The following is a 57,106-nucleotide window of genomic DNA, read 5'->3' as shown; positions in this document are numbered from 1 at the left end:
CATGTATGGTAAACCAGTGTCCAGCCGGTGTGATGGGTGCTTTGGCCTGAAAACCGTTCGGTGCACGGTTTGCGGAGGAGAAGGGTTCCTCTGATCTTGTCCGCCCCTTACTAATGAAAAAGCCCGGACGATGCCGGGCTTTCGAACGACTCTCACAGGTTTGCGATCTTAGCCCTGCGAGTCATCCTGCGTTTCTTCGGTGTTGGTTTCCGGCGCGCTGCCTGCGGTGCATGTCGCGACCAGCTCTTCGTACTGAGCAGTGACCCAGCCCAATGCGGCTTCGGGGTTTTGCTCTTCAATCTTATCGCTGAACTGCTCGAACACTTTGGCCGAACGGCTTTCGTCGACGATCGTGTAGGACTGGCCGGTCATCACAGTGTCGTATACGAAGAAGGCAATGGCCACGAGCAGGATGCCGCGGGCGACACCGAAAAAGAACCCTAGCGCCTGATCCAGACCCCCTAAGGCCGAGCGTTGCACCAGCGACGAGAACAGCGGAGTGAAGACGCTGACAATAATCAGCGCAACTGCGAACACGGCGGCAAAGCCAGTGATTACAGACAACTCGCAGCTGTCGCGCAGGAACTCTCCGACAACAGGAACTTCTTTGACCAAAGGGACAACCTGCGGAGCAAAGATAAAGGCCAGAACTGCAGCGGCGACCCAGCCTGCAATGGCCAAGACTTCGCGCATGAAACCGCGGGAGTAGGCGAGAATGCCCGATACCACGACGATCAGGGCAACGACCCCGTCAATAATTGTAAAACCTTCCATGGCCCTCGCCTGTTCGTTTCTGCCCCTCAGGGCGCGACCTTAACCTGCTCCGAAGGTTTCGCCAACAAACCCCACCAAATCAGAGGGTCGGGTGAGTGTCAGACCTGCCACAGTGCCGGTTTTGCCTCCTGCCGGAGCAATTGCCGCTGTGAAACCAAGTTTTTGCGCTTCTTTCAACCTGTTTTCGGTCTGAGGGGCCGGTCTAAGTGCCCCAGATAGCGAGATTTCTCCGAAAACGACGGTATCGGCGGGCAGGGCAGTATCTTCGCGTGCGCTGAGGAGCGCAGCGGCCACTGCAAGATCGGCTGCGGGTTCGCTGATTTTCAGCCCACCCGCAACGTTAAGGTACACATCGAGACCAGCAAATGGGATGCCGCAACGCGCTTCGAGCACAGCAAGGATCATCGCCAGCCGCCCGCTGTCCCATCCAACGACGGTTCTGCGGGGCTGGGAATGAGGCGATGGCGCTACAAGCGCCTGTAATTCGACCAAGACGGGCCGTGTGCCTTCTATTCCGGCAAAGACGGCCGAGCCGGGGCTGGGCTTGCCGCGCTCCGACAGGAACAGCGCCGAAGGGTTCGTGACCTGCGCCAGGCCTTTACCGGTCATCTCGAACACACCGATCTCATCCGCCGGACCGAACCGGTTCTTGACTGCGCGCAAGATACGGAATTGGTGACCGCGTTCGCCTTCGAAATAGAGCACAGTATCGACCATGTGTTCGACCACGCGGGGACCGGCAATCTGGCCATCTTTTGTGACATGACCAACCATGACAATCGACACGCCGTGCCGTTTGGCAAAAGTCGTGAGTTCATGCGCGGCGGACCGAACCTGAGACACCGATCCAGGGGCGCTGTCGACATTGTCGGCCCACATGGTTTGGATCGAGTCGATGATGGCCAGACCGGGTTTTTCGGCCTCCAGCGTCGTCAGGATGTCGCGCAGATTGGTTTCCGCCGCCAATTGTACAGGTGCGTCCTCAAGCCCCAATCGCCGCGCGCGCATACGAACCTGAGCGCTGGCTTCTTCGCCTGAGACATAGATCGTCTTGACACCGGCGCGCGCGAAACGGGCGGCGGCTTGCAACAACAACGTGGATTTACCGATGCCGGGATCGCCGCCAACCAAAAGGGCAGAGGCCGGAACAAGGCCACCGCCGAGCACTCGGTCCAGTTCATTCACGCCACACAGCGTGCGGGGTGGGGGTGTTTCCTCGGTCGACAGGTCTGTGAGTGCAATGGACTGGCCGCGTTTGCCGCCGAGTGATTTTTTGGCCGGGCCAGCCGAGAGTGGCGCGTCCTGAATTATGGTGTTCCATTCGCCGCAACCGTCACAGCGTCCTGACCAGCGGGTATGCGTCGCGCCGCAGGCCGAGCAGGAGAAAGTGTTTGTCTTTGCCATGCGGCCCTTGGTGCCCGAGGATGGGCGGTTCTTCAAGCCCTTGCGGGCGTTCATCACCGCCGAAATACGCTGCGGTCTCGGGCCCTATGGGCCGTCGACCACAGCGGGCGCTGATGCGCCGGTGCTGTGTGGCTATTCAGCTGCGCGCGGCGGTGTCATCGCAATGACGCTGGACGCGCTCGGATCACTGTCGTCCGGCGGAGATTGCAGTTGCGCGGAAAGTTCGGGCAGCAATTCGAACAGTTCGTCCCGCAAGCGGGCAAGCTGCGATTTGGCGATGGATTCCTCGATCTCGATGTCGCGGGTCCACTGGCGCAATTCGTGCTGGATGGTTTGCGCATCTTCAATTCGGTGCTGGAACCGTTCGACTTCTTCCTGGCGCTGTTGAAGAAACGCGCGGGCACGCGAGACTTTGGCCTCGCCGTAAGTCTGCGCCAGTTCCTGGCTGACCTGGCTCATCTGAGCCGCCAGTTCCAGCAATTCCGGTTCAAGTGCCTCGAGGTCGGGGTGGTCGCGTAGGTAGGCCATCCTCTCTTTGACGGCATCGAACTCGGATGCCAGCGCAAAGGCACCACTGCGGTCCGCGGCATGGGCAACCTGATACGCCTCGGCCACGTCCTGCATGTTTAGTGTGAATTTGCGGTGTGCATGCTCCAGCGCCATCATCCGGGCGCTGGACGGCAGATAGAAGGCCAGCATCAGAACCAGAGCGGTCAAGCCGATTTGAATGTAGATGCCCGCATCAATGCTCGCGCCATTGCCTAGACCGGCCTGCATTGACAGCCAGGGCAAGATACCTATCGCGGACAACAGAGTGGTGGTTACAGCGAACAGCGCCGCTGCGCAGATCAGGAAAAAAGTCAGCTTCAAAAAGGCATTCTGAAATTGCAATGTTATGTTGTGGAGGGCGGTCATGTTCGACGAACTCCTTCTTAAACCGGTACACACCAAGCCCAAGCGGAGACATCTAAAACACACAGAATGGTCCGCAACGGGCCCGTAAACTACAAATTGTTGCTGCTCGAAATATAAAAATGATACTCAGATAGATGTTTTCAATCAATCAGGTCTGAGGTTTTCGTGATCTGGATGTCATTTCCGTAACGTGACCCAGTGCAATTGAGGCCAGAATGCAGCCTGTGAACAGGTAGAGGCCCCATGCGGTTTCGATGGTCGCGTAGGAAATTCCCTTGGCCAGCGTGATGTAAAGCGCGATCAGGAAGATATCGGCCATGGCCAACTTGCCAAGGATATTGAGCGCAGGTTGTACGCGCGAATCTAGCAGGTCCCATTGGACCAGAGCCGTGCCGATGGTTTTGATATAGGGCGCGAAGAGGGCGAAGATTGTGACGATCAGCGCCAGGAAAACGTCGGATTTCCAGAGGGACTGGAGCCCGGTGATGACGCTGATCTCGGAAAGACCGAAGATTGGCAGCAGGCCCGCGCGCATCAGCGGAGCGAACCACGCGATGGGGTAGAGGATTAGGAGCGAAAGGGTGGCAATGCGCAGGGTCATGACAGCCGTACTGTATTAGAGTGATCTCTCGTACAGTACGGCGATGGACGGTACGTGCAAGGACGCACTCCTGGACGTCACTCTGCCCGCTTCATGCGTGCCATCAAGTTGGTTTTCAGAATAAACTGATGGAACAGGGCTGCCAGAACATGCAACAGAACAAGGGCAATTATCAGCGTTTTCATTACTTCATGCGCCTCGGCAGCTAATTCTACCCCGCCAAACCAAGCCAGAGCACCCGAGACCGGCAAAAGGACCATCAGTGCATACAGCGAAAGATGAGTTGAGTGAGCTGCCAGTTTCATTGCGGCGGATTCCTGGTCTGGCAACGGCGGTGCACCACGGGTCAGGCGTAACGCAACTCGCCAAAGTACAAGCGCCAGGACCAGCAATCCGCTAAATACATGGAGCGCAATCAATGGCTGAAACGTGACGGGTAATCCGTGTTCGATCCGGTTCCACGCCTCAGAGATCGGTTCGTGAAACAAAAACTGAAGAGCGATCAGCAGAAATATGATCCAGTGGAGAGCGATTTGCGCGCGCGAGTAAGAAGTGGGCATGGGGAAACTCCGGACAACGTTTTGATTGCGTAGATAAAACGTGTGACGTTGAGAATTCCGTCGCATGTGACTGAGTTTTTTTGGTTGAGCCGAATTGACCCTAACGTACCGCCTCAATCGGACCTTCAGCACTGCCGCTGATGAACTGCTCCACATAGGGATCGCCTGAGGAATCCATCTGCTCCACCGGTCCGGTCCACTGGATCATCCCGTCATGCAGCATTGCTACGTTGTCGGCAATCGCTCGGACCGAGCTCATGTCATGCGTGATGGTCATTGCTGTGGCGCCCATTTCGGTCACGATCTCGCGGATCAGGTCGTTGATGACGCCGGACATGATCGGGTCGAGGCCGGTAGTGGGTTCATCGAAGAAAATGATCTCGGGGTCGGCGGCGATGGCGCGGGCCAGGCCCACGCGTTTTTGCATACCGCCCGACAGTTCCGATGGATACAAATCAGCCACCTTGGCCCGCAGGCCGACGCGGCGCAGTTTGTCGATGGCGATCTCGCGGGCGTATTCTGGGGGACGCTTCAGCGGACCGCGCAGCAGGCGGAAGGCGACGTTTTGCCAGATGGGCAGCGAGTCAAACAGTGCGCCGCCCTGAAACAGCATGCCAAAACGGGCCAGGAATGCGTCTCGATCGCCTTTTTGCGCATTCTTGCCGTCAACGTAAATCTTTCCGCTGTCGGGTTTGATCAGGCCAAGGATACATTTCAGCGCCACCGATTTCCCGGTGCCCGAGCCGCCAATGATAACCATCGAGGTGCCCTTTGGGATCTCGAGATTCATGCCCTGCAACACGTGGTTGTCGTCAAAGGCTTTATGTACGTTCTCCATCCGTATCATAGCGAGAAGAACACCCCTGTCAGAACAAAGTTGGCGGCGAGGATCAGCACGGCGGCGGCTTCGACCGAGCCTTTGGTGGCACGGCCCACGCCCTGCGCGCCGCGGCCCGAGGTCATACCGTAGTAGCACCCCATGATGGCGGCGATCATGCCAAAGGCTGCACCTTTGACCAGCGATGAAACGACATCGCGGGCTTCAAGGAAATCGACGGTGTTTTTCAGGTAAGCCGCCGGGTTGAAGCCCAGGTTTTGCGTGGCGACCGTATAACCTCCGGCGATGCCGATGATGTCGCCCACCGCAACCAGGACCGGAACTGTCAGCAGGGCCGCAAGCACGCGCGGCGCGGTCAAGTATTTCATCGGATGGGTCGACAGAGTCACCAGCGCGTCGATCTGCTCGGTCACTTTCATCGTGGCGATCTCGGCCGCGATGGAGGAGGTCACGCGCGCTGCAATCATCAGTCCGACCAACACCGGGCCAAGCTCGCGCACCATACCGATGGCGACGATCTGGGGCACGACAGCCTCGGCATTGAAGCGGGCGCCGCCTGCATAGATTTGCAGGGCCAATGCACCCCCGGTGAAAATGGCGGTTAGTCCGACGACGGGCAGGGACAGCCAGCCGATATTCAGCAACGCAATCATGAATTCCCGCGGATAGAAAGGCGGGCGGAAGATGTGCGAGATCGCATCAACGGCGAACAGGGCAACCCGGCCAAAAGCCGCGAACGCATTTAGTACGGCGCGGCCCAGCCCCCCCAGCGCGGTGATTGGGTTCATTCCACGTAGCCTCGCGAATAACGGTTGCCCATCGAGGTCAGAATTTCATAGCCAATGGTGCCTGCGGCCTCGGCCAGGTCATCCACTGTCTGGTGCCCGTTCAGGATGCGCAGGCGCTCGGGATCGTGCGGAAGGTCGGTGACGTCAACAGTAATCAGGTCCATCGAAATACGTCCGACAACCGGGCAGGGCAGGTCCCCTGCGAAGGCATCGATGCCGCCGCCAATTGCACGGTGCAACCCGTCGGCATAGCCTGCTGCGACTGTCGCAATCCGGGAAGGTCTGCGAGCGGTCCAGCTGCCGCCGTATCCGACTGCTTCACCCACTTCGACTTGGCGCACTTGCACGACAGGCAAATCGACCGTGACTACGGGTTTTGCTTCGGCGAAGGGCAGGCCCCCATAAAGGCCGATGCCCGGGCGGCAGAAATCAAAGTGGAATTCCGGCCCGAGCAACGTTCCGCCTGTTGCCGCCAGAGAGCGCGGCACCGAGATTCCGTCGGTCATGTCCCGGAACGTCTGCAACTGCTGCTGATTCATCGGGTTATCCGGCTCGTCCGCACAGGCCAGATGGGACATCGCAACCACCGGGTTCAGCGCCAGGGCTGCATCGCGCAACTCGGCCCATTCGTTGGGTTCCAGCCCCAACCGGTTCATTCCGCTGTCCAGCTGTATGCCGAACGGATGCTCGGGTAGGGCCTGACGATGACGCTGAAACTGTTCCGGTGAATTTATCAGCGGGATCAGGCCGTGGGCCGAAATCAGTTCGTTGTCACCGTCCATATGCCCGGAGAAAACAAAGATATCCGGTCCGGGTCCAATGGCCTTGCGCACGGTGGCGCCTTCTTCGGCGACGGCGACAAAGAACTTGCGAACGCCTTCGTCGGCCAGCGTCCAGGACACGGGTTCGGCACCCAGCCCGTAGGCATCAGCTTTGACAACAGCGCCGGTTTCGACACGTGTTTTCGCGTCGAGCGCTCGCCAGTTTTGGGCAAGCGACTGAAGGTTGATCGTTAAACGTGCAGTACTCATGGGTCGTTCATGACATTGGAAACCGGCAGGTCAAGGGGGTATCAGGCGATTCCGCTTTAGTTCTGCGTGACATAAGTGGTTTCCTGCTTGCCGTGCACGGTTTTATTGGCTGATGCGGATACTTTTGCGAAAGCTTCTGCTTTATTTGTCTAGCCGTGATTGTGCGAGCTTGCAGATCAAAGGCGACTGGGTTGCTTGATCGTTTACGCTCAACACATCCCAAGAGCGATTAGGCGTCTTTTGCAGTTTGAAATTCCAGCAGTGGTTTGTTGTTTCTCAGATGCCGAGTCACTAGCTTTTTCTGGCGCTTGCCGGTCGGAATGTAGCAAGCTGGCCGGGCGTGATCCGCGTCGGTTAGTTTCGGAAACAAAAGCGCCAGTTCCTCGCGCGCCTCAGCGGTCATGGACTGCATGGCCTGAGGACCCGTAAACAGGCTTTCGCTGGGCGCTCCTTCGGAGAAAACGATAGTATGACGGTCGAATACGAGGTGGTAATAGGTTACGCTGGTTAGTTCGACATCAACGAAAATTCCGGGCAATTCTGTCAGTCGAATAGCCGACACCAGAACCGACCGCGCACCGAACATTCGCTGCGCGATCGCAGACCTCACGACCATGCGATGCTGTCTGGAAACCAGCAGATCACGTTGTGGAAATCCGTTGCCCAGAGCCCCCGTTACAATGCGGACCGGACGCAATTCTGGCGTTTTGATCAGCTCTGACAGGCGCAGGCTGCGGGATAGCACCAAACGCACAGGTTCATAGGTTCCGTCCTGGCTCAGGACACAATCGCCGGCTCGTAGGTCTTCGACCCGGACCTCGCCTTTGGCGGTAAGTATTCTGGTGCCCGAAGTAAAACATGGCGCACCGGGATTGGGATTCGGGTTTTCGACAAAGTTCACCCCATCCGTCGATGTGAGCGATGCGGTGTCATCGGTGCCGTTGCTGCCGATCTGTGTCGATGTCTGCCCATCGGCCGCGCCCTGCGTGGCCGTGACTTGTTGGTCGAACGAAACGAAACTCAGCACCGAGCCATCTTCGACGAGGGACACAGCTCCGAAACGGTTGATGCGGGCCGAAATCACGTAGTAGTCAAACCCGCCAACCGTTGTCATTGTCCCGGTATCTACATCGTCCGAACTGCGCAATGTGCCGTTTGAGTTATACACCTCAACCGTCAAATTCGACACATTTGTGCCAGTGGGCACACGGACTTCGATAAAATCCTCATCCGGAGAGGAATTTGGCCCGTTGCGATACCTTATTTCCGATATGATTGCTGGCAAATATTCTAAGCCTTAACCTGTATTGCGACCTGCATCGCTTAGTTGCAATTGAGCTATCACAAACAGAGTATTTTTGCAAAAACAACGCTGGAAACCGGCGCAGGTTCTAAAGGCGCAGTAGGTTCAATACCCTTCGATCTGACCATCCTGTTGCCAGGGTTTGACCAGATTGCCGAAACGAGTGAATTGCGCCTCGAACGAGAGTTCAACCGTGCCGATGGGGCCGTGGCGTTGCTTGCCAACGATGACCTCAGCCTTGGCATGCAGGCGCTCCATGGCCTGCTTCCACTCTTCCATCTTTTCCAGCTCATGATCGCCGGGCTTTTCACGTTCCTTGTAGTATTCCTCGCGGAACACGAACATCACGACGTCGGCGTCCTGTTCGATCGAGCCCGATTCCCGCAGGTCGGACAATTGCGGGCGCTTGTCGTCACGGTTTTCGACCTGACGCGACAGCTGGGACAGGGCAATAACCGGGATGTTGAGTTCCTTGGCAATGGCTTTCATGCCCATCGAAATTTCAGCGATTTCGTTGACACGGTTTTCGGCCATACCTCGGCACAGCTGTAGGTAGTCGATCACCAACAGGTCCAGCCCATGCGTCCGCTTCAACCGCCGCGCTCGGGCAGCAAGCTGCGAGATGGGCAGGGCTGGGGTATCGTCGATGAACAGGGGACAGGCTTCCAATTCCTTGGCCGCGTCCACGAAACGGCGGAACTCGGCCTCGGTCATGTCGCCCTGACGGATCTTATGCGAGGATATCTCGGACGCTTCGGCCAGAACCCGGCCGGCAAGCTGCTCGGCGCTCATTTCCAATGAGAAGAAACCAACGACGCCGCCATCGATCGCGCCTTCGCTGCCGTCCGGTTTCAGGCCGCGTTTATAAGCCTTGGCGACGTTGAATGCCACGTTGGTCGCGAGCGAGGTTTTCCCCATCGACGGGCGTCCGGCCAGGATAATCAGGTCAGAGGGGTGCAGACCGCCCAGCTGTTTGTCCAAATCGGCCAGACCGGTGGAAATCCCCGCCATGCCACCACCGCGCTGGTATGCTTCGTTGGTGACGTTGACGGCTTCTGTGACCGCCTTGAGGAAGGATTGAAAGCCTTGTTCGGTCTGGCCCTGCTCGGATAATTGATAAAGCTGCTGCTCGGCCTCGACGATTTGTTCTTTTGGCTCACTGGCAACATCGACCCGCGCGGCTTTGTCCGAGATGTCCCGTCCCAAACGGATCAGCTCGCGCCGGATGGCGAGGTCATAGATCATCTGGGCATAGTCATGCACGGCAAAGGCACTGATCGAGGCACCCGCCAGCTTGACCAGATAGGCCGGGCCGCCAAGTTCCTTCAGGCCCTCATCTTCAGCCATGAAAGATTTCAGCGTCACAGGCGAGGCCAGCGCATTCTTGGCGATGCGCGTGGCCGCGACCTCGTAGATCCGTGAGTGAACCGGGTCATAGAAATGCTCGGCCCCGATGATCGAGGCCACACGATCATACAGGTCGTTATTGGTCAGGATTGCACCCAGAAGCTGCTGCTCGGCCTCGATGGAGTGCGGCATGGTTTCGGCATTCTGAATCTGAGCCGCTGCCTGCTCGATACTGCTGATCTCGTTCATTGCTGTTCTCTATGTCCCTTGAGCAGAGGCCATATCGCAACGCCATGAGTCGGCGCAAATTGTATGTTTTCTGGGGATAGCCTGTGCATATCTCTCCGCCCCATCATATTGCAGGATGGGACGGGGCTTCGTCAACATGTTGTAGGGGAATGACCGGCTGTTCGCTCGGATGTTTCTAGTTTGGAAACAGATTGCGTCGCGTCAACTCTTGTGCGCTTCCTGCCATCCGCGTGGATCATTCAAGAATGCTTCGACGCCATCCAGCGTCTCTTGATCGAATGCTTTCTGAGCCTTGGCTTCTGCCAGTACGTCCCACCATGTGCAGAGGTGATGCAGTTGAACACCATGGTCGCCCAGCGTTTTCTCGGTATCCGGGAAGATACCGTAGTAGAAGATTACCGCAGTATGACCGCAAGTCGCGCCGGTTTCACGGATTGCGTCGACAAAGGACAGTTTGGATCCACCATCGGTGGTAAGATCTTCAACCAGCAACACACGCTCGCCCTCAGTCATCGCGCCTTCGATTCGGGCGTTGCGGCCGTAACCTTTGGGCTTCTTGCGCACGTAGGTCATCGGCAAGGCCATGCGTTCGGCAACCATAGCAGCAAAGGGAATGCCTGCTGTTTCCCCGCCTGCGATATTGTCGAAAGCTTCGAACCCGGCGTCGCGCATTACTGTGACGGTCAGAAAGTCCATCAGTGTGGATCGGATACGAGGGTACGAGATCAGCTTTCGGCAGTCGATATAAGTTGGACTGGGCAGGCCGCTGGCCAGCGTAAATGGTTCGCGCGCGTTGAAATGGACAGCCTTGATCTCAAGCAGCATCCGTGCGGTCAGGCGGGCGATTTCTGTGCTATCGGGAAATGAACTGGGGATCATGACGGAACCTCGGAGCTGAAATGGCGTTGCGGGCTGATAGCCTGTCCTTTGACCCAGAGTCGAGAGGGTTGCCCTGCAAAAGAAAAGCGGACCCCAAAGAGGTCCGCTTTTGCCCTTACGGGCGGTCAAGCAACCAAGGTGGGCTTAGCTGCTGATGTCGTAGGCGCGCTCTCCGTGAACCGAAAGATCGAGCCCATTTGTTTCGGTCTCCGCATCTACGCGAAGCGGTGTGATCAGCGCAACCACTTTGACCAACACAATCGTGACAACTGCCGTAAAGGCACCCACGATCACCAGCCCACCCAGCTGCGCGGTCCACGTGCCCAGACCGAACAGTGCGATCATGAGCGTCCCAAATATACCGCCGACACCGTGCACGGCGAAGACATCCAGCGTGTCATCGATTTTCAGCATAGTGCGCATGACATAGACCGCCTCCTGACACAGGACACCGGCGACGCCACCGATAATCAGCGCCTGCACGGGGCCGACAAAGCCCGAGGCCGGGGTGATCGAGGCCAAACCCGCGATGGTGCCCGTGACCAGACCCACCATCGAGGCTTTGCCAAAGCGGATCTTCTCCCACAGTGCCCAAGTCAGTGAGGCGGTGGCCGCAGACAGATGCGTCACGGTCATCGCCATTGCTGCACCACCGTCAGCTGCCAGTTGTGAACCGCCGTTAAAGCCGAACCAGCCAACCCACAGCATCGCGGCACCGACCATGACATAGCCGGGATTGTGGGGCGGGGTCGTGCGATTGCGGCGTGGTCCGAGGATCACAGCGATGATCAGCGCCGCCAGCCCGGCGGTTTCATGCACGACGATGCCGCCAGCAAAGTCGCGTACGCCAATCTCACCCAGAATGCCGCCGTCACTGAGGATTCCTCCACCCCAGATCCAGTGGACGACCGGTGCGTAACACAGCAGCATCCAAAGGGCCGAGAAGGTCAGCACAAATCCGAACCCCACACGCTCAACATAGGCCCCGACGATCAGGGCCGGGGTAATGATGGCAAATGTCATCTGGAAAGCAAAAAACAGAACCTCGGGCAGGGTGCCGGCCAGGCTGTTGGCGTCGACGCCGTTCAGAAACGCTTTGCCCAGCCCGCCCCAAAGGCCGGAGTCGCCCGGGCCAAACGCAATTGAGTATCCGGCGACCAGCCAAAGGATACTCATCAGGCAGGCAATGCTGAAGCAATGCATGAACACGCTCAGCACGTTTCGCGCGCGCACAAGGCCGCCATAAAACAGGGCAAGGCCCGGTAATGTCATGAACAGGACCAGCGCCGTTGCGACGATGATCCATGCTGTATCGGCTCCGTTCATGGGCCGCTCTCCTCTTTCGCTGCAGGGGCGCCGATCTGTGCTTGCACGTCACATACTGGCGCATCGTGAGTGGTGTGCTCTGCGTTGAAGCGAAGGGATGGAGAGGAAAAAAGAGGCAACACCCTAAAAGACCGCCTGCTTCGAGGGCCTTTTTTTAACTGGTGATAATTTTTGCGCTTTCTGGGTGTATGTGACGCAATTTTAAGCGAAACGCGAAACGCCCTGAAAGAGAAGCGCCAGCGCGTGGTCTCGGGCAGCGCGGCGGACAGCATCGCGGCCCAAAGCACCGAACTCAACTGTTTCTACTTGCGTCTGCTGCCCGTTGGCGGCCAGCCCGAAGCAGACGCGTCCTTCGGGCTTGAACTCAGAACCGCCGGGGCCAGCGATGCCGGTGATGGAAACAGCCAGTTGCGCCTGAGAATTGCGCAGCGCACCTTCGGCCATCTCGCGGGCGACCTCTTCGGACACTGCACCATGCGCGGTCAGGGTTTCAGCGCGAACGCCCAGCATCTGTTGCTTTGCAGCGTTGGTGTAGGTGACGAAACCCCGGTCAACGACGGCGGAACTGCCGGGTATGTCGATCAGTGCGGCGGCCACCATGCCGCCCGTGCAGCTCTCGGCAGTGGCGATCATCAGGTTTTTCACCCTGGCGCGATCGAGTAGATCGGCAACGTTCATAGGCCCAAGACCCCATGCGAAATGCCTGCGAGAATTAGTACGCCAACAGCGGCAAATACCCCGGCAATCACGTCGTCCAGCATGACACCCATTGGATCACCACGCCGGTCTGCCCAACCGACGGGGCCGGGTTTGGTGACGTCGAACAGGCGAAACAGGATGAACCCCGCGACCCAGCCGGGCCAGAGGGCCGTGATCTCAATCCCATGTGCCCAGGCGGGGTAGGAAATGGCCCACAGGGCAATGAACTGTCCGGCCACCTCGTCGATCACGATTTCTGACGGGTCGTGATCGTCCTGTCCCGCCGTCATAACGCGTGTAGCCCACAAGCCCCCAAAGAACGCGGCGAAAGTTGCCAGAACCAGCAGGGGAAACCCGCCCAGCGTGTGAAGCAGCCAGGCCAATGGCAGCGCAACCAGAGACCCCCATGTGCCCGGGGCAGGGCGCAGGTATCCAACGCCCCCGACAGTTCCAATCAAACGCGCGGCGGTCATGCTTTCACCAGACAGGCTGTGGCGAGCGAGGCGATCCCCTCGCTGCGGCCAGTAAAGCCCAACCGTTCGGATGTGGTCGCTTTGACCGAGATCTGATCTGCGCGCAACTCTATGATTTTGGACATTTCTTCTCGCATTGCCTGCGCATGAGGTCCTATTTTGGGATACTCGCAAACCAGCGTGCAATCCACGTTCGAGATGCGATAGCCCATCTGGTGCGCCAACTCGACCGCGTGCCGCAGAAAAACCTCGCTGGCAGCCCCCTTCCATTGAGGGTCGGACGGGGGGAAATGCTGACCGATATCGCCCTGCGCCAGCGCGCCGTAGATTGCGTCGGTTACCGCGTGCATGCCGACATCAGCATCCGAGTGCCCCTGCAACCCGCGGTCATGTGGCACTTTCACACCGCACAGGATTACATGATCCCCGTCACCAAAGCGGTGTACATCGTAACCGTTGCCCAGCCTTACATCCATGTCCGTTCCCAATATGCGTTCCGCCCGGGCAAAATCCTCGGGTCGCGTGATTTTGATATTGTCCGCGTCGCCAGGCACGATGGCAACGTCCAGCCCAGCGGCGCGAGCGACTTCGACGTCATCTGCTGCGCCTCCGGGATGTGCGGCATGCGCCGCCAAGATGGCGTCATATCGGAACCCCTGCGGCGTTTGTGCCGCGAACAGGTTGCTTCGATCCTGGGTGCCTGAAACACTTGCGTCATCTCCGACCCACAGGGCATCAGTAACTGCCAGTCCCGGCGCTGCCGCAAGGTGGGTGTCCAGCGCCTGAAGAACGTCCTGAATAACGCGAGCGCTGACACAGGGACGCGCCACGTCATGAATGAGAACTTGCTCGACGCCGTATCCGGTCAGCGCCTGTAGCCCGTTTTGAACCGATCCGGCCCGGTCCGCGCCGCCAGCGGCAAGGATCAAGCCCGAGTTACCGAACTCCTCCCAAGCCGAGGTGTCTTCGGGCGCGATAACCAATACGATGTGATCGACCTGACCCTGAAAGCGCTCGATGGTCCAATCGGCCACCCGCCGACCGGAAAGTGAACGCCATTGTTTTGGCGTGCCGCCACCGGCGCGTAATCCGCGTCCTGCGGCGACAATGATGGCGGCGGTCGTCATGGGGGCAGTGTCTCCTGTGTTGCGCAATGTTTAGGGGGCGGTGAATGCAGAGGCAATCACCCAGGTCAATATGCTTAAAAAATAGGCATGTGATGATTCTGCGGGCTTGTTTGCCGCCGTTTTCTTGTTCATATGCTGCGATTTCGATATCAAACCTGCAATTGCTCAAGGATTAGGCACGTTGACCCTGCGTCTTGCTGAAAAGGAACTGACCCCTCCGGTGTTGTTGGCGCCGATGGCTGGAATCACTGACCGGCCATTCCGTGATCTTGTGATGCGCTTCGGCGCAGGTATGGTCATTAGCGAGATGGTGGCCAGTCAGGAGATGGTTCAGGCCAAGCCCGGTGTGCGTGAGCGGGCCGAACTTTCGGCGGATGTGGAAAACACCGCTGTGCAACTGGCTGGGCGTGAGGCGCACTGGATGGCAGAAGCCGCCAGACAGGTTGCCGACCGCGGTGCACGGGTAATCGACATAAATATGGGATGTCCGGCCAAGAAGGTGACGAACGGGTATTCTGGTTCCGCATTGCTAAAGACGCCGGACCACGCGCTGACGTTGATCGAAGCCGTGGTGAGCGCGGTGGACATTCCGGTGACACTGAAAACTCGGCTGGGATGGGATGACTCGCTTCTGAACGCGCCGGATGTTGCGCGCCGCGCGCAGGAGGCCGGCATTCAGATGGTCACAATCCACGGACGCACCCGGTGTCAGTTCTACAAAGGTCGCGCCGACTGGCAGGCGATCCGGGCGGTGAAAGAGGCGGTCTCGATCCCAGTTATCGCCAATGGAGATATCATCGATACTGTGGCGGCGAAGGTGGCTTTGGAAAAGTCGAAAGCGGACGGCGTAATGATCGGACGCGGAGCACAGGGCAAACCGTGGCTATTGGCTCAGATCTGTCACGATCTCTACGGCGGTGCGGCGCCCGATATCCCTGAGGGGGAGGGCCTGGTAGCCATGGTGCGCGCACATTATCAGGCAATGCTGGGGTTCTATGGTCAGGATCTGGGCTTGCGCGTCGCCCGCAAGCATCTGGGGTGGTACATGGATGAGGCGGGTACGCCCGCGCTCTTGCGCCGGTCGGTTCTGACATCGCGTGATCCGGACGAGGTGTTGCATCTGTTGGGCGACGCTCTGATCAGCCAGACAGAGGTGGCCGCATGACTTCGGACCAAGCCATCTGGGCCTCGTTGCCGGTCCCGGCCTTCATCATTGACGTTGAAGATCGTGTTGCCGATGTAAACTCGTCGGGAGAAGGGTTTCTGAACGCCTCGCGCAAATCGGTACTGGGAAGCCCGGTCTGGGATCTGCTGGCGGTGGATGCACCGCTGGAAGAGGCGTTCCTGCGCGCCCGGCAGTACGGTAGTCCACTCTTTGTTAATGATGTGGATGTTGGGTCAGGCAACCGGGCCCCTCTGCAATGCGCGCTGCAAATTGCGCCGTTGATGGGCCATCCGGGCATGATGATCATGATCGTTTCGCCGCGCGAACTGGCAGGTCGGATGACGCTGGGAAATACAGTGAAATCAGCAGCGCAATCCGCGATCGGGATGGCGGAAATGCTGGCGCATGAGATTAAGAACCCACTGGCAGGTATCACAGGTGCTGCGCAGTTGCTGAGCATGAACATTCCGCAGCAAGACCTAGAATTAACAGACCTTATCGTCGCAGAAACGCGCCGTATCGTGAAGCTTCTGGAGCAGGTCGAGCAATTCGGAAACCTGTCTCAACCCGATTTCCGGCCGGTCAATATCCATGACGTCCTTGATCGTGCGCGGCGGTCGGCGCTGCTTGGTTTTGGGGCCCACATGACCATCATCGAGGATTACGATCCTTCGCTGCCCTTGGCCTATGGCGACCCGGATCAATTCTTGCAGGTGGTGCTGAACCTTCTAAAGAACGCATCCGAGGCGGCCCCAAATGGCGGCGTAATCCGGTTGCGGACCTATTTCGAACACTCGTTCCGCCTGCGCCGCAGCGACGGTTCGGGTCACTCGCTGCCCTTGCAGATCGAGATCATCGACGATGGCCCCGGTCTGCCCGAGAAAATCCGCAGCGATATTTTTGACCCCTTCGTATCGGGCAAGGAGAACGGCACAGGCCTCGGGCTGGCACTGGTCAGCAAGATCGTGTCGGACCACGACGGCTGGATTTCCGCCGACTCGGTTCCCGGTCGCACCGTATTTCGCCTGTCCCTGCGACGGGCTCCTCGAGAAGAGCAGAGTAAGGAGAGCACCTGATGGATGGCACAGTTCTGGTCGCCGATGACGATCGCACAATCCGAACCGTTCTGACACAGGCCCTGACACGGGCCGGATGCAAGGTGCATGCCACCTCGTCCCTGACGACGCTGATGCGCTGGGTCGGTGAGGGCAAGGGCGATGTGGTAATCTCGGATGTTGTTATGCCCGACGGTAATGGCCTTGAGATGTTGCCCAAGATTGCCTTGGATCGGCCCGGGCTTCCGGTGATTGTGATTTCAGCCCAGAACACGATCATGACAGCGATTCAGGCGGCTGAGGCGGATGCCTATGACTATCTGCCTAAGCCATTTGACTTGCCGGACCTGATGAAACGTACCGCGCGCGCATTGGACCAGAAACAACGCGCTCTGCCAGAGCCGACCGACGCGACAGAGGATCGGCCGGATGAGTTGCCACTGGTCGGGCGGACACCATTAATGCAGGCGCTGTATAGGTTAGTGGCGCGAGTGATGAATACGGATCTGTCGGTGATGATTTCCGGTGAAAGTGGAACCGGCAAGTCTTTGATTGCCCGCGCTATTCACGATTTTTCGGACCGTCGAACTTTGCCCTTTGTGACCGTGACTGCGACCGAACTGAGCGACCTGGAGGGTCCCGCGCGGGTCATGGCGCGAGTACGCGGCGGGACGCTGCTGATTGATGAGATTGCTGATATCGACGAAGAGATTCAGGCCCGGATCGTGCGGATGATGGACACGCCCGGTGATCATGCTCCGCGTTTTATGGCCACCAGCCAGTCAGACCTGACCGAGGCAATGGAAACTGGCCGTGTGCGACAGGATCTATACTATCGTCTGTGCGGCGCGACGATCCACGTTCCGGCGTTGCGGGAACGGGTGGACGACATCACTCTGCTGGCCGACCATTTCCTGGCCAGAGAAGAGCGCGAAACCGAAACGAAACGTTGGCTCAGCGCGGAAGCGGTTGAACTGGTGCGTCGGTATTCCTGGCCCGGCAATGTGCGTCAGCTGGAAAACGCAATTCGCCGCCTGAGCCTGACCAGCCGTGCCGAAGAAATCTCCAGGGTTGAAGTCGAATTGGTTCTGGGTAGCCAGCCTGAAGCTGAGCCGGTTCTGGGCGATGGTGAGCGTGAAAAGCTGTCTTCGTCCGTCGAGCGCCATCTGAGGCGGTATTTCGATTTACACGGAAACATTTTGCCGCCGCCGGGCCTGTATCAGCGGATTTTGCGCGAAGTTGAAGCACCTCTGATCGAAATTGCGCTGGATGCAACCGGCGGAAATCAGGCAAAATGTGCTGACTTATTAGGGATCAACAGGAATACGCTGCGTAAAAAAATTACGGATCTCGATATTCAGGTGACACGCCGACGCAAACTGATGTAATATCGCCACACAAAACGTGGCATCCGGGTTTCTCCCGGCCAACGACCACGACATATGGCGGTAAGTCGCGCAGGCGACACATCAGAATGAGGGCAGACGGTGGCAACCCGGGCACAGAACGGGCCGATCCTATCGATCAACCGGTGGCGCAAGTCCCGGAGATTCCGCAATTTCAGCACTTTGGGTCTGGTCATATTGGGCCCTGTGCTGGCGTTTGCGACTTATCTGGTCATCGGCCCATTTGATCTTGGCGCGACAGCTCCGACGCTGCGGCTGATTCTCCTTGCTGATCTTGTGTATGTTCTCGTTGTCGCCGCCTTGGTGCTGGGGCAATTGGGCAGCCTGATCGCTGCGCGGCGGGCAAAATCCGCAGGTTCGCGGCTGCATTTACGCCTGATTGGCGCGTTTACCCTACTGGCGCTGGTTCCGACGGTCACTGTGGCGATCTTCGCCGGTCTAACCGTGAATATTGGTCTTGAGGGCTGGTTCTCGGACCGTGTGCGGCAGGTTGTTGGGTCTTCATTGTCGGCCGCTGAAGCGTATGAACAGGAACACCAGCAAGGTCTGACGCAGGATGCTAGGGTACTGGCCCGATATCTGGACAATGCGCGGGCGCTGGATTTCTACATCAGTGATGCCGAGTTGCGCGAGGTCCTTGCGCAGGGTCAGGCGCAGATCCAGCGGGGCCTGCGTGAGGCCTATGTCATCGACGGTAGTGGGGAAATCCGATCCCGTGGTGATCGGTCTTACTTGTTCAACTACGAACAGCCCACGCCAGAGCAGATGACCGAGGCCAACGATCTTGGCATGGCGGTCATTGCCGATTGGGATAACAGCGAGTTCCGCGCGTTGGTGCCATTGCAAGCTTTTGCTGATCGCTACTTGTACGTCAGTCGTGATGTAGACGGGCAGCTGCTGACGCTGTTGGATGATACAAAAGAAACGGCCCAGTTCTACCGCCAGCTTGAAAGCGAGCGGGGCAGGGTCTTGTTTGAATTCGGCCTTTTATATCTGGGTTTTGCCGTGATCCTGATTCTGGCGGCGATGTCGTTGGGCATGTGGTTTGCGGAACGTCTTTCGCGTCCGGTCGGACGTCTGACTACAGCGGCGCAGCGCGTTGGTGCCGGCGATCTGGGCGTTCAGGTGATCGAAGAGGCCAGCGATGACGAGATCGCCATGCTCGGCCGGTACTTCAACCAAATGACCCGCCAATTGAAGGGGCAGCGCGATACTCTTCTGGAAAACACGCGCCATATCGAACGGCGCAGGCGCCTGTTTGACTCGGTGCTGAGCTCTGTCACCTCGGGGGTTGTGGGTATCGATCCAGATGGCTGTGTGACATTCGTGAACCGTTCGGCTGAGCGGTTACTGGATTGGTCGGGCAGAGAACAGCACCTGGCGATTGGTATTGGTGTGCCTGAGTTTCTGGCGCTGTTCGAGAACCTCAAAGAAAGCGGGCAGGAAGCAGTACAGGGCGAGGTCAAAGTTACGCGTAAGGGCCAGCTTGAAAACCTTCTGGTGCGTATGGCGACCCGTCGGGGTGAGGATGGCGGGCTTGAAGGTTATGTGGTTGCCTTTGACGACGTCACCGATCTGGTTAGCGCGCAGCGTATGGCAGCATGGGGCGACGTCGCCCGCCGTATCGCTCATGAGATCAAGAACCCTCTGACCCCGATCCAACTGAGCGCTGAACGGATCAAGCGCAAGTTTTCACGCAAACTAGATGAAGAAGACTGCGATACCCTGGTTTCGATGACGGATGTTATCGTGCGGCAAACCAACGACTTGCGGCGCATAGTGGATGAGTTCTCGAAGTTCGCGCGCATGCCCGAACCGGACCGTCGAGAAGAGAATCTGGTCGATCTGGTTCGTGAGGCTGTTTTGTTGCAGCAGGCAGGTCAGCCGGACGTTCAGATTGATTCCGATCTGCCCGCCCAAGCCGTTTTTGCGGATGTGGATGCGACGATGCTGAATCAAGCGTTGACCAACCTGATCAAGAATGCCGGAGAAGCCATTGGAACGCTTAAAGAAAAGGGCGCGCCGGACAATCTTATGCCTCAGATCAAAGTATCGATGATTCCTGATGAAGCCGGGACAGTCATCACAATTGCAGACAACGGCATCGGCCTGCCTGAAGACCGGGCGCGGCTGTTTGAACCCTATGTAACTACCCGCGACGAGGGAACCGGTTTGGGATTGCCTATCGTCAAGAAGATCATCGAAGAACATGGCGGAGCGCTGACATTGGAAGATGCGCCCGTCTTCAACGGACAAGACCATTACGGCGCGATGGCTGTGATCCGTTTGCCTGGGGCCGAAGGGGCCTCCACCGTCGCGCCACAAAAGCAGGCGATTAAAACCAACAAACTGAAAGCAGGCCAAAGATGAGCGACATTCTGATCGTAGATGACGAACGCGATATTCGCGAACTAGTGTCCGACATTCTTGAGGACGAAGGCTATTCCACCCGGCTCGCCGGCAACTCAGACGATTGCATGGCGGAAATCAATGCCGAACCACCCGGGTTGCTGATTCTGGATATCTGGCTAAAAGACAGCCGAATGGACGGGATCGACATCCTGAAGGCTGTGAAACGTGACAACCCGGATGTGCCGGTGGTGATAATTTCCGGCCACGGCAATATCGAGATTGCGGTCGCTGCGATTAAGCAGGGCGCATATGACTTTATCGAAAAACCCTTCAACATCGATCAATTGATGGTGGTGATCCGCCGCGCCATGGAGACCTCGCGCCTGCGCCGCGAAAACGCCTCGCTGAAGCGGAAAGAGATTAGCGGTTCGGATATGATTGGCAAGTCGGCCTCATTCAGGGCGATGCAAGGACAGCTGGACAAGGTAACCAAGTCGAACGGTCGTGTGATGCTGAGCGGGCCCGCCGGATCGGGCAAGGAAATTGCCGCGCGGTACATCCATGCCCATTCCAATCGTGCTAACGCTCCCTTTGTTACTGTGAACTGCGCGGGGGTCGAGCCGGAACGGATGGAAGAGGTTCTGTTTGGGCGTGAATCCTCGGAGCGCGGTGTTGAGTCGGGTCTGCTGGAGGAAGCCCATGGTGGTGTGATCTATTTCGACGAGGTCGCCGACATGCCGCTCGGTACGCAGTCGAAGATATTGCGTGTCCTTGTGGACCAGCAGTTTCAGCGTGTCGGCGGAGCCGACAAGGTTCGGGTGGACCTGCGGGTTATTTCATCAACCAACCGCGATCTTGGGACGGAAATCGCAGCCGACCGGTTCCGAGAAGAACTGTATCACCGATTGAACGTGGTTCCGATTGCGGTACCGTCTTTGGAAGAGCGGCGCGAGGACATTCCGGTTCTTGCGCAACATTTCATCGAAATGTGCAATGAAACCCAAGGCTTGCCGGTTCGCGAACTGTCCGATGAGGCAGTTGCGCTACTCCAGACGATGATCTGGCCGGGCAATGTGCGTCAGCTTAAGAACCTGATCGAGAGGGTTCTGATCCTGGGCGATGGCACCGGCCCAATCGAAGCGCGCGAACTGCCCAATGAAGAAGAAAAACCGGACGAATCCGGTCGCGTTGTTCTGTCTGGCGTTTTGGCCACCTTGCCGCTGCGCGAGGCTCGCGAGGCGTTCGAAAGGGAGTACCTGCTGACTCAGATCAACCGCTTTGGCGGCAATATCAGCCGCACCGCCAGTTTTGTCGGGATGGAACGCAGCGCGTTGCATCGTAAGCTGAAATCGCTGGGTGTGGTAACTTCGAACAAATCAGGCGCACGTGTGGCGCAACTGGATGAACCTGAGCCGGCGGAGTAATCCGCCGGGGATTAGCCCGCTTGTCCTGGTGTAATGATCTGGAAGGAACCGTCGTCGAATTTTACGAAACAGGACGACGGGTTTAGCGGCGGCAGGACCGTCGTGCGGGCGGGCGCGACCCGTGACTTTACGTTCTGCTTGCAGGGCGGCAGGCTGACTGGACGAAAGCCTTTTGCGGCCATGCACTGCGCTTCGACCGTGTTGCGCAACCTTTGGTTGACATCCACCGTGTATACGCGCCCGGGTTCCCACCAGCCTGCTGACCGATAACAATTCCCTTTGCCGTCGCAATAAGTGCGACCGGGCCAGTAGGTTGGCGGGCTCTGGCGAATCTGATTTGCAACGGGTGCATCTTTCAATGCGTCGACCTGACATGCCGTCGTTTCGGCCTGCAATCGCGAGACGCTTTCACCTTCGCGGTAATACAGAGACAGAGGTCCGCATGAAGATAGGATAACGGCGGGAATAAGGAAGCGAAGGATTGTTTTCATACTCTTATCTTGCCGCAACTGTCTGTTCATGACAATTCAATTGACCGCTTTAGGGGCATCTGTCATTCAAAGATTTCAGGCAGAAAGGCCAGGAACATGAAGGTCATCATTTGCGGCGCCGGTCAGGTCGGCTGGCAGATAGCGCGGCACCTGTCGAGCGAAATGAATGATGTGACGGTGGTTGATAACAACCCGGATCTGGTACGTCGCGCGACCGAAACGCTGGACGTGCAGGGGATCGCGGGGTTTGCCAGCTATCCTGACGTGCTGGACCGGGCAGGGGCTCGGGACGCGGACATGATCATTGCTGCAACCCACTCCGATGAAGTGAACATGGTCACCTGCCAGATGGCGCATTCAGTGTTCTCGATCCAGCGCAAGATTGCGCGTTTGCGTTCGAAATCCTACCTGGAGGCGATCCATTCGGACCTCTACCGCCGGGATCACCTGCCCATTGATGTGGTGATCAGTCCTGAACGCGAAGTTGCTGCGGCCGCGATGCGTCGTCTGTCCGCACCGTCCGCGTTCGACACCGAAATTTTCATGGATGGCAGGGCCCAATTGCTCGGTATTCGCGTGGATGAGGACTGTCCGATCGTGAATACACCTCTGCGGCAGCTGACCGATCTGTTTTCGACCCTGAGTTCGATCGTTGTGGGAATCCGCCGTGAGGGATCGTTGTTCGCGCCGGAATCCGAAGACCAATTGTTTGTCGGAGACGAGTGTTACGTCTTCACCAATGTGAAAGACGTCGACCGCACGATGGAAGTCTTTGGCAAGGCGCAGAAGAAACAGGATCGCGTCGTAATCGTCGGTGGCGGTAATGTTGGGCTTGAGGTTGCACGGACGCTTGAAGAGCGCGAAAGCCGGGTGCGTGCCAAGATCATCGAGCGGGATCGGAAATGCGCCGAGATCGCCGCCGAGACGCTGGAACGTACGATTGTTCTGAACGGGGACGGTCTGGACGCCGCCCTGCTGAACGAAGCCGGGATTGACCGGGCCGACGCGATGCTTGCAGTCACCGATGACGACCGGACCAACATGCTGGCAGCGGTTCGAGCCAAGGGTGAAGGGTGCGCGCTGGCCATCTCTCTTATTAATGACCCAAGCATGGTGGCGCTGATGGGGCCGCTTGGAATTGACGCCTATATCAACCCGCGCGCGACAACCGTCAGCTCGATCCTGCGCCATATTCGCCATGGCCGGGTACGGCAGGTCTATTCCATCGGGGACGCCGAGGCCGAAGTAATCGAAGCAGAAGTTCTTTCGACCTCTCCGATGGCGGGGCAGAAACTACGCGACATCGATTTCCCGGAAGGTGTACTGGTTGGGGCAGTACGCAAGGGGGACGATGTCGTGCGCCCAACGGGCAGTCTGCGGATCGACGAAAAGGATGTGGTCGCCATCTTTGCGCTGGCCAAGGACGTGCCCGAGGTGGAACGCCTGATGCAGGTCTCCATCGATTTCTTCTGATGTTGCGGGCGAGAGGACAGCAGCAGATCGGATTTATGCGGCGCCTGCCGCTGCTCTTGCTGATCTGGGCTGTCGCCTCGTTGTCGATGTGGATTCCTGCCGTTTATGCGCTGACATTGGATGACCACGGAACGTCCCGGTCGTTCTTCTATTCAGGTCTTTTGGGTCTGTTTGTGGTTTCCCTTATCTCGTTGGCACTATTGAACCGAGAACCCCGCCACGGGACGCTTGGTCAATTGGCTGTAATGTTGTCCTCGTTTACTGTCTTGCCGTTGTTTCTGGCGATTCCGTTGCATGATGCCCTGGGTAATACCAGTTATTTGAATGCCTATTTCGATATGGTGAGCGCGGTCACAACAACTGGCGCGGATCTGTTTCCCGACCCCTCGCGCCTAACCGCACCACTGCATTTGTGGCGGGCTCTGGTCGGATGGCTGGGCGGTTTGCTGATGTGGATCGCGGCTGCGGCGATCCTTGCCCCGCTATCGTTGGGAGGTTTCGAGGTCACGGCGCGCGGGCAACCGGGGCGTCCGGTTTCGGGCGTGGCGCAGAGTGAAAAGATGGATCCGCGCGGGCATCTTCTTCGCGTAACCCGCACGCTGGCACCGGTCTACACCGGGTTGACAGTGGTGATGTGGATTTTGCTGCTGATCGCCGGTGAACAGGGGTTGACCGCGGTCTGTCACGCGATGTCCGTCATGGCGACCTCTGGTATTTCACCGGTGGGCGGGCTTGAAGGTTCGACCGCAGGCATCACCGGCGAGGCCATCCTGTTCCTGTTTCTGTTCTTCGCGCTGTCCCGTCTGACTTTTTCGGCGGACACCGCGACGACCGGTTATGCCCGGTTGGACAAGGATCCCGAATTCCGGATCGGAGTACTAATTGTACTGGCGGTGGCGGCGCTGCTCTTTTTTCGCGTTCTGGCGGGCGTTGCCGAACTTGGGTTGCAGATCGAACTTGTTCAGGCGCTGCACGTCATATGGGGCATGGTGTTCACAGTGATGTCGTTTCTGACCACGGCCGGGTTTGAAAGCGCCAACTGGAACGATGCGCAACAATTGTCGGGATTGGGCACCCCCGGATTGGTTCTGATGGGGCTGGCTTTAATCGGAGGCGGCGTGGCTACCACCGCCGGGGGGGTCAAGTTGCTGCGGGTCTATGCGCTCTACCTGAATGGTAAGCGTGAGATCGACCGTTTGATCTATCCCTCATCCGTCAGCGGAGAGGGCGGTGGCAACCGTCGCATTCAAAGCGACGGCGCTTTCATTGCCTGGATCTTCCTGATGATGTTCGCACTTACATTGGGCTTGTTCGATGTCTTGCTGGCTGCGACAGGCGTAGGTTTCGAGCAGGCGATGGTTCTGAGCGTCGCTACGCTAAGCACAACCGGCCCGCTGATCGAATTGGCCACAGACGTGCCTATCCGTTTGGTTGACCTCTCGGGAGGGGCCAAGCTCACACTGTGTGCCGCGATGATCATCGGTCGTCTCGAGACGCTTGCGATCATCGCGTTGATCACACCAACCCTGTGGCGGGATTGACCTGTCAACAGGCCATTGTGCTAACGCCTGATTTTTCATCTGGAATATCTGCGCGCGCCACTCCATACTCCGCAAGAGGGAGCGCGTTGGTCCGCAGCGCGTAGCAAGAACAATGGCGAGATAAAAAAATATGGCTTCGGACAGACAGAATCTGCAGGACGCGTTCCTGAATAATGTACGGAAAGCAAAAGTCCCGGTCACGATATTCCTGATCAACGGTGTAAAGTTGCAAGGCGTAATCACCTGGTTCGATAATTTCTGCGTATTGTTGCGCCGCGACGGACAGTCGCAGCTGGTCTACAAACACGCGATTTCAACCATTATGCCATCGCAACCGATCAATCTGTATGAGGGCGAAGACGCCTCTTGATGGACCACGATAGGGCGCGCACCCGGGCTTGGGTGCTGCATCCCGAAATCAAATCAGATGAACAGCGCCGCGTTCCCGAACCAGCGCTGGAAGAGGCGGTAGCACTGGCTGTCGCTTTGCCCGATCTTGACGTGATCGGATCCGAGGTTGTGCGTCTTCCGCGTGCTCAGCCAGGCTTGTTGTTCGGCAGCGGTAAAATCGAAGAATTGGGCGAACGGTTCCGTGAGAATGAGATTGAACTGGTTCTGATCGACGGGCCGGTCACACCTGTTCAGCAGCGCAATCTCGAAAAGGCCTGGAAAGTCAAAATCCTCGACCGAACCGGGTTGATCCTCGAGATTTTCTCGGATCGCGCCCGCACCCGAGAAGGTGTGTTGCAGGTCGAGATGGCGGCGCTCAGCTATCAGCGTACGCGATTGGTACGGGCCTGGACCCACCTGGAGCGGCAGAGGGGCGGATTGGGGTTTGTCGGTGGTCCGGGGGAAACCCAGATCGAAGCGGACCGGCGCGCTATTGATGACCAACTGGTACGGTTGCGCCGTCAATTGCAAAAGGTGATCAAAACCCGGACGCTGCACCGTGCTGCGCGCGCCAAAGTACCGTATCCGATTGTAGCTTTGGTAGGCTATACCAACGCTGGAAAATCCACTCTGTTCAACCGCCTGACCGGGGCCGAGGTGATGGCCAAGGACATGTTGTTCGCCACTCTGGACCCGACAATGCGACGGGTTGAGCTGCCGGACGGACCCGAGGTGATCCTGTCGGACACGGTCGGGTTCATCTCGAACCTGCCGACCGAGCTGGTCGCTGCGTTCCGCGCCACACTGGAAGAAGTTCTCGGCGCAGATCTGGTTGTTCATGTGCGCGACATAAGTCACGAGGACACTGATGCGCAGGCGAAAGATGTGGAAGCCATACTGGCTTCACTTGGTGTAGATGACGAACGCCCCCGTCTTGAAGTCTGGAACAAGATTGACCTGCTTGCACCCGACGAAATCACCGCTACGTTGGCCCGAACTGAGCGGGATCCGTCCGTCTTTGCCATTTCGGCAGTGACGGGTGAAGGGATTGACGCGCTTCTTTCTGAAATCGCTGTCAAACTGCAAGGCGTTCGCCACGAGGCTGAGCTGACCCTGGACTTTTCCGAGGGTAACAAACGCGCTTGGCTATTCCGGCAGGAAGTGGTCCGCTCGGAGGAGCAGACCGAAGAAGGGTTTGTCATCACGGTGTTGTGGACCGACAAGCAGGCGGCCAAGTTCGCCGCGCTGTAAGTTTTGCAGCATGGGTTGAGGGGGGATTTTGATGGCAAAACTCGACAGCGCAAAGGTGCGGTTGCAGGGGCATATTGTTGTACCGGATGATCGCCTTGCGGACGTGCGCGCAGCTTTACCCGAACATATCTCTCTGACCCGTAGCGAGCCGGGCTGTATCTTGTTCGAGGTGATCGAGGATTCGGACCAACCGGGACGTTTTATCGTGTCGGAAGTCTTTGAAAACCGTGCAGCCTTTGATGCGCATCAGACCAGGACCCGCGCGTCAGGCTGGTTTCGGATTACTGAAGGCATCGAACGCGAATATGAGATATTCACAGGCGCGGCTGATCCTGAGTAGGGTCACTTACCCGGCTTTTATCAGCGCAAATCGCGCAACTTATGAACCGTCGATCTGTTTCTGGTAATCGTCTGAATCGAACCAGCTCAGAGAAGATTGAACCTTGTGATCAGGCCCCAACTCCCATTCCTCCCAGCCACGGGTGACGACATGGTTGCCAGTTTGGGCATGGTGCCCTTCGAGCGTCCATACAAATATAGCGTGCGAACCGGCCCATCGTAACATATCGCACCGCACTTCGAGATCCGGAAATTCCGCGAATAAATTCCTTACCATCCCTGCAATAGCTTCGCGACCTTGCAATGGGTCACCCCGGTTGACGGTGAATTGACCATCCGTGGCAAAGAAAAAGGCAACTGCTTCGGCGTCGCCTGAACTCCACGCTATGGCATAGTCGCGCGCCAGATTGTTCAATGTGTCGCGAACGCTGCCCACGAGTTTCCCCCTCATTGTCAGTGCAGTGGCCTTGCGAATGCTATGCCAAAGCGCGCAAGGGCGTCCATGCCGGCGACAATGATGCGCGGATATCGGCTAAAACCTGACGGTCCGAGCAGTGTCGCATGGACACAGCCCCTCGGTCGACAGCTTTAACCCAACGTTCTTACCGGGCAGGGATCAGGTTGGTGACACCAACTGCTGCTGCACGGGCGAGGTCTATGTCCAACGACATCGGAATGTACTCACCGCGCCGCCACAGCTGGGCCTGATCGTCATAGTAACGCGACAGGAAATGGCCGGACTGCCCCGTGGCAGTGATGAAGACGCTGCTGTCAGGATCGGCAAAGTCATAAACACCGCGATATCCCGCGCCATGGACGTTTTGGAACGGGTCTTCACCTTCGCCGGATGTCCGACCCCGCAGCAGAGTATTGTCGCCACCGCTGGTCGATTGGCGGATATTCACGAAGAACCGCAACACCGGAACTTCGCCCAGAACCGGGTGGTCGTGCGTTGCCTGATGCGCGTCGCCCCAGCGCAGGGATTCCAAGGCACTGCCATAACGCTCGGATATCCAGATCAGTGCATCGTCCAGCGCCAAACGCGACATGTCAGTGCAGGTTTCAACCGGCGCGCTTTGACGTACGTCACACCAGACTGACGCACCGTCGATGTCGCGATAAACCCGCTCGATGAACAACGGCTCGACATGCTTGAATTCACTGGCCAGTGGGCCAAGTTCATCCGAGATAAGGCGGATTTGCAACGCTCGTAGCCAGGCGGCATAGATCAACGGTTCCGGCAAGTGTTCGTTCATCTCGCCATTCCACTCGGCCAGAAGGCTCAGTGCGGTCTGGCGCTGACGTTCCAGCGTTCCTTCCGGGGCGGATTCGCCGGTGAACCAGAGGTCGGCGCCGATCAGGGGAAGCAGCGACCGGGCTGTAAAGCTGACGGTGTCAAGCTGAGCCTCGATAAAACTGTCGCGGGTATGAACCTCACGGGATTGCATCAGGCGTTCCCAGCGGTGCACGCGTTGCGTGTCACCCCATTCGTATGAGACGTGTTCAGGGAAAGGCCGGTCGATGATTTTGTTGTTGGTGTTTCCCAGAATACCGCCCGCGGGGGCTACAAACTCGGGGTTGTCCGAATAAGGAAGCCGCCCTTGCCAGCGGTTCCGCGCCAACCAGCCGGGTGTGGGGATGCGGCCCCGGCTTTGATTGTTCAGGTCCCGTTTGGGCATTGCTCCGATCAGCTTCATTCCAATCGTGTCCATGTCGACCAGCGAAAGGTTCTGTGATGGAGCAATGAAATCTTCAGCAACGGCAATTGCCTGCCGCACGGAATCGGCGTTCATCAGCGCCATCGACGCTGTCATCGATGTATCGCGCGGGCTGAGCGCGCTCCAGGACAGCGAGGCGACATGACCCGGAGGCGTAATGGCACTCAGATCGTAATGAGTACCTGGCAAGACCGGTCCATTTTCCGTCCATCGAAGGGTTAAGGTGATCGGGGCTTCGTCTTTGATCTCGATGATGGAGGGGCGCGTTTGAAACTCTTTGAACCCGTCCGGGGTCAGGTATTCTTCGGAGTTGTCGGGGTTCAGCCGCTCGATGTGTACATCCTGATCGTCCAGGTAGGACGAGGTCAGACCCCAGCCCAGTCGGTCGCTGCGCCCGGTCATGACAGCAGGAGCACCGGGGATGGTGGCACCGATGACTCCGCCTTTGGACAGTTCCAGCCGCGCCAGATACCATACGCCGGGGGCCGTGAAACCCAGATGAGGGTCATTGGCCAGCAAAGTGCCACCGCTGGCCGAGCGGGACGGGGCGGCGGACCACGCGTTTGAGGCCCCCGCCAGACCGCGCCGAGGGAACGGTGACAAGGGCGTCTCGGGCCAGCTTGTTCCTTCGGCGTAACGCGGCAGGCTTGGAAACAGAGAGGCATATTCGGGTAATGCGGCAATCCCTGGCCCGGGAACGTCCGGCAGGATATCGGCAAGGCGAGCCGGGTCGTTCAGCATAAGCGAAGTGCGGGCCCGAAGGACCTCATCTTCCAGGTGGCCTGACAGTTGCAAAGCCATCAGCTTGATTACGGCCAGGCTGTCGCCCGGTTGCCAAGGCGAAACAGGTGCGTTGAACAAGAACATCTCGGGCGCGCCGCGGCCCAGTGCTTTCTCGTTGATCTCGTCCAGCCGCGCGTTAACTCCGGCGGCGTAAGCGCGCAGGGCCGCCTTGGTATAGTCGTCCTGCACCTCAACTGATCGGTGTGCTAAACCGTACAGGTCGAACCGTCGCAGCAGCTTGTCGATATGCACTGTCCGCTGGCCAAAGATTTCAGATAGACGACCCTGTGCGGTGCGGCGCAAGACCGTCATCTGCCACAACCGGTCCTGCGCGTGCGCGTAACCCAGACCAAAGAAAACGTCGGGATCGTTCTGGGCCAGAACATGAGGCACATTGGCGGTGTCACGGACTATTTCGATCGGCGCAGTCAACCCTTTGACTTCAAGGGTTTGGTCGTAATTCGGCAGGGATTGGCTGGCAAGGAAATAGACCAGCCCAACGGCAGCCAGAACCAGTAAGATCAGCCCGGAGGTAATCCGTACCAGCCAGCGAAAGACAAGACCCATCCGTGCCCCACATATCCATTCAGTTTTCGTTTGGTCGCAGATTAGTGGATGCCCAGACCGACTGAAAGAGGATTACCCGCGTAAACCGCGTTGAAACAGGCCAAAAAACTTAAAACCCCGCCACATAACGCGGCGGGGTCCATCAGAGGGGAGTGGTAATTCGAATTTAAGGAATGATGCGTGTATACTTGATGCCTTCGACCGTCGCACCAAACAGCAAACCGGCTTGCCCAAATATTGCTGCCAACACCGGTTTCCGTAGCTCTGTCGTAGTGGTCGATATTGTGCTGCCGGTGGCATCAACGACGTATCCGATATCGGCGCCCGCGGTCCATCCGCTGGACCGGCGGAAATCGTTTAATGCATCTTCGGTCATGAAAAACAGAACATGCGCGTATTGCTGAGCGCCGATCTGCAAACCGGCCGAGCCTTTTACAGCGGAATAGTAGTCGACTGTCGCGCCCTGTATACGCAACGCGCCTTGGCCAAAGCCGCCGCCAAACATAAACCCGGCCTCGGTGATAAGCGGCATGACCAGCATGCCATTGGCCTTGTTGGCGATTTCAACTGTGTTGGGGTACTTGCTGTACATTTCGTTCAGCGTGGCATCGACACGGGCGTCAATCGTCGTTGCGTTTGAATTGCCGACGCCGTTGCCGCAAGCAGCGGTCAGCGTCAGCCCGGCCATGCCAATGGCAAAGCCGCGACGGCTCAGTCGGGGGGTATTGGAACTGCTCATGTTTCCTGTCTCTGTAGATGTGCCTGAGTTGCCGGGTCATCCCGATCTTATCTGCAAGAATACGCCGATTGCCTGCCCATGTCACGGGAAAGCTGTCCCGCAGCATAAAGCAATCGGCGAAAAATCGCGAAATGGCAGGGTTTTAGCCTTGAAGGATTCGGGCCACCTGCGGTGCGAAGTAGGTCAGAATACCATCGCACCCGGCACGCTTGAAGGCGAGCAGACTTTCAAGCATGGTCTTTTCGCCATCGATCCAGCCATTCTGAGCTGCCGCCTGGATCATCGCGAATTCACCCGAGACCTGATAAGCATAGGTTGGTGCACCAAAGGTGTCTTTGACCCTGTGGCAGATGTCCAGGTAAGGCATGCCAGGTTTGATCATCACCATATCGGCACCTTCGGTTAGATCGCGTTCGATCAGGCGCAGTGCTTCGTTCGAATTGGCCGGATCCATCTGATAGGTTTTCTTGTCGCCGGTCAGTGCGCCGGACGCGCCGACGGCATCGCGGAACGGTCCGTAAAAGGCACTGGCATATTTCGCGGCATAGCTCAGGATCATAACATTGTGATGCCCAGCCTTCTCCAACGCCGTCCGCATCGCACCGATCCGCCCGTCCATCATATCGGATGGTCCGATGATATCCGCGCCGGCCTCGGCCTGCGCAAGTGTCATCTTTACCAGTGCCTCGACAGTCTGATCGTTCACGATCTCTCCGTCCACGACGTAACCGTCATGGCCGTTGATGTTGTATGGGTCCAGCGCGACGTCTGTCATCACGGCAATATCCGGGGCTGCTTCCTTGACAGCCCGGATAGCGCGGTTTGAAAGGTTGTCCGGGCTCCAGGCTTCGGCGCAGTCTTCGGTCTTCAGGGAGGGATCTGTATATGGAAAAATGCAGATCGCCGGAATTCCCAGCGCCTGCGCCTCGACTGCGGCCTTGGCGATCAGATCGACTGAACGGCGCATCACTCCGGGCATTGAAGCTACGGGTTCCTCGATCCCCTCGCCATCGCGCACAAAGACGGGCCAGATCAAGTCTTCAGTTGTCAATGTGTTTTCTCGCACCAGCCCTCGGATCGTCTGCGATTGACGAGCCCGGCGAAATCGGGCGAGGGGATAGGGGGCGATGGTCGGTTTCATTGCGCGCTCTCCTTGAACATTCGCGCATTGGGTGGCATGAATTCTCCGTGGTCTCAAGGGTACCAATGGACGCGTCAGCGCGATGTAAGGCCCCAAGGACAGTAAACAAAGGGCTGGCGCTTGGACTTTTACTCTTCGATCTTCGAAATCATTGATATGCGCAGCTTTTCGAACCTGTGGTACTGGATCGGGTTGGCCGTGTTGTGGTCATCCGCGAGCCACTGGACGATCGGGGTTCCATATGACCTGGTGGTTCGGGCGCGGCGCGTGGGTGGCCAGACAGAGCAGGATCTGCTGGATATTGTACGCATCAATACGAACCGGTTGCTTTATATCACGGATGTTTCCGGTCTGGTCATCATGGCGCTGTGCTGTTTCATTTTTACCGGAATGGCGACGCTGGGGTTTTATTATGAAGTGGAATTTGCGCAGGCCGTATTCCTGCTGCTGTTTCCCTTGTGTTTCGTCGCTTTGGTGAATATTACGGCCGCCCGGCGGTTGAAACGACAGGAAGCGACGTTGGAGATCGTGTCGAAAACCCTGACACGCTGCCGGATTTACACTCAGCTCATCGGCATGGTGTCGATACTGATCACGTCGCTTTGGGGTATGTACCAGAACTTTTCGATCGGCGTTCTGGGCTGGTAAGAACGAAAGGGCGCGGCGATGCAGGCTCCGAACCACGTAACAGTTGGCGGTGCCCCCGAAGGGTTTGACGCACAGCTTGTGCTGAAAGAAATCGCGCGCTCTGGCGGACCGGTCTGTCACGTTGCACGCGATGACAAGCGGATGGAGGCAATGCGCGCCGCGTTGACCTTTTTTGCGCCCGACATGCCCATCTTTGTATTTCCCGGCTGGGACTGCCTGCCTTACGATCGGGTATCGCCAAACGCGGATATTTCCGCTGCGCGCGTTGCCACGTTGGCGGCGCTTGTCCATCAGATGCCGACACAGTTCGTTCTGTTGACCACGCTGAACGCGGCGACTCAGCGCGTACCGGCGCGCGACGTATTGCGTGAGGCGGCCTTTACGGCTCGGGTAAATCATCGCATCGACGAAGACGCCCTGCGCGGTTTTCTGGTCCGCATGGGGTTCACACAAAGCCCGACGGTCATGGAGCCTGGTGATTACGCGATCCGGGGCGGGATCATCGACATCTTCCCACCAGGCGAAACAGGACCGGTGCGTCTTGACCTGTTCGGAGATGTGCTGGATGGCGCACGCCGCTTTGACCCGGTATCGCAGCGCACGACCGAGAAGTTGGAAATTGTTGAACTTGCACCCGTGTCCGAGGTCATTCTGGATGACGCTGCGATCACCAGATTTCGACAGAATTACCGTATCGAATTTGGGGCGGCGGGAACGGATGATCCGCTCTACGAAGCAGTAAGCGCGGGCCGCAAGCATCAGGGCATTGAGCACTGGCTGCCTTTTTTTCACGAAAAACTTGAGACGCTGTTTGACTACCTGCCGGGTGCTACGATCTCGCTGGACGATCAGGTTACACCTGCGCGGCTGGCCCGCTGGGATAGTATCGAGGATCAATACGAAACCCGGCGTCTGGCGCTGGAAAACCGTTCGCAGATGGATACGGTCTATAAACCCACACCGCCGGGACTGCTTTACCTTGATGATGCGGAATGGGAACAGGCCGTGGGCGACCGCCGGGTGATGCAGTTCAGCCCTCTGCCACAGGCTAGCGGGCCCGGTGTGATCGACGCAGGGGGGCGGATCGGCCGCAACTTTGCCCCGGAGCGCCAGCAGGAAAGCATCAGTCTGTTTGGCGCCTTGGCCAGCCATATCCAGGGCAAGCTAGACAGGGGGCCGGTGTTAATAGCCTCTTATTCCGAGGGCGCCCGTGAACGCCTGACCGGGTTGATCGAGGATGAAGGTCTGGCCGAGGCCATTCCTGTCGCGGACGGCACCCGAGTTGGCAAGCGCGGTTTGCATCTTGCTGTCTGGGCGCTGGAGCACGGGTTTGAAACCTCTGATCTGACGGTGATTGCGGAACAAGACGTTCTGGGGGACCGTTTGATCCGCCAGCCCAAGAAACGCCGCAAGGCCGAAAACTTCCTGACCGAGACTCAGTCTCTTAGCCCTGGTGATCTGGTTGTTCACGTCGATCATGGAATCGGACGTTACGTCGGCATGGAGGTCGTGACGGCAGCAGGCGCGGCCCACGAATGTTTGCTGCTGGAATACGCGGAGCAGGCAAAACTTTACCTACCAGTCGAAAATATCGAGCTGCTGTCGAAATACGGTCACGACGAAGGTCTGCTGGATCGTCTGGGCGGTGGTGCATGGCAGGCAAAGAAAGCCAAGCTCAAGGAACGTATCCGCGAGATGGCGGATAAGCTTATTCGCATCGCTGCTGAGCGCGCATTGCGTAAGGCTCCGGTCATGGACCCACCGCCCCACGCGTGGGAGGAATTCAGCGCCCGTTTCCCATATCAGGAAACCGACGACCAGCTGCGCGCTATCGCGGAAGTGATGGAAGACATGCATTCCGGCGCGCCGATGGATCGCCTGATTTGCGGAGACGTGGGTTTCGGCAAAACCGAGGTTGCTATGCGTGCGGCCTTTGTTGCGGCCCTGTCAGGAGTTCAGGTAGCAGTCGTGGCGCCAACAACATTGCTGGCTCGTCAGCATGCGGCGTCTTTTAAAGAACGCTTTCGGGGATTTCCCCTGGAGGTTCGGCAGCTTTCGAGGTTTGTCTCCGCGAAAGAGGCGCAGCAAACCCGTGATGGGTTGGCGCGCGGTACAGTTGATATCGTCATTGGCACTCATGCGTTGTTGGCCAAAGGAATTCGATTCAACAACCTCGGCCTGCTGGTTATCGACGAAGAGCAACACTTCGGTGTGGCGCACAAAGAGCGCCTGAAGCAACTACGCTCGGACATCCATGTTCTGACCTTGACGGCAACACCGATCCCTCGGACGTTGCAACTCAGCCTGACTGGCGTACGCGACCTGTCGATCATCGGTACACCGCCCATCGACCGTCTGGCGATCCGCACCTATGTCAGCGAGTTCGACGCAGTGACCATTCGCGAGGCGCTGCTGCGTGAACATTATCGCGGCGGGCAAAGTTTCTATGTTGTCCCGCGTATCTCGGACCTGCCCGAGATTGAGGAATTCCTGAAAGAGCAACTGCCAGAGCTGACTTACATGGTGGCTCATGGGCAGATGGCTGCAGGCGAGCTCGACGACCGGATGAACGCCTTCTATGACGGCAAGTATGACGTTCTGTTGGCCACTACGATTGTGGAAAGCGGGTTGGATATTCCGACGGCGAACACGATGGTCGTACATCGGGCTGATATGTTCGGTCTGTCGCAGCTCTACCAAATCCGAGGACGCGTGGGACGGTCGAAAACCCGTGCCTATGCATACCTGACGACCAAACCGCGACAGAAGCTAACCGCCACGGCCGAAAAACGACTGCGCGTATTGGGTTCACTGGACACGTTGGGCGCAGGGTTCACACTTGCCTCGCAAGACCTCGACATTCGCGGTGCGGGAAACCTGCTGGGCGAAGAACAGTCCGGACAGATGCGCGATGTGGGGTATGAGCTTTACCAATCGATGCTGGAAGAGGCGATCGCCAAGATCAAAGCCGGCGAGATGGAAGGGCTGTCGGATGCCGATGACCAATGGGCGCCGCAGATCAATCTGGGCGTCCCCGTTCTGATCCCCGAAGACTACGTGCCCGATCTGGATGTGCGTCTGGGGCTGTATCGCCGCCTGTCGTCGCTTTCGACCAAGGTCGAACTGGAGGGGTTTGCCGCCGAACTGATCGATCGTTTCGGAACGTTGCCGAAAGAGGTGAACACGCTGATGCTGGTCGTCCGCATCAAGGCGATGTGCAAGCGTGCGGGGATTGCCAAGCTGGATGGCGGGCCGAAGGGGGCGACAATTCAGTTCCACAATGACAAATTTGCGTCGCCTCAGGGGCTGGTCGATTTCATCCAGAACCAGCGTGGCCTCGCCAAGGTCAAGGACAACAAGATTGTCGTTCGTCGCGACTGGAAAAAGGACAGCGACAAGATCAAGGGCGCCTTTGCCATCGCGCGCGATCTGGCTGAAAAAGTGATCGCCGAGAAGAAAAAGGCGAAAGCCTAGTCGCCGGTGACAAAGGTGCAGAGTTGCCAGTTACCAATTTCCGATTTCACGAACGCAGCACGATAGCCAACCATCGACCATAGAAAATCGCGGTGCATAAAGCCCGCGGTACCGTCCGTCAGGCGTACCTGTTGGTATTCAAGGTCTGGCTGGTAGTCAGGAATGATCACGACCTCATGGCTAATCTGCCCCAGAATCGCATCGTTCCGGGATGGGCCTTGCCGCAGCGAAACGTTTTCACCGACCACGAAAAAAGCGGTGAAAGGATCCAGCGATGCAGGCAACGTGATCTGCCATTGGTGCGGCATCCAGAACTCACCCTGATCGTCGAAATATCCGGGCTGAGACAAAGTAGTTTGCAAAGCGTTCCAGAACGTTTCACGCAAATCATCGGCTTCGGATCGGAACTCTTCTGTCAGAGTTTCCGGGGGAACTGTCAGATTGATGCGGAATTCCTCAGGGCCGCCGTTGCTGCCGTGGCTTAGATAAATGTCGGGGCAGGCTGAGGCGACAAGGAATTCTGTGTCACGGGCTTTGATCCGCTCCAGCAGTTCAGCCCGGAACGCGACCAGTGACGAATCCTGCGCCGCCTCATCCGCCGGAGGGAAGTTTTGCCGCTGGGCGAGGGCGGGGCCGCCGATCAGCAAGGCCAGAAAGATGAGGACAAGCTTCATTCGGCCGCCTTCATCGCTGCCTGAGCGCAGAAACAAGAGGCACCAACCGCGCGATCAGCACGTGCCAGAGCCAGATCCAGCCTTTGCTCGATCTGTTTTGTTTCAATGGCTTCGCCACGCGCCTTCAAGCAATCATGCAACCCCTTGAGACTCCAGACATTGTCGGGGTGAATGGAAGCTCGGCTTAGGGTGCCGCCCAGTCCCAGATCTTCGCGATAGACCTCTTCGGCCTCAGACACGTGTCCTTGTTCGAAAAGCAATGCGCCCAGTGCGTGGCGCGTCGGCTGCATCCAGCCCCATGGCTCGTCATATGGCAAAGTATCGTCCAATTCGACTGATCGGCGCAGATGGGCAAAGGCCATTTCGTAGTTCCCTTTGCGATATTCGATCTCGCCCCGCAGCATTTCAGCTGCGATTTCAAGCAGATCAATGACGCGGTTATTGTGAAGCCTACGCGTCTCCGGAACGCAGGTTTTGGCGGCTAGGAACAGGTTCTCCTCGGCTTCGGCCTCGGCAATCTGCCCCGTCGCTGCAAAGGCGACGGCACGGGCATAGTGCGTGGTGACCGTCAGGGTGCGGTACAGGTCCGGGTCGGATGGCAGCCCCAACATTTTGGCCTCTTCCCACCGGCCAAATCGGATCAGGATATGCGGGCCCATGGACATGTAGCTTTCGAAGTAGTCCGCCATCGGCGGGCTTTCGATGCGCAACATTTCTTCGGGCGTTGTATCCCATAGACCCTGATTGGCACGCAATGCAGGCTCTATCTGGCCCAGAAACAGAGCGCCGTAGATGGCGAAGTGATAATTGTGCTGGCGGTAACCGGTATAGATGTTGAACGCACCCTCGCGTTCGTAATATTTCAGATCGGCTTCGGTGGCCTTGGCGTTCCAGTAGGTAACGTTGTGATAATGGCCGCACAGAACATCGATGTGCGTCGGCATGTGCACCAAATGGCCAGCATCCGGCACCAGTGTGCGCAATATGTCCCCGGCTTGCAGTGCCTTTTCCGGCGTGGGTGACATCTCCATCAGATGAACATAGAGGTGCAAAAGACCAGGATGGGTCAAAGCGTCGGAGTCGTTGGCCATAGCCCATTCCAACGCCTCTTGTGCCTCCAGTGTTGCAGCGCCTTCAGCGGGCTGACCAGTTTGCAGGTTCCACATCTGCCACGGAGTAAGGTTCAACAGTGCCTCGACAAAGACTGTTCGCAGATCCAGGTGATCGGGTTGTTCCGCAAAAGCTGCGCGCATAGCGTCGGCGAAGTCATAATCCCACTTGTGCATGTCTGGGACCGGTTCCCGCTGCGGATAGCGCGCGGGCAGGGCGTGGATCAGGGCCTGCTCGACGGGCGTACCACTCTCTGCCAGAGCCAACGCCTTTTGCGTTGCGTCATATGCTGTGGCCAACGACTTTGTCTGACCTTGATCGTCGCGCAAATCCCAGGGCAGGTTGTAATTTGGGCCAGCAGCATAAGCGATGCCCCAATGCGCCATGGCGCAGTCAGGATCAAGCTCTGCGGCGCGCTGAAAGCAGGCGACGGCTTCATCGTGATTATAGCCGTAGGTCCAAACCAGACCACGGTTAAACCAAATTTGAGCTTCAGCCGAGGATGTCGTCACCGTACAGGAATACGTGCCGAGATCGTAATCATAACTCATTGAAATCCTCCCCTCGAATTGAGGGTAGGTTAGCGTGTTTCGACAAGGCTGGACAGATCAGGCGAGTAGTCTGTTTTCGATCCGGCCCATATGCAGCATGAGGCCGAAGGCAACGATGCACATGGTCAGAATACCTGCTGTCAGGGGGGCTATGGATCCGTCAAACAAAAGGCCCACCGGAGCGGCAATGGCGGCTGCCAGAACCGTGGATATCGATCCGATTACCGAGGCCGCCATACCCGCGATGTGGCCCATCGGCTCCATCGCGATGGCGTTCAGATTGCCCATGGTGACGCCTGCCATAAAAAACACGGTTGTTTGCCAAAAGACGAACAGTGCAAAAGAACCCTCGGGTGTAAGGTCAGCCATACTCAGCACGATGACAGCCGACGTGATCAGGATTTGACCGCCCAGCGCCCAGGTCACAATACGGCGCATGCCTACCCGGACAACAACCGCTGCGTTCAGCAAACTGGCAGAGCCAGACATCAGCGCCACAAAGCCGAACCAGAATGGGAAGCTTTCGGCGCGGTCATGCACCACGTCATATACCGGTTGCACCATGGTCAGCATGGTAAACAACATCCCCATACACAGTGTCTGAACCAGAATGGACAGCCGTACGGTGGGGTGGGCAATCATTTCCTGCACGGCGGCGACCATCAAAGGCAGGCGAAACGGACGGCGGTTTTCCGGTGCCAGAGACTCGGGCAGGCGTGCGGTCATCCAAAGGACAACGATGAGTGCAAACAAAATGAACGAGATAAAGATGCCGCGCCAGCCAAACAGAGCGATCACACCCGCGCCCAGCATCGGCGCGATGGCGGGAACCAGCGTGAAGATCATCATGGCAATCGAAACAATGCGCGCCATTTCCCGACCAGAGTAGAGATCCCGAATAATGGCCATCGCGACAACGCGCGGACCAGCAGCGCCCAGACCTTGAACGACACGCGCCGCCAGCACCAGCTCGAGCGAAGAACTTGCCCATGCGACCGCCGAGGCCAGAATGTACAGTGCAACTCCGCCATAGATTACTGGCTTGCGCCCGATCGCATCTGAGATGGGTCCGGTGAAAAACGTGCCGATTCCCATACCCAGAACAAATGAAGTCAGGATCAGTTGTGCCTTATTCAAGTCGTTCGGGCTTAGCTGCGCGCCAATTTCGGGCAGCGCAGGCAGCATGGAATCGATCGAAAATGCGATAGTCGCGAACATCATCGCGATCAGGGCGACAAACTCACCCCGAGACATGCGATTGGCCATGAGAAACTCCTTCCCACTGGCGCTATCACGACAAGACAGGTTGAGCTAGGTGGGAAAATGCACAGGGATATGTGTTATTCTGCAGGAGAGGCCTCAATCTGAGACATGATTTCGGCGATCACTTTAGCCCAAAGCTCAGGCGGTTGCGCACCGGGCACGGCGTGCTGGTTGGCAACGATGTAAGTCGGGACTGAACTGATACCCATTTGGCGTGAATGGCTGTCGCGGTTGCGTATGTCCTCGCGATCTGCGTCTGATTTCAACAGTTTCTGTACCACAGCTGCATCCATCCCCACGCTGTCGGCGATGTCGGCCAGAACCTCGTGCTGGCCAATGTCGCGGGCTTCGACGAAATAGGCATTGAACAGGGCATCCACGACATCGTTCTGCTTTCCCTCGATTCCGGCCCAGTGAATCAGGCGATGTGCATCAAGCGTATTCGGAGTGCGCTTCATACCTTCGAAATCAATCTTGAGCCCTGCATTCTCGGCATGTTCGACCACCGGGGCATAGGCGCGTACCGCTCCGTCTTTACCCCCGAATTTGCTTTCAAGATATTCCCGCCGGTCCATACCGGCATCCGGCATGTCGGGGTTCAGCTGAAAGGGATGCCATTCGATCACGAAGGGGTGGTTCGGCACATCCGCCAACGCCTTGTCCAGATGCGTCTTGCCGATATAGCACCACGGGCAGATCGGGTCGGACATAATGTCGAGTTTCACGGTCTGGGTCATTCGGACGTCGCCTTGAAATAGGCCGGCAGGGCGCGGCGCAGGAGTTTGCCATTGCCACCGGTGGGCAGGGCGGGCAGGTGAACAAAAGCGCGCGGTTGTTTGTAGCGCGCCAGATTGTCGGACACATAGGACCGTAAGGTGCTTTCGTCCAGTTTTTCCGGGCCGGTGTAAAAGGCCGCAATCACATAGGTGTCGGGTTTGACCTCGACAGCGGCGGCGCCGACTTGTGCAATGCCGGGGTGACGGGACAGCACGGCCTCGACTTCGACCGGAGAAACCCGGTATCCGCCTGCGTTCATCATGTCGTCGGCCCGACCCAGATAGGTGATCTGCCCATCGACGGCCATTGCTCCCTGATCCCCGGTCAAAAACCAGTTACCCTGCATCCGCGACTGCGCCTCGTTCGGGGCGTTGAGATAGGTCAGCATCATCCCGGGATCGTCGCGGTGGACAGCAATTGTGCCTTCCTGGCCTTGGGGCACAGGGCCATCAGGGCTCAAGATTGCCACGCGGCGACCGGGCTGAGGCTGCCCCAGCGACTCTCCTCGTGCCGGATGGGCCGGGCTGGACGAAATGAAGGTCGAACATTCAGACATGCCATAGGCTTCATAAAGTTCGGTTTCTGTCGCCTGAGTCCAATGTTCATGGAGAGGGCGGGACAGCTTTTCCCCAGCGCAAAGACCATGACGGAGATCAGGCAGGGCAGGCAGCTGTGGTTGTTGCAGGACTTTGCGAAAGACACCCGGAGCAGCGGCAAAGATCGTGGCCTTGTTCTGGTGCAACAATGCCGGAAGGTCGGCTGGGTCCGTGCCGGGTTCTGGGATCAGAGCGGTTGCGCCGATGGTCCAGGGATCCATCAACCCGGTGCCCAGTGTGTAAGTCCAGTTAAACGCACCCGCGTGACACAGCCGATCACTTTCACGCAGGCCATACCAGCCATCTACCATCATCTGTCGGGCCCAAATCGCCCGGTGGGCATGGGCCACGGCTCGCGGGCTGCCTGATGTACCGGAGGTATAGACTACGTAAGCCAACCTGTTCGGATCGCCGATTGCAAACTCGGCTGGCGGCAGATCGCGCATTGAGATCAGCTGATCCAACCCGATTTTCATCGGGTGTGGTGCACAGGCGATGGACGGATCATGTAGTATTGCCGTGGGTGACAGGTCCGAGATCATCCGGGCCGTTTCCGGTTCGGTCAATTGCGCCGAAGTCGGCACCGGGACAATCCCGACTGAAATTGCCCCCAGATAAGCGATCGGAAATTCCACTGAATTGCCCAGCCGCATCAACACAATGTCGCCGGGGCGCAGGCCGGCCCGCAGCAATCCTGTGCCCGTGCCTAGAATTGCAGATTGCAACGCGGCAAAGCTCCAATCCTGGGTGCCGTGCGGGCTCAGGATAGAAAGGGCAGTCTTTGTCGGAAGGTTTGCTGCATGACGCAGGACATGTGCCGCCATGTTGAACGGCGCAGGGCAGGGCGGTGGTGGGCCTTGATCGAAAACTGACAGCATGCCGACTGGCTATCGTGGCAGCTGACGCGTTGCAAGCGCGCCACGCTGGCCCTATAGAGTTGCACATGACTTCGAGCGACCCGAAATCCCTGATCCGCATCGCCCGCGACAACGGCGTCGACACCCATGTCGAACCCTTGGATCTCGGCGCGCGGGTACGCGAGCTGCGCAAGGCACGCAACTGGACGTTGGAACAGGCGGCAAGTCAGGCCGGTTTGGCGCGGTCGACCCTCAGTAAAATTGAAAACGGGCAAATGTCGCCCACCTATGAAGCGCTCAAGAAGCTGGCGATCGGGCTGGAAATCTCGGTGCCTCAGCTATTTACAGCACCGCAGCGCGATCAGGTGATCGGTCGCATGGCAGTGACGAGAATGGGTGCCGGGACAGCCCATGCCACTACGACATATGAACATGAATTGTTGGCCGATACGCTGACGAAAAAGCAGATGCTACCCTATCGCGCCCGCGTCCGGGCTCGATCAATGGACGAGTTTGACGGTTGGGTTCGCCATGATGGCGAAGAGTTCCTGTATGTTCTGACTGGAATCGTGCGGTTGTACACGGAATTCTATGAACCAGTGGAAATGCGCCGTGGTGACAGCGCTTATTACGATGGCAGTATGGGCCACAACGTCATTTCCGTAAGCGACGAGGACGCGACGATCCTTTGGGTCACGTCACTTACCTAAAGCCGATTGGCTTCGCGGTTTAGTGACTCGGTAAAAAGAAAATCTTCAAGCTCTTCGCGCGCTTCGTTCACGGTCAGATGGTGGCGTTCGGCAAGATAGGCTTCAAACTGTTTGCGGTCATCCCGCACGCGCGCCATATCCTTGTCGCGCAGGTTTGGGAACCTCCGTTTTGCGCGCGCGTATGACGCGCCCCAATCTTGCGTCAGATCAGCCCAGTTCAACATCTGCGAGCCTTCCTATGTTCCAGTTTCAGGACTGCTCTCCCCCCAAACAGGGTACGTAGGAGTTGACGACTCTGCGGACATGACAAAATGTCGCATCCTGACGTTACGTAATAGGCGCACAAAAAAACCCGCTGCGGCGATACCGCAACGGGTGGACGGACCTGCTGTTAAGTGAGTGGCGGCCGGTCCGTTACGTCTCGGGCCTGAACAACCAGTTCAGAACTATGTGCCCGATAAACACAGCAATAATCTGCATCACGATGAACATCGGAATGTGTGCAGGGTATATGCCTGCGAAGGTATCCGTAAACCCTCTAGCGATGGTCACTGCCGGATTGGCAAAACTTGTGGAGGATGTATACCAGTATGCCCCTGTGATATAGAGGCCCACTAGGGCTGGTACCGTGTCCGGTTTGTGCCGAATTCCGCCGAAGATCACGAACAGCAGTCCCAGCGTGGCGATGATCTCGGAAAACCACTGGTGCGATCCGGTGCGGTGCAAGGTTTCCGATGTCTGTAGAATCGGCAGGTCGAACATATAGTGGCTAGCCCAAACGCCCACGATCCCGCCGGCGATCTGCATAACCATGTATGGGGCAACCGCGCGCCAGGGGTGTTCGCCGCGCAAGGCAAAGGCCAGTGTGACGGCGGGGTTGAAATGCGCGCCCGAAACAGGACCCAGAGTGGTGATGATGGCATAGAGCATGCAGCCTGTGGCAATTGCATTGGCCAGCAGGGCAAGCGCGATGTTCCCACCTGATAATGTCTGCGCCATTATCCCGGACCCGACGACACCGATCAGCAGAAAAGCGGTGCCCAGAAACTCGGCAAAATACTGGCGGGCGTTCATAGAAGGGCTCCGATACGTTTGAGTTGTGTGGTCAGATCGTCGCTGTCCATAGTCTCGACAGGCAGATCCAGCAGGGCGGCGGCGCGGCGGCCTAAAATGGCATAAGCCGTGCAAAAGGCGTCGTCCCAATCGGATTCCGAGGCCGCCGCAGGATCTTCAACACCCCAATGGGCGCGCACGGGGGCGCCCGGCCAGACAGGGCAGGTTTCCTCGGCGGCTGATCCGCACACGGTGATCACCACGTCCATTCTGGGCGCATCTTCAGCCGCGAATTCATCCCAGCTTTTAGAGCGGGCACTCGATAAGTCATGCCCCTTGCTTTCCAGCAGGGCCAGCGATTGGGGGTGCACTTTACCGGCCGGATTCGAACCTGCGGAATAGGCGTGTACGCGCCCCTTGCCGGTGTGGTTGAAGATCGACTCCAGCAAGATCGACCGGGCGGAATTGCCGGTGCACAGAACCAGTATGTTCATAGTGATGCGTCCTTGGATTGGCTGTGGTTATTTGGCCATTCGGCCAATGTCATCCACCTTGTGTTGTAATGATATGCGATCGAGCGTTTCGAATGGCAGGCTGACAAAGGCAGTGATCCGGTTGCGCAAAAGCCCATAGGCCTGCTGAAAGGCCAGATGTTTCTGAGCCTCAGTGCCTTCGGCTTTGACCGGGTCGGCAAGACCCCAATGCGCGCTTATGGGTTGGCCAGGCCAGGTTGGGCAGGCCTCGTTGGCGGCGTGGTCGCAGACGGTAAAGACGAAATCCATCACCGGGGCGTCCTCTGCCGCGAACTCATCCACGAATTTTGATCTCAGGTCGGCGGTCTCATGACCTTTTTGGCGCAGCAGCTCCAATACATCGGAATTGGGCTGGCCTGACGGGGCGGTTCCCGCGGAAAAGGCGCGGAACTTTCCGTTGCCTTCGGCGTTCAGTATGCTCTCGGCCATGATCGAACGGGCCGAATTGCCGGTGCAGATGAACAGCGCATTAAGCGTGCGGTCTGGGCTGGTCATGATTGGATCTCCGGAGGTTTGCAGACACAAATCGGGACGGTTTTGACAGCAATTCCCCAGCAGCTCTCCAAACAGGTCGCGAACGGCGGGCAGATTTGCTGAATAGTGCAGAAACGTTCCCGTACGCGACTGAACGATCAGATCAGCCGATTTTAGAGCATTGAGGTAGGTTGATGTCGTATTTGGCTTCAGCGCCAGTGCGTCGGCGATCTCACCGGCGGGCACAGAATCCGGGTAGCGGCGCATCAACAACTGAAACAGGTCCAGCCGTTTGGGATGCGCCAAGGCGCCAAGTTTTTCATGAATCGCTATTTCCATATTTCAAGAAATATGGAAATAGATCACTCAGGTCAATCCTGATACCACCAGACCTGCGGCATGTATTCCGGCCCGTCGCCATAAATCGGCAAGGTTTCGGGGAATTTCAGCTCCTTGGCGTGCGCAATGCGCCCGACATCAAAGCTCCAGATCGGAATGACATAGCGTCCGGCGGTCAATACGCGGTCAAGCGCTCGGGTCGCGGCCACAAAATCCTCGTGACTTTCAGAGGACAGCATAGCGGTGATCAGCCCGTCGACGGCGGGCGATGCCACACCCATCAGGTTGCGAGTGCCCGGAGTATCAGCATTTTCGCTACCCCAATACAGGCGCTGTTCGTTACCAGGGGAAAGGGAAAGTGCGCGGCGGAAGATTGTCATGTCAAAGTCCAGCTTTGACGTGCGCTCGGTGAATTGTGCGCTGTCCACCTGTTCGGTTGTGACCTGAATACCCAGACGCTCCAACGCGCCGGTGAAAATGTCTATTGCGGTCTGATTGTCGCTGTCGCCTTGCTGCAGCAGTACGGTGATGGTGAACGGGTCGCCGTTTTCGTTTCGCAGGACACCGTCCTGAATGATCCAGCCTGCTTCGGACAACAGTTTACTGGCCGCGCGAATATTGGCCCGGTTGCGGGCCGAACCGTCGCCATGGGGCAGGGCATACCCTTCAATTGTACCGGGCGGCAGGCTGTCGGCGTAGGGCAAGAGCAGCTCCTTAACCTTCCCGGTAGCCTCACCCGGTTGCATCGCCAGATCAGAGCCTGAGAAATACGAAGTGATCCGCGGCTGTGCACCGCCGGTGATCGTGTCGTTGATGAATTCGAAGTTGAACGCCAGCATCAGCGCTTCGCGCACGCGCCAATCGTCAAATGGTGCTTTGCGTGTATTCATCACAAAACCAGTCATGCCCGAAGGCTTGCCGTGCGGTATTTCCGTCTTGATCACATCGCCGCGCTGTGCGGCAGGAAAGCCGTATTGAGTGTCCCATTTGTCAGCGTTGAATTCTCGAACTGCCGACAGCTCACCGGCTTTGAAGGCTTCGAACAGAACTGTGCCGTCGCCGTAGAACTCAATCCGCATTTCATCAAGGTTCATGGTGCCTTTGCGGAATGGTGTATCCGCGCCCCAGTAATCCGGGTTGCGGCGCAGGTTTACATACCGTCCGGCCTCGTAATCGTCGATTACATAAGGGCCAGTTCCAACCGGGATGTCATGCAAGCTTGCGTTGGCGAAGTCTTTCCCCTCCCACTGTGCTTTTTGCAGGATCGGGCGCATACCTGCGATCAGGGCCAGTTCGCGATCGGGTTCGTTGAAGGTGATGCGTACGCTGCGCGGGCCGGTCTGTTCGATGCTGTCGATCTTGCCCCACAACCCGCGATAGCGCAGATGCCCTTCGGTGCCCAACTTCTCATAGGACCAGACTACATCCTCGACGGTCACGGGGGCGCCGTCCGAGAATCGGGCATTTTCGCGCAGCGTGAATTCGACCCAGGACCGGTCCGGAGCAGTCTCAACTGATTCGGCTAACAACCCGTAAAGTGTGAAAGGTTCGTCCCAGGATCGACCCATCAGACTTTCATGGGTCCAAAACCTCAATTGCCAGGGTGACGTGCCTTTTTGCACAAACGGGTTCAAACTGTTATAGCCGCCGGTGTTTCCGAAAACGACCTTACCACCCGTGGGCGCATCTGGATTTGCGTAGGGTAGCGACACAAAATCCGGTGGTAGGGCAGGGTCACCATACATAGCTATGCCGTGCGCCGATTCTGCCGATACCAGAGAGGCCGTGAAAATGGTGGCGATTCCCGCGATCACTGGACGAACGGGGCGGAGATAATTGGCGATCATTTTGGAAACAATCCTGCTCTGGCCTTATTTTGTTTGGGATTCACCGTAGCGATGATTTTTCTTGTTATCAAACTTTTAGCTTGGATGGCGGCGTGGAATTGCTTATAAAGGTTCTACTGCTCGATAGGTTTCTTGCCTGTATGAAACCTGCCTCAATAACTTAACGCCCGCTTCGTGCGGGCGTTTTTTTGTGCAGCAATTGCACGGTTTCTTGCCCCGGATCATTCCCCGTTTTCTTTGCAGTTGCAGCATGGCACTGTGTCCGCGAAATGGACTCAGAGGGAGAGCGGTCATGAGCCTGTCTGGAAAAACTGCCATCATTACGGGATCGAATTCGGGGATCGGGCTGGGGGTGGCGCGTGAGCTGGCCAAGGCCGGGGCGGATGTGGTCCTGAACTCGTTTACGGATCGGGATGAAGACCATGCTTTGGCGGCCGGGATTGCAAAAGAGACAGGAACCAAGGCGCGATACATCAAGGCCGACATGTCAAAAGGCGAGGAATGCCGGGCCCTGATCGAACAAGCCGGGGCCTGCGATATTCTGGTTAACAATGCGGGTATCCAGCACGTTTCGCCGATTGACCAATTTCCTGTTGAGAAATGGGACGCAATCATCGCCATCAATATGAATTCGGTTTTTCATACGACCGCTGCGGCGCTGCCGATGATGCGCAAGGCAGGCTGGGGACGGGTCGTGAATATCGCGTCCGCGCACGGATTGACCGCGTCTCCTTTCAAAGCAGCTTACGTGGCAGCTAAACATGGTGTTGTCGGGATGACGAAGACCGTGGCGCTGGAAACCGCGCAGGAACCGATTACGTGCAACGCGATCTGTCCGGGATACGTACTGACGCCGTTGGTCGAGTCGCAGATTCCCGATACGATGAGAGAGTACAACATGAGCCGAGAGGACGTGGTCAAGAACATCCTGCTTGAACGGCAACCGTCTAAGGAGTTTGCCACTGTGGAGCAGTTGGGCGGCACGGCGATCTTCCTGTGCTCGGACGCAGCAGCGCAGATCACGGGGACGACGATCTCGGTTGATGGGGGCTGGACTGCGCTGTGACGCATGAGGGTTCTGCGCTAGACCATTGAACAGAAGAAGGAGCGCGGTTTGAAACGCATCAATCTGGCTTTGCAGGGTGGTGGCGCACATGGCGCCTTTACCTGGGGCGTTCTGGATCGGATTCTTGACGAAGAAGATATCGAGGTTGCGGCGATTACCGGAACCTCGGCCGGGGCGTTGAATGGTGCTGCGTTCAAGTCCGGGATGGTGCATGCAGGGCGTCAGGGCGCACGGGATTGTCTGGACGGATTGTGGAAACGCATGGGTGCGGTGGGCGACATGCGGATCGCCCATTGGATGCGCGGGGTGGAACCGGCGCATATTGCGCAGGCGCTGGAATACGCGGCTCCGTTTTCGGTGGCGGATGCGTGGTCGCGGCTGGTGTCGCCCTATGCGTATGGGCCGTTCTACAGTAATCCGCTGGAAAGCGTTGTTGAACGGTTCAACTTCGATGAGATATGCGCAGACGATGGACCTGGCTTGTTTGTCTGCGCCACTTGTGTACGCAGCGGCAAGATCAGAGTGTTCACCGGGCGTGAGATTTCGACAGATGCCATCTTGGCCTCGGCCTGTTTGCCGAACCTGTTTCAGGCGGTCGAAATTTATGATCCAAAATCGGGACGGACCGAAGCCTATTGGGATGGTGGTTATACCGGCAATCCCGCACTGTACCCTTTGTTCGATGGCGAGCTGCCGGATGACGTGGTGATTGTTAACATCAACCCGCTGGAGCGGGACGAAGTGCCGAAGACGCCGCAGCAAATCCAGAACCGGATCAACGAGATCAGCTTTAACTCGTCTCTGTTCAGAGAGTTGCGGGCGATAAACTTTGTGCAGCGTCTGCTGGCGGAAGGAAAGCTGAAAGCAGGTGAGATGAACCGCGTTCTGGTACACATGATCGCCGATGACGAGCTGATGAACGACTTGTCTGCTGCAACCAAGACGGTGCCCAATCCGATTGTGCTGCACAGGTTGAAACAGGCCGGACAGGCAGCAGCGCACCAGTTCCTGCGGGACCACAAATCCGATCTGGGTGAGCGCAGCACTGTCGATCTGCCCGCGATGTTTGGTTGATTACTCGGGCGGCTGTGTCGGGTCTTTTTCGTTGGGGTAAACGAGACCTGCCGAAATCACCAGTTTCGCCGCGTCTTCGATGGACATATCCAGCAGGATGACATCCTCTTCCGGAAAGAAAAGTAGAAACCCCGAGGTCGGGTTCGGCGTGGTGGGAACAAACACGCTCATCAACGCGCCTGCGGTTTCCGCACGTTCGCTGACTTCACCTCGGGCGGTGGTCGAGACAAAGCCGATGGCCCAGATACCCCGGCGCGGATACTGGATTAGGCAGGCCTTTTCGAAGGAACGCTCGGTTTGGGCAAAAACAGTTTCCGATATCTGTTTGATGCCGGAATAGACGGACCGAACAACTGGCATTCGGTCCACAAGGCTTTCCGCGAAATGGATCAATGACCGTCCAAGAATACCCTTGGCAATCCAGCCGACGATTACAGTGAAGATCAGGAAGATCACCACGCCAACGCCGCGCAGGTTGATACCGACATATTCCGAGGGCTGGAAACGTTGCGGGATCAGTGGCAAGACTGCGCTGTCGATCCAGCCGACGACCGACCAGATCAGCCAGACGGTCAGCCACACTGGCGCAATGACGACGATACCCGTCAGAAATGACGCACGGAACCCTGCGAAAAGGCCGGGTCGGCGATGAGGTTCTTCGTCAAAGGGCGTATTCATTGCGGTCCTGAGCGGTTTGCGGATTTAGTTAAGCAGTCCGGGGCCTTGGTACAATAGGTTAATCAGGCTTTGCTGTCGCTGAGCGCTTTGGCGATTCCTGCCGCAAGCCGCGCATTGTTACGGACTAATGCGATATTGGCGATAAGTGAACGCCCATCGGTCTGTTCAAAGATACGTTGCAAAAGGTAGGGCGTGACGCCTTTGCCGGTGATCCGGTGCGTTTCGGCATCGGACTGAGCAGAGGCGATAATGGGTGCCAGTTCTTCGGCCGGGATTTGGTCGGCGATTGGGATAGGGTTCGCGACCAACTGCCCGCCGGGCAGGCCAAGCGCGCGGCGCGTGGCATGTGCCAGGGCGATCTGCTGCGTGCTGTCCATCCGCAAGGGCGCGGCATAGGGGGACTTGGCCGACCAGAAGGCCGGGAATTCGTCCTGACCGTGAGCTATGACCGGAACGCCCAGTGTTTCCAGCACTTCCAAGGTTTTTGCCAGATCCAGGATGGCCTTGGCGCCAGCGGCAACGACTGTCACCGGTGTTTGCGCCAATTCGTGCAGGTCGGCGGAGATGTCAAAAGTGGTTTCGGCCCCCTGATGGACGCCACCGATGCCGCCAGTCGCGAAGACTTCGATCCCGGCGTAATGCGCAGCGATCATGGTCGCTGCGACGGTGGTGGCACCAGTACCTCTGGTGGCAATGCAGGCCGCCATGTCAGCGCGTGAGATTTTGGCCACGCCCTGTGCTGTGCCCAAACCTTGCAGCTGCTCTGGTTCGAGCCCGATATGGAGCGTGCCCTCGATCACCGCGATGGTGGCCGGTGTTGCGCCGGCATCTCGGATGTCTTGTTCTACCTGAGCTGCGACCTCAATGTTCTGGGGGTAGGGCATGCCGTGGGTTATGATGGTGCTTTCCAGCGCGACGATAGGATGGCCGGCGTCTTTGGCAGCGCGGACCTCTGCAGAGAATTGGATGTTGTTCACAGTGGGGTTTCTCCGGAAACATATGTTGCAGCGGCGTGCAAGGCGCGGGTCAGGGCCGCTTCGTTATCTGCACCGCCCGCTTCTGAGGCGATATGAGCCGCCATGAAAGTGTCGCCCGCGCCTGTCACCCGAGTAACCAGAACGGACGGGGGTTTTTGGGTCAGAACGCCCGAGGCCGAGCCGACGGTTGCCGAGCTGCCTCCGTCAGTCACCAGCACTCGCAATGCGCCCCTGTCCAGCAGGCCTTTGGCGGCGCTTCGGGAGTCGGTAAACTCTCGCTGGCACAGTAGCCCTGCTTCTTCGAGGTTTACATAAAGTGTCGCGCGGGCGTGCTTGAGGAAAGGCAACAGACGCTCGGCCTTGCCGGGTGAGGCAGGTGCTACGCGCAGATCGGCGCGAGCGAAGGCCGGGCTTTGGGCGATCTCTTCGAGCAAGTCCTGTGTCAGGTTGCCGTCGAGAGCGATTGGCCCTTCAAAGGGCGTATTCTCATAACCCAGAGGGCCGTGCATCAGCGGGTGCAGGATTTTGGGCCCTGCCGCTTCGAGCGAATGAGCATCAGCGATGGCAGCAATCAGTCCGTTGGCGCCCTCGACGGCCATATAACGGTCAGTCGGAAGATCTTGCGAGCGGTAGATATGATCGGTCACCATGCCAAGCCGTGAACAGGCATGGATCAGTTCGTCGCCTTCAGGATCTCGGCCAATGGCCGTCAGAAGGGTCGGCGTCATGCCAAACCGGACGAGTGTCATTGCAATATTCATGGCCACGCCGCCGGGCAGACGAGTGATGCGCCCGGGTACATCCGAACCTTGCCGCATGGCGCTGGCGGATCGGCCTATCACATCCCATAGGACGGACCCGATACACAGGATTTCGCTGGTCTGACTCATGCTGATGTCATGCCGCAGTACCCGTTTCCCTGCAAGTCGGAATGGTACCGCAAACGGTCACACTCAGCTCATTGCCGCGATCAGTGTGCTCAATTCGGCCGCAGGATCGTCTTTGGACCAGATCTCATCCCCAATGCCGAAGAAATCGGTATTGGGTGACAAGTCACGGATCAGGTCCGGTGTCAGGCCGCCTTCGGCCACGACCGGAACTTCGATCATCTCGGACCACCACTGAAACAGGTCTTTTTCTGCGCGTGTGCCGTCACCCAGAGCCGCGCCGCCGACGGGGCCAAAGGCCACATAGTCTACTCCGGCTTCGCCTGCGGTCATGCCGTCGTGGCTGGACGCGCCACAAAAGCTGCCAACGATGGCGTCGGCGCCCAGCTCTTTACGTGCTGCGCGCACCGATCGGGCGGCATCATCCAGATGTACTCCGTCGAGGCCCAACCGCTGAGCCAACAAGACATGATTTGAGATCACCAGCGCGACGTCGCGTGCGTGGGCCACTTCACGGCAGGCATCTGCGGCGCGGGCAATTGCATCTTCGTCACTACCGGCCAGCGCCAGACGAATGCAGGCGATCTCGGCCTGGTCGAGAACACTGGCAAGCCTGTTAGGAAAACTACTCAGCTCGATGGTCGGAGGCGTGATCAGGTAAATCTGCGGCTGCTCGGGGGTGTCCATGGGCGCGTCCTTCGCTTTCAGTCTTTGGCGCGGTTTAGCGGATTGCGCCGGGGAAGCAAACTTTTATGCCTCGTGCGTGGGTATTTGGGATCAGAAGAGGCTGGGGTGCCTTGCTCTGCGCGGATGTGGGGATTAGAGCAGGCGGAACTTTTCGGAGTAAGTGATGCCCAGAGATTCATCCCAGCCATCCTTTGTGCTTGTCCGCCCCCAAATGGGCGAGAACATCGGCGCCGCTGCGCGGGCGATGTGGAATTTCGGTCTGGACCGGATGCGGATCGTGGCACCGAGGGACGGTTGGCCGAACCCGAAGGCAGTGGCGATGTCGAGCGGAGCCGGGCGATTGCTGGACGAGGCGCAACTGTTCGATGATCTGGCGGGTGCGCTGGGGGACAGGACCTTTGTCTTCGCGACCACAGCGCGGCAGCGCGGGTTGACCAAACCGGTTTTTAGCCCTGAACGCGCGATGCAGATCGCTGCTGAGAAGGTTGCGGCGGGTGAAAAAGTGGCTGTTCTGTTTGGTCCGGAGCGCGCCGGGCTTGAGAACGAGGATATCGCAAAGGCGAATGCGATCATTTCGGTCCCGGTGAACCCGGAATATGCCTCGTTGAATCTGGGACAGTGCGTGTTGCTGACGGCCTATGAATGGATGCGTCAGACCGGCGACGTGGCGCATGAAGCTACTGATCTGGGCAAGGGCGATTGGGCAACTGGCATAGAAGTTGAGAAGCTGGTCGAGCACTATGAGGGGCGGCTGGAAGAGGCCGGGTTCTTCTATCCGCCTGAAAAGGCGGAAGGGATGAAGGTGAACCTGCGCAATTTGTGGTCTCGAATTCGGATGACGCGGGCGGATGTACAGATGCTGCACGGGATCATGCGGCAGATGGTCCGCTGGAAGGAAAAGGGCTGAGGCTGGACCTCGGTCCCCCATGGCCCTAGCTTGCGACGAAATCCAAGGCAGGAAGAGGACGGCATGAGCGGTAAGCGCAGCATCTTCGAAGACGTCTCAGACACGGAAAAACAACAGGCGGTTCAGCCGGGAATGATCGACAGGGGGCGCGGTGGCGCACGTCAGGCCATTCGCATCTGGCTGATGATCCTGTTCGCTTTGGTGGTCGTGATGATCGCGGTCGGCGGGCTGACGCGCCTGACTGATAGTGGTCTGTCCATCACTGAATGGCGTCCGATCACCGGAGCCGTGCCACCGATGACTGAAGCGGATTGGCAGGCCGAGTTCGATAAGTACAAACAGATCGACCAGTGGCGCATCCAGAACCAGTGGATGGAGTTGGCGGACTTCAAATCGATCTATTGGTGGGAATGGGGTCACCGTCAGTTGGGCCGCGCGATCGGGCTGGTCTGGGCGCTTGGGTTCTTTGGCTTTCTCGCCGCACGTAAGATCCCAGCCGGGTGGACTGGGCGTTTGCTGATCCCCGGTGTTCTGGGCGGCGTGCAGGGGGCCGTAGGCTGGTGGATGGTTGCCTCAGGCGTGACACAGGGCGAGGGCATGACCGCCGTCGCCAGCTATCGCCTTGCGATACATCTGGGTCTGGCTTTCGTGATCCTCGGGTTCCTGGCGTGGTATATTTTCATGCTGGGGCGCGAGGAGCGTGACCTGATGCAGGCGCGGCGTGCGAAAGAGGCGCGGTTGTTCTCACTGTCCACAGGACTGATGCATTTTGCGTTCCTGCAAATCCTGATCGGCGCGATGGTGGCCGGGATCGATGCCGGGCGATCCTTTACAGACTGGCCGTTGATTGGCGGGCAACTGTTGCCGCCGGACGCAACGATGCTAGAGCCGATGTGGCGGAACTTCTTCGAAAGTCCAGGCCTTGTTCAGTTCATTCACCGTTGCGCAGGCTATTTGCTGTTTGCTTACGGTATTGTGGTCTGGCGTCGCGGCAGCACCAGCGCTCATCCGCAGACGCGTTTTGCCTTCAACGCCATGTTTGCGGTTCTGGCTCTACAGGTGGTGGTCGGTGTATTGACCGTCGTCTACGGCGCACCCTGGCAAATCGCCATTTTCCATCAATTCCTGGCCGTCGTCGTCTGGACCCTGATCCTGCGCGCTCGTTTTTTGACGGCCTATCCCATAGCAACTTCTCTGCGCGGAGCATGACTTTATGACAGCTTTCAACGACCTGATGGCCTATCAGCGTGAAACCTCGGCCCTTGGACAGATCGCCGGACGTTTGGGTTGGGACCAGGAAACTGTGATGCCGCGTGGTGCAGCACCCCAACGCGCCGAGGAGATGGCCGCGATCGAGGCCGTGCTCCACGCCCGCCGTTCGGACCCGCGCGTCGCAGACTGGCTGGAGAAAGCGGACGCAGACAGCGAATCCGATCAGGCGCAATTGCGGGAAATCCGTCGTGCCTATGATCGTGCAGTCAAGGTGCCTGCGGATCTGGCGACAGCAATTGCACGCGTCACGTCAGCGGCACAAGGCTTGTGGGCGCAGGCCCGCGCGGACGAGGACGTCGCTGCCTTTCTGCCTGTTCTGGATGAAGTCGTCTCGCTTAGGCGCGAGGAAGGTTCTGCGCTGGCTCAGGGCGGCAGTATCTATGATGCCTTGGTCGAGGATTACGAGCCCAACACCACAGGTGATCAGATTGCCACCATTTTTGACCAGATGCGTCCGCGGCTTGTTGCCCTGCGTGCAGCCGTTCTGGACAAACCAGAACCAGCCGCGCTTTCGGGTTGTTTTGATGAGCTGGCTCAGATGTGTCTGTCGCAGAAATTGGCCACTACGTTCGGTTATGATCTGAACCGGGGCCGAGTGGACAAAGCGGTGCATCCGTTCAGTTCGGGCAGCGGCTCAGACGTGCGAATTACTACCCGAACCAGCGAAACCGACCCATTCAACTGTTTCTACTCGACGATTCACGAGGTCGGCCACGCCGCATATGAACAGGGGATCAACAGCAGCTACGCGCTGACGCCGCTGGGTCAAGGCGTATCGATGGGCGTGCACGAAAGCCAAAGCCGGATCTATGAAAACCAGCTGGGTCGTTCTCGTGCTTTCACAGGCTGGCTTTATGGTCAAATGACGGAGGCATTCGGCGACTTCGGTATAGCGGATGCCGATGCCTTTTATGGCACCGTTAACCGGGTTCACAATGGGTATATCCGCACCGAGGCGGACGAGGTGCAATACAACCTGCACGTCATGCTGCGGTTCGACCTGGAGCGCGCCTTGATGAGCGGTGATCTGCAGGTGGGCGATCTGGAATCTGCCTGGAACGACCGATTTGCAGCTGATTTCGGTTATGCAGTGAACAAGCCATCAAACGGGTGCCTGCAGGATGTGCACTGGTCGGTTGGTCTGTTCGGATATTTCCCGACTTACGCGTTGGGTAATGTCTACGCAGGGTGCCTCTATCAAGCGCTGCGGGGCGCAGTGTCTGGATTGGACAGCCAGTTGGCCGAAGGCGACACTTCGGGCGCAACCGGCTGGTTGCGCGAAAACGTACAGCAGTACGGCGGGCTTTATGCGCCGCGTGAGATCATTCAGCGCGCAAGCGGTGTAGAACCGGGACCGGAACCGTTGTTGGCCTACCTCGAAGAAAAGTTCGGCGGGTTGTACGGGCTTTGATGTCCGTACGATGTTGCGCCGGGAAGAGGTACTTGTCTGGCCTGTTGCTGTTCTATGCGTGATCACCCCAACGAGTGTCTGATTTGGGTGTGAATGCGGTTGGCTTCACACCTGGATGCGCGCAGCTGGGTCGGTATCAAAGAAATACAACAGGTATCCTTTCGATGCGAACGGCGACCGCAGCGAAAAATAGCACGCTCCCGGTCAGTACGAACACATGCCAGATCGTGTTGTGATAGGGTATCCAGTCGAGAAGATAAAACGCGATGCCCGCGGTATAGACAACGCCGCCGGTCAGCATCAAAACCAGAACGGTTTGCGGCAGATCGGCCAGCATCTCATGGCCCGCCCAGACGGCGGCCCATCCCATCACAACGTACAGCGCAAGCCCGAGCCACCGGAAGCGGTGAGGATGCAGCATCTTCATGGCTGTTCCCAATGTGGCAAAGGACCACAAACCTATGAGAAGCCCAGTCGACGGAACACCAGACAACAGAACGAACGGTGTGTAAGTGCCTGCAATTTTAACATAAATCCCGGAATGATCGAGGCGGCGGAGAAGCTCCGACCATTTTTCGCTTTCGATCATGTTGTAAAGCGCCGAAAACGTCAGCATGAAAACAAGTGTGACGCCATAAACAGAGGCGCCCAGCACGGCAGCTGGTTCTGATCGGTAAAAGATCGTCATAACCACCAGTGTCGGAACCGCAATCAGTGCTGAAGAAACACCTAAAACGTGGACAATGGCGTCGCTAATGCGTTCGGCACGGCTGTAGGCCGGTCGGATATCTGCAAAAGACTGCATGGGTTAAATCTAGGATCCAAAGTGCGCCCGGACAAGGATCACCCGGTTGCCTGTCAATAAATTGATCCCAAACAACAAAGCGCCCGCAGAGCGAGCGCTTTGTCATAACCGGTTTCTGGCAATGTCGAAGGGCGAGGTTATTCTTCGGCCTCTTCATCGCCCTGATCCGCAATCCAGGCGACACTGACGACCTCTTCACCTTTGCCAGTGTTGAATACTTTTACGCCGCCAGCCGAGCGCGATCGGAAGGAAATTCCGTCGACAGGCACCCGGATTGACTGGCCCTT

The 57,106-nt window shown here is 57.9% G+C and carries 54 protein-coding genes (1 of these 54 running past the window's edge); 18 read left to right on the top strand and 36 right to left on the bottom strand.

From position 1 onward, the window contains the following. Positions 1 to 168: 168 nt before the first annotated feature. The 15 genes from AC2TCY_RS14015 to AC2TCY_RS13945 form a co-directional block, all read right to left on the bottom strand. A complete protein-coding gene (locus tag AC2TCY_RS14015; protein WP_480848194.1) occupies positions 169 to 774 on the bottom strand; it encodes a CvpA family protein in 606 nt (201 codons plus the stop codon). 39 nt (positions 775 to 813) lie between these two features. Further along, positions 814 to 2,178, bottom strand: coding sequence for a DNA repair protein RadA (gene radA / locus AC2TCY_RS14010; protein ID WP_480848290.1), 1,365 nt, complete (start codon positions 2,176 to 2,178; stop codon positions 814 to 816). A gap of 132 nt (positions 2,179 to 2,310) precedes the next feature. After that, positions 2,311 to 3,093: a DNA repair protein gene (locus tag AC2TCY_RS14005; RefSeq protein ID WP_480848192.1), complete on the bottom strand. Its 783-nt coding sequence runs from the start codon at positions 3,091 to 3,093 to the stop codon at positions 2,311 to 2,313. A gap of 148 nt (positions 3,094 to 3,241) precedes the next feature. Beyond that, positions 3,242 to 3,694, bottom strand: a complete 453-nt coding sequence (locus tag AC2TCY_RS14000; RefSeq protein ID WP_480848191.1) for a paraquat-inducible protein A — start codon at positions 3,692 to 3,694, stop codon at positions 3,242 to 3,244. A gap of 77 nt (positions 3,695 to 3,771) precedes the next feature. Continuing rightward, the gene (locus tag AC2TCY_RS13995; RefSeq protein WP_480848189.1) at positions 3,772 to 4,254 is read right to left on the bottom strand and encodes a cytochrome b; all 483 of its coding nucleotides are present in this window, start codon (positions 4,252 to 4,254) and stop codon (positions 3,772 to 3,774) included. Positions 4,255 to 4,354: 100 nt separating this feature from the next. Next, complete coding sequence (locus AC2TCY_RS13990; RefSeq protein ID WP_480848187.1) at positions 4,355 to 5,101, bottom strand: ABC transporter ATP-binding protein; 747 nt, start codon at positions 5,099 to 5,101, stop codon at positions 4,355 to 4,357. Beyond that, the gene (locus tag AC2TCY_RS13985) at positions 5,098 to 5,880 is read right to left on the bottom strand and encodes an MlaE family ABC transporter permease (RefSeq protein WP_480848185.1); all 783 of its coding nucleotides are present in this window, start codon (positions 5,878 to 5,880) and stop codon (positions 5,098 to 5,100) included. Before AC2TCY_RS13985 ends, AC2TCY_RS13990 begins: the two co-directional genes overlap by 4 nt. Beyond that, complete coding sequence (alr, locus tag AC2TCY_RS13980; protein ID WP_480848183.1) at positions 5,877 to 6,911, bottom strand: alanine racemase; 1,035 nt, start codon at positions 6,909 to 6,911, stop codon at positions 5,877 to 5,879. The genes AC2TCY_RS13985 and alr overlap by 4 nt, the downstream gene beginning before the upstream one ends. 229 nt (positions 6,912 to 7,140) lie before the next feature. Next, complete coding sequence (locus tag AC2TCY_RS13975; RefSeq protein WP_480848181.1) at positions 7,141 to 8,118, bottom strand: Hint domain-containing protein; 978 nt, start codon at positions 8,116 to 8,118, stop codon at positions 7,141 to 7,143. Positions 8,119 to 8,319: 201 nt separating this feature from the next. Beyond that, on the bottom strand, positions 8,320 to 9,810 hold the full coding sequence (locus AC2TCY_RS13970; protein WP_480848179.1) for a replicative DNA helicase: 1,491 nt from the start codon (positions 9,808 to 9,810) through the stop codon (positions 8,320 to 8,322). Positions 9,811 to 10,011: 201 nt separating this feature from the next. Continuing rightward, positions 10,012 to 10,689, bottom strand: a complete 678-nt coding sequence (locus tag AC2TCY_RS13965) for an orotate phosphoribosyltransferase (RefSeq protein WP_480848178.1) — start codon at positions 10,687 to 10,689, stop codon at positions 10,012 to 10,014. A gap of 144 nt (positions 10,690 to 10,833) precedes the next feature. Beyond that, complete coding sequence (locus AC2TCY_RS13960) at positions 10,834 to 12,015, bottom strand: ammonium transporter (protein WP_480848176.1); 1,182 nt, start codon at positions 12,013 to 12,015, stop codon at positions 10,834 to 10,836. Positions 12,016 to 12,216: 201 nt separating this feature from the next. Then, positions 12,217 to 12,693 carry a CinA family protein gene (locus AC2TCY_RS13955; protein ID WP_480848174.1) on the bottom strand — a complete coding sequence of 159 codons (477 nt, stop codon included), beginning with the start codon at positions 12,691 to 12,693 and terminating at the stop codon, positions 12,217 to 12,219. Then, positions 12,690 to 13,187: a phosphatidylglycerophosphatase A family protein gene (locus AC2TCY_RS13950; protein ID WP_480848172.1), complete on the bottom strand. Its 498-nt coding sequence runs from the start codon at positions 13,185 to 13,187 to the stop codon at positions 12,690 to 12,692. The genes AC2TCY_RS13955 and AC2TCY_RS13950 overlap by 4 nt, the downstream gene beginning before the upstream one ends. Then, positions 13,184 to 14,314 (bottom strand): bifunctional 2-C-methyl-D-erythritol 4-phosphate cytidylyltransferase/2-C-methyl-D-erythritol 2,4-cyclodiphosphate synthase, encoded by a 1,131-nt coding sequence (locus tag AC2TCY_RS13945; protein ID WP_480848170.1) that lies wholly within the window; start codon positions 14,312 to 14,314, stop codon positions 13,184 to 13,186. Before AC2TCY_RS13945 ends, AC2TCY_RS13950 begins: the two co-directional genes overlap by 4 nt. A gap of 181 nt (positions 14,315 to 14,495) precedes the next feature. Here AC2TCY_RS13945 and dusB point away from each other — a divergent pair, with 181 nt between their 5' ends. From dusB to ntrX, 5 genes are all read left to right on the top strand, one after another. After that, positions 14,496 to 15,479 (top strand): tRNA dihydrouridine synthase DusB, encoded by a 984-nt coding sequence (dusB, locus tag AC2TCY_RS13940; protein WP_480848168.1) that lies wholly within the window; start codon positions 14,496 to 14,498, stop codon positions 15,477 to 15,479. Next, a complete protein-coding gene (locus tag AC2TCY_RS13935) occupies positions 15,476 to 16,555 on the top strand; it encodes a two-component system sensor histidine kinase NtrB (RefSeq protein ID WP_480848166.1) in 1,080 nt (359 codons plus the stop codon). The genes dusB and AC2TCY_RS13935 overlap by 4 nt, the downstream gene beginning before the upstream one ends. Further along, complete coding sequence (locus AC2TCY_RS13930; protein ID WP_480848164.1) at positions 16,555 to 17,922, top strand: response regulator; 1,368 nt, start codon at positions 16,555 to 16,557, stop codon at positions 17,920 to 17,922. Before AC2TCY_RS13935 ends, AC2TCY_RS13930 begins: the two co-directional genes overlap by 1 nt. A 99-nt stretch (positions 17,923 to 18,021) precedes the next feature. Then, a complete protein-coding gene (locus AC2TCY_RS13925; protein WP_480848162.1) occupies positions 18,022 to 20,310 on the top strand; it encodes a sensor histidine kinase NtrY-like in 2,289 nt (762 codons plus the stop codon). Beyond that, complete coding sequence (gene ntrX / locus AC2TCY_RS13920) at positions 20,307 to 21,716, top strand: nitrogen assimilation response regulator NtrX (RefSeq protein ID WP_480848160.1); 1,410 nt, start codon at positions 20,307 to 20,309, stop codon at positions 21,714 to 21,716. Before AC2TCY_RS13925 ends, ntrX begins: the two co-directional genes overlap by 4 nt. Before the next feature lie 11 nt (positions 21,717 to 21,727). Here the strand turns inward: ntrX and AC2TCY_RS13915 are convergent, their stop codons facing one another. Continuing rightward, the gene (locus AC2TCY_RS13915; protein ID WP_480848158.1) at positions 21,728 to 22,207 is read right to left on the bottom strand and encodes a hypothetical protein; all 480 of its coding nucleotides are present in this window, start codon (positions 22,205 to 22,207) and stop codon (positions 21,728 to 21,730) included. A 96-nt stretch (positions 22,208 to 22,303) separates the two neighbouring features. Here AC2TCY_RS13915 and trkA point away from each other — a divergent pair, with 96 nt between their 5' ends. The 5 genes from trkA (at position 22,304) to AC2TCY_RS13890 (ending at position 27,202) form a co-directional block, all read left to right on the top strand. Next, positions 22,304 to 23,680 carry a Trk system potassium transporter TrkA gene (gene trkA, locus AC2TCY_RS13910; RefSeq protein ID WP_480848157.1) on the top strand — a complete coding sequence of 459 codons (1,377 nt, stop codon included), beginning with the start codon at positions 22,304 to 22,306 and terminating at the stop codon, positions 23,678 to 23,680. Next, positions 23,680 to 25,221 (top strand): TrkH family potassium uptake protein, encoded by a 1,542-nt coding sequence (locus AC2TCY_RS13905; protein ID WP_480848155.1) that lies wholly within the window; start codon positions 23,680 to 23,682, stop codon positions 25,219 to 25,221. The genes trkA and AC2TCY_RS13905 overlap by 1 nt, the downstream gene beginning before the upstream one ends. A 130-nt stretch (positions 25,222 to 25,351) precedes the next feature. Next, on the top strand, positions 25,352 to 25,591 hold the full coding sequence (hfq, locus tag AC2TCY_RS13900; RefSeq protein WP_005982826.1) for an RNA chaperone Hfq: 240 nt from the start codon (positions 25,352 to 25,354) through the stop codon (positions 25,589 to 25,591). After that, positions 25,591 to 26,862: a GTPase HflX gene (gene hflX / locus AC2TCY_RS13895; RefSeq protein WP_480848153.1), complete on the top strand. Its 1,272-nt coding sequence runs from the start codon at positions 25,591 to 25,593 to the stop codon at positions 26,860 to 26,862. The genes hfq and hflX overlap by 1 nt, the downstream gene beginning before the upstream one ends. Before the next feature lie 31 nt (positions 26,863 to 26,893). Next, the gene (locus AC2TCY_RS13890) at positions 26,894 to 27,202 is read left to right on the top strand and encodes a putative quinol monooxygenase (protein ID WP_480848151.1); all 309 of its coding nucleotides are present in this window, start codon (positions 26,894 to 26,896) and stop codon (positions 27,200 to 27,202) included. A gap of 39 nt (positions 27,203 to 27,241) precedes the next feature. Here AC2TCY_RS13890 and AC2TCY_RS13885 read toward each other — a convergent pair whose 3' ends face one another. The 4 genes from AC2TCY_RS13885 to hemB form a co-directional block, all read right to left on the bottom strand. After that, positions 27,242 to 27,637: a nuclear transport factor 2 family protein gene (locus tag AC2TCY_RS13885; protein ID WP_480848149.1), complete on the bottom strand. Its 396-nt coding sequence runs from the start codon at positions 27,635 to 27,637 to the stop codon at positions 27,242 to 27,244. Positions 27,638 to 27,803: 166 nt separating this feature from the next. Next, positions 27,804 to 30,269, bottom strand: coding sequence for a penicillin acylase family protein (locus tag AC2TCY_RS13880; RefSeq protein WP_480848148.1), 2,466 nt, complete (start codon positions 30,267 to 30,269; stop codon positions 27,804 to 27,806). Between the two features lie 166 nt (positions 30,270 to 30,435). Continuing rightward, positions 30,436 to 31,008, bottom strand: coding sequence for a lipid-binding SYLF domain-containing protein (locus AC2TCY_RS13875; RefSeq protein WP_480848146.1), 573 nt, complete (start codon positions 31,006 to 31,008; stop codon positions 30,436 to 30,438). A 142-nt stretch (positions 31,009 to 31,150) separates the two neighbouring features. Further along, entirely contained in the window at positions 31,151 to 32,149 is a 999-nt protein-coding gene (gene hemB / locus AC2TCY_RS13870; RefSeq protein WP_480848144.1) for a porphobilinogen synthase, read from the bottom strand. Between the two features lie 120 nt (positions 32,150 to 32,269). Between hemB and AC2TCY_RS13865 the strand changes: the two genes are divergently transcribed. Continuing rightward, positions 32,270 to 32,797 carry a component of SufBCD complex gene (locus AC2TCY_RS13865; protein ID WP_480848142.1) on the top strand — a complete coding sequence of 176 codons (528 nt, stop codon included), beginning with the start codon at positions 32,270 to 32,272 and terminating at the stop codon, positions 32,795 to 32,797. Positions 32,798 to 32,815: 18 nt separating this feature from the next. Beyond that, complete coding sequence (mfd, locus tag AC2TCY_RS13860; RefSeq protein ID WP_480848140.1) at positions 32,816 to 36,271, top strand: transcription-repair coupling factor; 3,456 nt, start codon at positions 32,816 to 32,818, stop codon at positions 36,269 to 36,271. Here the strand turns inward: mfd and AC2TCY_RS13855 are convergent. From AC2TCY_RS13855 to AC2TCY_RS13835, 5 genes are all read right to left on the bottom strand, one after another. Continuing rightward, positions 36,268 to 36,945, bottom strand: coding sequence for an SH3 domain-containing protein (locus AC2TCY_RS13855; RefSeq protein WP_480848138.1), 678 nt, complete (start codon positions 36,943 to 36,945; stop codon positions 36,268 to 36,270). The two genes, mfd and AC2TCY_RS13855, sit on opposite strands and share 4 nt — an antisense overlap. Beyond that, a complete protein-coding gene (locus AC2TCY_RS13850) occupies positions 36,942 to 38,606 on the bottom strand; it encodes a tetratricopeptide repeat protein (RefSeq protein ID WP_480848136.1) in 1,665 nt (554 codons plus the stop codon). The genes AC2TCY_RS13855 and AC2TCY_RS13850 overlap by 4 nt, the downstream gene beginning before the upstream one ends. A gap of 57 nt (positions 38,607 to 38,663) precedes the next feature. Beyond that, positions 38,664 to 39,872, bottom strand: coding sequence for a multidrug effflux MFS transporter (locus tag AC2TCY_RS13845; RefSeq protein WP_480848135.1), 1,209 nt, complete (start codon positions 39,870 to 39,872; stop codon positions 38,664 to 38,666). A 74-nt stretch (positions 39,873 to 39,946) separates the two neighbouring features. Then, complete coding sequence (locus tag AC2TCY_RS13840) at positions 39,947 to 40,606, bottom strand: DsbA family oxidoreductase (protein ID WP_480848133.1); 660 nt, start codon at positions 40,604 to 40,606, stop codon at positions 39,947 to 39,949. Further along, positions 40,603 to 42,120, bottom strand: a complete 1,518-nt coding sequence (locus tag AC2TCY_RS13835) for a class I adenylate-forming enzyme family protein (protein WP_480848131.1) — start codon at positions 42,118 to 42,120, stop codon at positions 40,603 to 40,605. Before AC2TCY_RS13835 ends, AC2TCY_RS13840 begins: the two co-directional genes overlap by 4 nt. Before the next feature lie 65 nt (positions 42,121 to 42,185). On the opposite strand from AC2TCY_RS13835, the gene AC2TCY_RS13830 reads away from it, so the two are divergent. Further along, on the top strand, positions 42,186 to 42,809 hold the full coding sequence (locus AC2TCY_RS13830; protein WP_480848129.1) for a helix-turn-helix domain-containing protein: 624 nt from the start codon (positions 42,186 to 42,188) through the stop codon (positions 42,807 to 42,809). Here AC2TCY_RS13830 and AC2TCY_RS13825 read toward each other — a convergent pair. The 5 genes from AC2TCY_RS13825 to AC2TCY_RS13805 form a co-directional block, all read right to left on the bottom strand. Then, positions 42,806 to 43,033 (bottom strand): hypothetical protein, encoded by a 228-nt coding sequence (locus AC2TCY_RS13825; RefSeq protein WP_480848127.1) that lies wholly within the window; start codon positions 43,031 to 43,033, stop codon positions 42,806 to 42,808. The genes AC2TCY_RS13830 and AC2TCY_RS13825 overlap by 4 nt on opposite strands. 190 nt (positions 43,034 to 43,223) lie before the next feature. After that, positions 43,224 to 43,883 carry an aquaporin gene (locus tag AC2TCY_RS13820; protein WP_480848125.1) on the bottom strand — a complete coding sequence of 220 codons (660 nt, stop codon included), beginning with the start codon at positions 43,881 to 43,883 and terminating at the stop codon, positions 43,224 to 43,226. Next, complete coding sequence (locus AC2TCY_RS13815; protein WP_480848123.1) at positions 43,880 to 44,356, bottom strand: arsenate reductase ArsC; 477 nt, start codon at positions 44,354 to 44,356, stop codon at positions 43,880 to 43,882. Before AC2TCY_RS13815 ends, AC2TCY_RS13820 begins: the two co-directional genes overlap by 4 nt. 27 nt (positions 44,357 to 44,383) lie before the next feature. After that, positions 44,384 to 45,208, bottom strand: a complete 825-nt coding sequence (locus tag AC2TCY_RS13810; RefSeq protein WP_480848121.1) for an arsenate reductase/protein-tyrosine-phosphatase family protein — start codon at positions 45,206 to 45,208, stop codon at positions 44,384 to 44,386. A gap of 32 nt (positions 45,209 to 45,240) precedes the next feature. After that, complete coding sequence (locus tag AC2TCY_RS13805; RefSeq protein WP_480848119.1) at positions 45,241 to 47,055, bottom strand: extracellular solute-binding protein; 1,815 nt, start codon at positions 47,053 to 47,055, stop codon at positions 45,241 to 45,243. 292 nt (positions 47,056 to 47,347) lie between these two features. Here AC2TCY_RS13805 and AC2TCY_RS13800 point away from each other — a divergent pair, with 292 nt between their 5' ends. Further along, positions 47,348 to 48,121 (top strand): 3-hydroxybutyrate dehydrogenase, encoded by a 774-nt coding sequence (locus AC2TCY_RS13800; RefSeq protein WP_480848117.1) that lies wholly within the window; start codon positions 47,348 to 47,350, stop codon positions 48,119 to 48,121. Positions 48,122 to 48,169: 48 nt separating this feature from the next. Continuing rightward, positions 48,170 to 49,195: a patatin-like phospholipase family protein gene (locus AC2TCY_RS13795; RefSeq protein WP_480848115.1), complete on the top strand. Its 1,026-nt coding sequence runs from the start codon at positions 48,170 to 48,172 to the stop codon at positions 49,193 to 49,195. On the opposite strand, the gene AC2TCY_RS13790 is transcribed toward AC2TCY_RS13795, so the two are convergent. From AC2TCY_RS13790 to AC2TCY_RS13775, 4 genes are all read right to left on the bottom strand, one after another. After that, positions 49,196 to 49,873: a DUF502 domain-containing protein gene (locus AC2TCY_RS13790; RefSeq protein WP_480848113.1), complete on the bottom strand. Its 678-nt coding sequence runs from the start codon at positions 49,871 to 49,873 to the stop codon at positions 49,196 to 49,198. Between the two features lie 62 nt (positions 49,874 to 49,935). Beyond that, positions 49,936 to 50,850: a pseudouridine-5'-phosphate glycosidase gene (locus tag AC2TCY_RS13785; RefSeq protein ID WP_480848111.1), complete on the bottom strand. Its 915-nt coding sequence runs from the start codon at positions 50,848 to 50,850 to the stop codon at positions 49,936 to 49,938. Then, positions 50,847 to 51,740 (bottom strand): PfkB family carbohydrate kinase, encoded by an 894-nt coding sequence (locus AC2TCY_RS13780; RefSeq protein WP_480848110.1) that lies wholly within the window; start codon positions 51,738 to 51,740, stop codon positions 50,847 to 50,849. Before AC2TCY_RS13780 ends, AC2TCY_RS13785 begins: the two co-directional genes overlap by 4 nt. A gap of 63 nt (positions 51,741 to 51,803) precedes the next feature. Continuing rightward, complete coding sequence (locus AC2TCY_RS13775) at positions 51,804 to 52,424, bottom strand: thiamine phosphate synthase (RefSeq protein ID WP_480848107.1); 621 nt, start codon at positions 52,422 to 52,424, stop codon at positions 51,804 to 51,806. 163 nt (positions 52,425 to 52,587) lie between these two features. Between AC2TCY_RS13775 and AC2TCY_RS13770 the strand changes: the two genes are divergently transcribed. The 3 genes from AC2TCY_RS13770 (at position 52,588) to AC2TCY_RS13760 (ending at position 56,014) form a co-directional block, all read left to right on the top strand. Next, complete coding sequence (locus AC2TCY_RS13770; RefSeq protein WP_480848105.1) at positions 52,588 to 53,331, top strand: RNA methyltransferase; 744 nt, start codon at positions 52,588 to 52,590, stop codon at positions 53,329 to 53,331. A gap of 63 nt (positions 53,332 to 53,394) precedes the next feature. Continuing rightward, the gene (gene ctaA, locus AC2TCY_RS13765; RefSeq protein ID WP_480848103.1) at positions 53,395 to 54,540 is read left to right on the top strand and encodes a heme A synthase; all 1,146 of its coding nucleotides are present in this window, start codon (positions 53,395 to 53,397) and stop codon (positions 54,538 to 54,540) included. A gap of 4 nt (positions 54,541 to 54,544) precedes the next feature. Further along, positions 54,545 to 56,014: a carboxypeptidase M32 gene (locus tag AC2TCY_RS13760; RefSeq protein ID WP_480848101.1), complete on the top strand. Its 1,470-nt coding sequence runs from the start codon at positions 54,545 to 54,547 to the stop codon at positions 56,012 to 56,014. 136 nt (positions 56,015 to 56,150) lie between these two features. Here the strand turns inward: AC2TCY_RS13760 and trhA are convergent, their stop codons facing one another. Next, the gene (trhA, locus tag AC2TCY_RS13755) at positions 56,151 to 56,819 is read right to left on the bottom strand and encodes a PAQR family membrane homeostasis protein TrhA (RefSeq protein ID WP_480848099.1); all 669 of its coding nucleotides are present in this window, start codon (positions 56,817 to 56,819) and stop codon (positions 56,151 to 56,153) included. 137 nt (positions 56,820 to 56,956) lie between these two features. Further along, positions 56,957 to 57,106 carry the 3' portion of a DNA gyrase subunit A gene (gyrA, locus tag AC2TCY_RS13750; protein WP_480848098.1) on the bottom strand. The gene runs 2,577 nt beyond the window's last position, so only the last 150 of its 2,727 coding nucleotides appear in the window; the start codon falls outside the window, past its right edge; the stop codon is at positions 56,957 to 56,959.

Source organism: Ruegeria sp. HKCCD7181 (assembly GCF_057221055.1).
This window is presented reverse-complemented; position numbering and strand designations above follow the sequence as displayed.

Excerpts from the sequence above, each read along its gene's own strand:
- AC2TCY_RS14015 (WP_480848194.1), bottom strand. The coding sequence starts at position 774 with ATGGAAGGTTTTACAATTATTGACGGGGTCGTTGCCCTGATCGTCGTG.
- radA (WP_480848290.1), bottom strand. The coding sequence starts at position 2,178 with ATGGCAAAGACAAACACTTTCTCCTGCTCGGCCTGCGGCGCGACGCAT.
- AC2TCY_RS14005 (WP_480848192.1), bottom strand. The coding sequence starts at position 3,093 with ATGACCGCCCTCCACAACATAACATTGCAATTTCAGAATGCCTTTTTG.
- AC2TCY_RS14000 (WP_480848191.1), bottom strand. The coding sequence starts at position 3,694 with ATGACCCTGCGCATTGCCACCCTTTCGCTCCTAATCCTCTACCCCATC.
- AC2TCY_RS13995 (WP_480848189.1), bottom strand. The coding sequence starts at position 4,254 with ATGCCCACTTCTTACTCGCGCGCGCAAATCGCTCTCCACTGGATCATA.
- AC2TCY_RS13990 (WP_480848187.1), bottom strand. The coding sequence starts at position 5,101 with ATGATACGGATGGAGAACGTACATAAAGCCTTTGACGACAACCACGTG.
- AC2TCY_RS13985 (WP_480848185.1), bottom strand. The coding sequence starts at position 5,880 with ATGAACCCAATCACCGCGCTGGGGGGGCTGGGCCGCGCCGTACTAAAT.
- alr (WP_480848183.1), bottom strand. The coding sequence starts at position 6,911 with ATGAGTACTGCACGTTTAACGATCAACCTTCAGTCGCTTGCCCAAAAC.
- AC2TCY_RS13970 (WP_480848179.1), bottom strand. The coding sequence starts at position 9,810 with ATGAACGAGATCAGCAGTATCGAGCAGGCAGCGGCTCAGATTCAGAAT.
- AC2TCY_RS13965 (WP_480848178.1), bottom strand. The coding sequence starts at position 10,689 with ATGATCCCCAGTTCATTTCCCGATAGCACAGAAATCGCCCGCCTGACC.
- AC2TCY_RS13960 (WP_480848176.1), bottom strand. The coding sequence starts at position 12,015 with ATGAACGGAGCCGATACAGCATGGATCATCGTCGCAACGGCGCTGGTC.
- AC2TCY_RS13955 (WP_480848174.1), bottom strand. The coding sequence starts at position 12,693 with ATGAACGTTGCCGATCTACTCGATCGCGCCAGGGTGAAAAACCTGATG.
- AC2TCY_RS13950 (WP_480848172.1), bottom strand. The coding sequence starts at position 13,187 with ATGACCGCCGCGCGTTTGATTGGAACTGTCGGGGGCGTTGGATACCTG.
- AC2TCY_RS13945 (WP_480848170.1), bottom strand. The coding sequence starts at position 14,314 with ATGACGACCGCCGCCATCATTGTCGCCGCAGGACGCGGATTACGCGCC.
- AC2TCY_RS13935 (WP_480848166.1), top strand. The coding sequence starts at position 15,476 with ATGACTTCGGACCAAGCCATCTGGGCCTCGTTGCCGGTCCCGGCCTTC.
- AC2TCY_RS13930 (WP_480848164.1), top strand. The coding sequence starts at position 16,555 with ATGGATGGCACAGTTCTGGTCGCCGATGACGATCGCACAATCCGAACC.
- ntrX (WP_480848160.1), top strand. The coding sequence starts at position 20,307 with ATGAGCGACATTCTGATCGTAGATGACGAACGCGATATTCGCGAACTA.
- AC2TCY_RS13915 (WP_480848158.1), bottom strand. The coding sequence starts at position 22,207 with ATGAAAACAATCCTTCGCTTCCTTATTCCCGCCGTTATCCTATCTTCA.
- trkA (WP_480848157.1), top strand. The coding sequence starts at position 22,304 with ATGAAGGTCATCATTTGCGGCGCCGGTCAGGTCGGCTGGCAGATAGCG.
- AC2TCY_RS13905 (WP_480848155.1), top strand. The coding sequence starts at position 23,680 with ATGTTGCGGGCGAGAGGACAGCAGCAGATCGGATTTATGCGGCGCCTG.
- hfq (WP_005982826.1), top strand. The coding sequence starts at position 25,352 with ATGGCTTCGGACAGACAGAATCTGCAGGACGCGTTCCTGAATAATGTA.
- hflX (WP_480848153.1), top strand. The coding sequence starts at position 25,591 with ATGGACCACGATAGGGCGCGCACCCGGGCTTGGGTGCTGCATCCCGAA.
- AC2TCY_RS13890 (WP_480848151.1), top strand. The coding sequence starts at position 26,894 with ATGGCAAAACTCGACAGCGCAAAGGTGCGGTTGCAGGGGCATATTGTT.
- AC2TCY_RS13880 (WP_480848148.1), bottom strand. The coding sequence starts at position 30,269 with ATGGGTCTTGTCTTTCGCTGGCTGGTACGGATTACCTCCGGGCTGATC.
- AC2TCY_RS13875 (WP_480848146.1), bottom strand. The coding sequence starts at position 31,008 with ATGAGCAGTTCCAATACCCCCCGACTGAGCCGTCGCGGCTTTGCCATT.
- hemB (WP_480848144.1), bottom strand. The coding sequence starts at position 32,149 with ATGAAACCGACCATCGCCCCCTATCCCCTCGCCCGATTTCGCCGGGCT.
- mfd (WP_480848140.1), top strand. The coding sequence starts at position 32,816 with ATGCAGGCTCCGAACCACGTAACAGTTGGCGGTGCCCCCGAAGGGTTT.
- AC2TCY_RS13855 (WP_480848138.1), bottom strand. The coding sequence starts at position 36,945 with ATGAAGCTTGTCCTCATCTTTCTGGCCTTGCTGATCGGCGGCCCCGCC.
- AC2TCY_RS13850 (WP_480848136.1), bottom strand. The coding sequence starts at position 38,606 with ATGAGTTATGATTACGATCTCGGCACGTATTCCTGTACGGTGACGACA.
- AC2TCY_RS13845 (WP_480848135.1), bottom strand. The coding sequence starts at position 39,872 with ATGGCCAATCGCATGTCTCGGGGTGAGTTTGTCGCCCTGATCGCGATG.
- AC2TCY_RS13840 (WP_480848133.1), bottom strand. The coding sequence starts at position 40,606 with ATGACCCAGACCGTGAAACTCGACATTATGTCCGACCCGATCTGCCCG.
- AC2TCY_RS13835 (WP_480848131.1), bottom strand. The coding sequence starts at position 42,120 with ATGCTGTCAGTTTTCGATCAAGGCCCACCACCGCCCTGCCCTGCGCCG.
- AC2TCY_RS13830 (WP_480848129.1), top strand. The coding sequence starts at position 42,186 with ATGACTTCGAGCGACCCGAAATCCCTGATCCGCATCGCCCGCGACAAC.
- AC2TCY_RS13825 (WP_480848127.1), bottom strand. The coding sequence starts at position 43,033 with ATGTTGAACTGGGCTGATCTGACGCAAGATTGGGGCGCGTCATACGCG.
- AC2TCY_RS13820 (WP_480848125.1), bottom strand. The coding sequence starts at position 43,883 with ATGAACGCCCGCCAGTATTTTGCCGAGTTTCTGGGCACCGCTTTTCTG.
- AC2TCY_RS13815 (WP_480848123.1), bottom strand. The coding sequence starts at position 44,356 with ATGAACATACTGGTTCTGTGCACCGGCAATTCCGCCCGGTCGATCTTG.
- AC2TCY_RS13810 (WP_480848121.1), bottom strand. The coding sequence starts at position 45,208 with ATGGAAATAGCGATTCATGAAAAACTTGGCGCCTTGGCGCATCCCAAA.
- AC2TCY_RS13805 (WP_480848119.1), bottom strand. The coding sequence starts at position 47,055 with ATGATCGCCAATTATCTCCGCCCCGTTCGTCCAGTGATCGCGGGAATC.
- AC2TCY_RS13800 (WP_480848117.1), top strand. The coding sequence starts at position 47,348 with ATGAGCCTGTCTGGAAAAACTGCCATCATTACGGGATCGAATTCGGGG.
- AC2TCY_RS13790 (WP_480848113.1), bottom strand. The coding sequence starts at position 49,873 with ATGAATACGCCCTTTGACGAAGAACCTCATCGCCGACCCGGCCTTTTC.
- AC2TCY_RS13780 (WP_480848110.1), bottom strand. The coding sequence starts at position 51,740 with ATGAGTCAGACCAGCGAAATCCTGTGTATCGGGTCCGTCCTATGGGAT.
- AC2TCY_RS13775 (WP_480848107.1), bottom strand. The coding sequence starts at position 52,424 with ATGGACACCCCCGAGCAGCCGCAGATTTACCTGATCACGCCTCCGACC.
- AC2TCY_RS13770 (WP_480848105.1), top strand. The coding sequence starts at position 52,588 with ATGCCCAGAGATTCATCCCAGCCATCCTTTGTGCTTGTCCGCCCCCAA.
- ctaA (WP_480848103.1), top strand. The coding sequence starts at position 53,395 with ATGAGCGGTAAGCGCAGCATCTTCGAAGACGTCTCAGACACGGAAAAA.
- AC2TCY_RS13760 (WP_480848101.1), top strand. The coding sequence starts at position 54,545 with ATGACAGCTTTCAACGACCTGATGGCCTATCAGCGTGAAACCTCGGCC.
- trhA (WP_480848099.1), bottom strand. The coding sequence starts at position 56,819 with ATGCAGTCTTTTGCAGATATCCGACCGGCCTACAGCCGTGCCGAACGC.